Origin of the sequence: Catellatospora aurea, assembly GCF_042663325.1 — a bacterium.
In the GTDB taxonomy this organism is placed as follows: Bacteria; Actinomycetota; Actinomycetes; order Mycobacteriales; family Micromonosporaceae; genus Catellatospora; species Catellatospora aurea.
In genome coordinates this window covers 56812-114482 of sequence record NZ_JBHTAC010000020.1, presented here as the reverse complement: position 1 = coordinate 114482, position 57671 = coordinate 56812, and the positions used below count along the sequence as shown (strand labels likewise).

40 protein-coding genes and 1 pseudogene (2 of these 41 only partly in view) are annotated in these 57671 nt (G+C 72.4%); 31 read left to right on the top strand and 10 right to left on the bottom strand.

What is annotated here, in order from left to right; translation table 11 throughout:
* The 5 genes and pseudogenes from lspA to dnaE form a co-directional block, all read left to right on the top strand.
* A protein-coding gene (lspA, locus tag ACFQO7_RS20690; protein ID WP_376807868.1) for a signal peptidase II crosses the window boundary here: on the top strand, positions 1–516 show its 3' portion. It extends 108 nt beyond the left edge of the window; 516 of the gene's 624 nt are visible here — the last part of the coding sequence; its start codon lies beyond the left edge, outside the window; the stop codon is at positions 514–516.
* Positions 510–1448, top strand: a complete 939-nt coding sequence (locus tag ACFQO7_RS20685; RefSeq protein ID WP_376807867.1) for an RluA family pseudouridine synthase — start codon at positions 510–512, stop codon at positions 1446–1448. Before lspA ends, ACFQO7_RS20685 begins: the two co-directional genes overlap by 7 nt.
* A 45-nt stretch (positions 1449–1493) precedes the next feature.
* A complete protein-coding gene (locus ACFQO7_RS20680; RefSeq protein ID WP_376807866.1) occupies positions 1494–2543 on the top strand; it encodes a hypothetical protein in 1050 nt (349 codons plus the stop codon).
* 328 nt (positions 2544–2871) lie between these two features.
* Positions 2872–3810 (top strand): annotated as a pseudogene (locus ACFQO7_RS20675) (MinD/ParA family ATP-binding protein); the annotation flags it as partial.
* A 90-nt stretch (positions 3811–3900) separates the two neighbouring features.
* The gene (gene dnaE, locus ACFQO7_RS20670; RefSeq protein ID WP_376807865.1) at positions 3901–7437 is read left to right on the top strand and encodes a DNA polymerase III subunit alpha; all 3537 of its coding nucleotides are present in this window, start codon (positions 3901–3903) and stop codon (positions 7435–7437) included.
* 180 nt (positions 7438–7617) lie between these two features.
* On the opposite strand, the gene ACFQO7_RS20665 is transcribed toward dnaE, so the two are convergent.
* Together ACFQO7_RS20665 and ACFQO7_RS20660 are read right to left on the bottom strand one after the other, a co-directional pair.
* Complete coding sequence (locus tag ACFQO7_RS20665; RefSeq protein WP_376807864.1) at positions 7618–8001, bottom strand: hypothetical protein; 384 nt, start codon at positions 7999–8001, stop codon at positions 7618–7620.
* Entirely contained in the window at positions 7994–8422 is a 429-nt protein-coding gene (locus tag ACFQO7_RS20660; protein WP_376807863.1) for a YbaB/EbfC family nucleoid-associated protein, read from the bottom strand. The genes ACFQO7_RS20665 and ACFQO7_RS20660 overlap by 8 nt, the downstream gene beginning before the upstream one ends.
* A 186-nt stretch (positions 8423–8608) precedes the next feature.
* Here ACFQO7_RS20660 and ACFQO7_RS20655 point away from each other — a divergent pair, with 186 nt between their 5' ends.
* The 4 genes from ACFQO7_RS20655 to ACFQO7_RS20640 all read left to right on the top strand — a co-directional run bounded on the left by ACFQO7_RS20655 (position 8609) and on the right by ACFQO7_RS20640 (position 21639).
* Positions 8609–18883, top strand: coding sequence for a toxin glutamine deamidase domain-containing protein (locus ACFQO7_RS20655; protein WP_376807862.1), 10275 nt, complete (start codon positions 8609–8611; stop codon positions 18881–18883).
* Positions 18883–19449: a hypothetical protein gene (locus ACFQO7_RS20650; protein WP_376807861.1), complete on the top strand. Its 567-nt coding sequence runs from the start codon at positions 18883–18885 to the stop codon at positions 19447–19449. The genes ACFQO7_RS20655 and ACFQO7_RS20650 overlap by 1 nt, the downstream gene beginning before the upstream one ends.
* Positions 19450–19593: 144 nt before the next feature.
* Positions 19594–20157 (top strand): hypothetical protein, encoded by a 564-nt coding sequence (locus ACFQO7_RS20645; protein WP_376807860.1) that lies wholly within the window; start codon positions 19594–19596, stop codon positions 20155–20157.
* A 228-nt stretch (positions 20158–20385) separates the two neighbouring features.
* Entirely contained in the window at positions 20386–21639 is a 1254-nt protein-coding gene (locus ACFQO7_RS20640) for an SUKH-3 domain-containing protein (protein WP_376807859.1), read from the top strand.
* A 108-nt stretch (positions 21640–21747) separates the two neighbouring features.
* Here ACFQO7_RS20640 and ACFQO7_RS20635 read toward each other — a convergent pair whose 3' ends face one another.
* The gene (locus ACFQO7_RS20635) at positions 21748–23127 is read right to left on the bottom strand and encodes an SUKH-3 domain-containing protein (RefSeq protein ID WP_376807858.1); all 1380 of its coding nucleotides are present in this window, start codon (positions 23125–23127) and stop codon (positions 21748–21750) included.
* A gap of 122 nt (positions 23128–23249) precedes the next feature.
* On the opposite strand from ACFQO7_RS20635, the gene ACFQO7_RS20630 reads away from it, so the two are divergent.
* On the top strand, positions 23250–23912 hold the full coding sequence (locus ACFQO7_RS20630; RefSeq protein ID WP_376807857.1) for a DUF2567 domain-containing protein: 663 nt from the start codon (positions 23250–23252) through the stop codon (positions 23910–23912).
* Here ACFQO7_RS20630 and ACFQO7_RS20625 read toward each other — a convergent pair.
* Positions 23882–24565 (bottom strand): LON peptidase substrate-binding domain-containing protein, encoded by a 684-nt coding sequence (locus ACFQO7_RS20625; RefSeq protein ID WP_361045735.1) that lies wholly within the window; start codon positions 24563–24565, stop codon positions 23882–23884. The genes ACFQO7_RS20630 and ACFQO7_RS20625 overlap by 31 nt on opposite strands.
* Positions 24566–24841: 276 nt before the next feature.
* Here ACFQO7_RS20625 and hisD point away from each other — a divergent pair, with 276 nt between their 5' ends.
* From hisD to priA, 6 genes are read left to right on the top strand one after another with little or no spacing between them, the layout of a single operon-like run.
* Positions 24842–26182, top strand: coding sequence for a histidinol dehydrogenase (gene hisD / locus ACFQO7_RS20620; RefSeq protein ID WP_376807856.1), 1341 nt, complete (start codon positions 24842–24844; stop codon positions 26180–26182).
* On the top strand, positions 26179–27255 hold the full coding sequence (locus ACFQO7_RS20615; RefSeq protein ID WP_376807855.1) for a histidinol-phosphate transaminase: 1077 nt from the start codon (positions 26179–26181) through the stop codon (positions 27253–27255). Before hisD ends, ACFQO7_RS20615 begins: the two co-directional genes overlap by 4 nt.
* A complete protein-coding gene (hisB, locus tag ACFQO7_RS20610; protein ID WP_376807854.1) occupies positions 27252–27875 on the top strand; it encodes an imidazoleglycerol-phosphate dehydratase HisB in 624 nt (207 codons plus the stop codon). Before ACFQO7_RS20615 ends, hisB begins: the two co-directional genes overlap by 4 nt.
* A 5-nt stretch (positions 27876–27880) precedes the next feature.
* Positions 27881–28501 carry an imidazole glycerol phosphate synthase subunit HisH gene (hisH, locus tag ACFQO7_RS20605; protein ID WP_360529644.1) on the top strand — a complete coding sequence of 207 codons (621 nt, stop codon included), beginning with the start codon at positions 27881–27883 and terminating at the stop codon, positions 28499–28501.
* 55 nt (positions 28502–28556) lie between these two features.
* On the top strand, positions 28557–28889 hold the full coding sequence (locus ACFQO7_RS20600; protein ID WP_360529530.1) for a hypothetical protein: 333 nt from the start codon (positions 28557–28559) through the stop codon (positions 28887–28889).
* Entirely contained in the window at positions 28889–29611 is a 723-nt protein-coding gene (gene priA / locus ACFQO7_RS20595) for a bifunctional 1-(5-phosphoribosyl)-5-((5-phosphoribosylamino)methylideneamino)imidazole-4-carboxamide isomerase/phosphoribosylanthranilate isomerase PriA (RefSeq protein ID WP_376807853.1), read from the top strand. The genes ACFQO7_RS20600 and priA overlap by 1 nt, the downstream gene beginning before the upstream one ends.
* A 125-nt stretch (positions 29612–29736) precedes the next feature.
* Here priA and ACFQO7_RS20590 read toward each other — a convergent pair whose 3' ends face one another.
* On the bottom strand, positions 29737–30639 hold the full coding sequence (locus ACFQO7_RS20590) for a LysR family transcriptional regulator (RefSeq protein WP_376807852.1): 903 nt from the start codon (positions 30637–30639) through the stop codon (positions 29737–29739).
* A gap of 72 nt (positions 30640–30711) precedes the next feature.
* Between ACFQO7_RS20590 and ACFQO7_RS20585 the strand changes: the two genes are divergently transcribed.
* The gene (locus tag ACFQO7_RS20585) at positions 30712–31665 is read left to right on the top strand and encodes an EamA family transporter (RefSeq protein ID WP_376807851.1); all 954 of its coding nucleotides are present in this window, start codon (positions 30712–30714) and stop codon (positions 31663–31665) included.
* Positions 31662–32420: an imidazole glycerol phosphate synthase subunit HisF gene (gene hisF / locus ACFQO7_RS20580; RefSeq protein ID WP_376807850.1), complete on the top strand. Its 759-nt coding sequence runs from the start codon at positions 31662–31664 to the stop codon at positions 32418–32420. The genes ACFQO7_RS20585 and hisF overlap by 4 nt, the downstream gene beginning before the upstream one ends.
* Before the next feature lie 160 nt (positions 32421–32580).
* Here the strand turns inward: hisF and ACFQO7_RS20575 are convergent, their stop codons facing one another.
* The gene (locus ACFQO7_RS20575; protein ID WP_376807881.1) at positions 32581–33303 is read right to left on the bottom strand and encodes a Bax inhibitor-1/YccA family protein; all 723 of its coding nucleotides are present in this window, start codon (positions 33301–33303) and stop codon (positions 32581–32583) included.
* Between the two features lie 241 nt (positions 33304–33544).
* Here ACFQO7_RS20575 and ACFQO7_RS20570 point away from each other — a divergent pair, with 241 nt between their 5' ends.
* The 5 genes from ACFQO7_RS20570 to ACFQO7_RS20550 all read left to right on the top strand — a co-directional run bounded on the left by ACFQO7_RS20570 (position 33545) and on the right by ACFQO7_RS20550 (position 42558).
* Entirely contained in the window at positions 33545–36673 is a 3129-nt protein-coding gene (locus tag ACFQO7_RS20570; protein WP_376807849.1) for an efflux RND transporter permease subunit, read from the top strand.
* 7 nt (positions 36674–36680) lie between these two features.
* Positions 36681–37142: an efflux RND transporter periplasmic adaptor subunit gene (locus ACFQO7_RS20565; RefSeq protein WP_376807848.1), complete on the top strand. Its 462-nt coding sequence runs from the start codon at positions 36681–36683 to the stop codon at positions 37140–37142.
* Between the two features lie 16 nt (positions 37143–37158).
* Positions 37159–40425 carry an efflux RND transporter permease subunit gene (locus ACFQO7_RS20560; RefSeq protein WP_376807847.1) on the top strand — a complete coding sequence of 1089 codons (3267 nt, stop codon included), beginning with the start codon at positions 37159–37161 and terminating at the stop codon, positions 40423–40425.
* Entirely contained in the window at positions 40418–41092 is a 675-nt protein-coding gene (locus ACFQO7_RS20555; RefSeq protein WP_376807846.1) for a phosphatase PAP2 family protein, read from the top strand. Before ACFQO7_RS20560 ends, ACFQO7_RS20555 begins: the two co-directional genes overlap by 8 nt.
* A 182-nt stretch (positions 41093–41274) precedes the next feature.
* Positions 41275–42558 carry an alpha/beta hydrolase family protein gene (locus ACFQO7_RS20550; protein WP_376807845.1) on the top strand — a complete coding sequence of 428 codons (1284 nt, stop codon included), beginning with the start codon at positions 41275–41277 and terminating at the stop codon, positions 42556–42558.
* 79 nt (positions 42559–42637) lie between these two features.
* On the opposite strand, the gene ACFQO7_RS20545 is transcribed toward ACFQO7_RS20550, so the two are convergent.
* From ACFQO7_RS20545 to ACFQO7_RS20530, 4 genes are all read right to left on the bottom strand, one after another.
* On the bottom strand, positions 42638–44581 hold the full coding sequence (locus tag ACFQO7_RS20545; RefSeq protein WP_376807844.1) for a multicopper oxidase family protein: 1944 nt from the start codon (positions 44579–44581) through the stop codon (positions 42638–42640).
* 389 nt (positions 44582–44970) lie between these two features.
* Entirely contained in the window at positions 44971–46257 is a 1287-nt protein-coding gene (locus ACFQO7_RS20540; protein ID WP_376807843.1) for a ketosynthase chain-length factor, read from the bottom strand.
* On the bottom strand, positions 46254–47522 hold the full coding sequence (locus ACFQO7_RS20535; RefSeq protein ID WP_376807842.1) for a beta-ketoacyl-[acyl-carrier-protein] synthase family protein: 1269 nt from the start codon (positions 47520–47522) through the stop codon (positions 46254–46256). The genes ACFQO7_RS20540 and ACFQO7_RS20535 overlap by 4 nt, the downstream gene beginning before the upstream one ends.
* A 79-nt stretch (positions 47523–47601) precedes the next feature.
* The gene (locus tag ACFQO7_RS20530) at positions 47602–48459 is read right to left on the bottom strand and encodes an AfsR/SARP family transcriptional regulator (protein WP_376807841.1); all 858 of its coding nucleotides are present in this window, start codon (positions 48457–48459) and stop codon (positions 47602–47604) included.
* Positions 48460–48753: 294 nt separating this feature from the next.
* Here ACFQO7_RS20530 and ACFQO7_RS20525 point away from each other — a divergent pair, with 294 nt between their 5' ends.
* The 8 genes in view from ACFQO7_RS20525 to ACFQO7_RS20490 are tightly spaced (at most 38 nt apart) and all read left to right on the top strand, a layout consistent with a single transcriptional unit that may run on beyond the window.
* Positions 48754–49686: an SRPBCC family protein gene (locus ACFQO7_RS20525; RefSeq protein ID WP_376807840.1), complete on the top strand. Its 933-nt coding sequence runs from the start codon at positions 48754–48756 to the stop codon at positions 49684–49686.
* Entirely contained in the window at positions 49676–51607 is a 1932-nt protein-coding gene (locus ACFQO7_RS20520) for an AMP-binding protein (RefSeq protein WP_376807839.1), read from the top strand. Before ACFQO7_RS20525 ends, ACFQO7_RS20520 begins: the two co-directional genes overlap by 11 nt.
* 35 nt (positions 51608–51642) lie before the next feature.
* Positions 51643–51903: an acyl carrier protein gene (locus ACFQO7_RS20515; RefSeq protein ID WP_376807838.1), complete on the top strand. Its 261-nt coding sequence runs from the start codon at positions 51643–51645 to the stop codon at positions 51901–51903.
* Positions 51900–53639 carry an acetyl-CoA carboxylase carboxyltransferase subunit alpha gene (locus ACFQO7_RS20510; protein ID WP_376807837.1) on the top strand — a complete coding sequence of 580 codons (1740 nt, stop codon included), beginning with the start codon at positions 51900–51902 and terminating at the stop codon, positions 53637–53639. The genes ACFQO7_RS20515 and ACFQO7_RS20510 overlap by 4 nt, the downstream gene beginning before the upstream one ends.
* The gene (locus ACFQO7_RS20505; RefSeq protein ID WP_376807836.1) at positions 53636–54253 is read left to right on the top strand and encodes an acetyl-CoA carboxylase biotin carboxyl carrier protein; all 618 of its coding nucleotides are present in this window, start codon (positions 53636–53638) and stop codon (positions 54251–54253) included. The genes ACFQO7_RS20510 and ACFQO7_RS20505 overlap by 4 nt, the downstream gene beginning before the upstream one ends.
* 9 nt (positions 54254–54262) lie before the next feature.
* Positions 54263–55648 (top strand): acetyl-CoA carboxylase biotin carboxylase subunit, encoded by a 1386-nt coding sequence (locus ACFQO7_RS20500; RefSeq protein ID WP_376807835.1) that lies wholly within the window; start codon positions 54263–54265, stop codon positions 55646–55648.
* Positions 55641–56909, top strand: a complete 1269-nt coding sequence (locus ACFQO7_RS20495) for an FAD-dependent oxidoreductase (RefSeq protein WP_376807834.1) — start codon at positions 55641–55643, stop codon at positions 56907–56909. The genes ACFQO7_RS20500 and ACFQO7_RS20495 overlap by 8 nt, the downstream gene beginning before the upstream one ends.
* Positions 56910–56947: 38 nt before the next feature.
* Positions 56948–57671, top strand: partial view of a cyclase family protein gene (locus ACFQO7_RS20490; RefSeq protein WP_376807833.1) — the 5' portion only. 44 nt of this gene lie beyond the right edge of the window; 724 of the gene's 768 nt are visible here — the first part of the coding sequence; it begins with the start codon at positions 56948–56950; its stop codon lies beyond the right edge, outside the window.

Below are 57671 nucleotides of genomic sequence, written 5' to 3'. Positions count from 1 at the left end.
CTGGTCACCAAGGAGTGGGCGACGAAGCTGGACCCGCACGAGCCGATCAGGCTGCTCGGCGGCGCGGTCTACATGTCGCTGACCCGCAACAGCGGGGCGGCGTTCAGCCTCCTGGAAGACCACACCTACATCTTCCCGATCATCGCGCTGATCGTGCTCGGCGCGCTCGGCTTCATGGCCCGGCGGCTGCGCTCGCTGCCGTGGGCGATCGCGCTCGGCATGATCGTCGGCGGTGTGGTCGGCAACCTGATCGACCGCGTCTTCCGGGCCCCGGCCCCGTTCCACGGCCACGTGGTCGACTTCATCAGCGTGTTCGACGCCCACGGCCGGGCCTTCCCGATCTTCAACGTCGCGGACATGGCGCTGGTCGGCGGCGTGAGCCTGGCGATCCTGCTGGAGCTGCAGGGCCGCCAGCGCGACGGCAGCCGCATCACGTCCGAGAAGGACACCGCCACCGACGACGAGCCCGCCCCGTCGGCCGCCGTCGGCTCCGAGCGCGGGTCCCAGGCATGGTGACCCGGGGCGAGACCCGCTCCCTGCCGGTCCCGGACGGGCTGGACGGGATGCGGCTGGACCAGGCGGTGTCCCGGCTGTTCGGGCTGTCCCGCACCGCGGCGGCCACGCTGGTCGAATCCGGTGACGCCACCGTCGACGGGGTGCCGCGGGGCAAGTCCGACAAGGTCACCGGCGGCAGCTGGCTGGAGGTGACCCTGCCCGCCCCGCCCACGGCCCCCGCCGTGATCGCCGAGCGGGTCGACGGCCTGCGGATCATCCACAGCGACGACGACATCGTCGTGGTGGACAAGCCCGTCGGCGTCGCGGCCCACCCCAGCCCCGGCTGGACCGGCCCGACCGTGATCGGCGGCCTGGCCGCGATGGGTCAGACCGTCGCCACCAGCGGCGCGGCCGAGCGGCAGGGCGTGGTGCACCGGCTCGACGTGGGCACCACCGGCCTCATGGTCGTCGCCAAGAGCGAGTCCGCGTACAGCGCGCTGAAGTGGGCCTTCAAGCACCGCGAGGTGGACAAGCGCTACCACGCCGTGGTGCAGGGCCACCTCGACCCGCTGCGGGGCACGGTCGACGCCCCCATCGACCGGCACCCCACGCACGACTGGAAGTTCGCCGTCATGTCGGGCGGCAAGCCCAGCATCACGCACTACGACACGCTGGAGGCCTTCCCCTCCGCCAGCCTCGTCGACATCAGACTGGAGACCGGGCGCACCCACCAGATCCGGGTGCACTTCTCCGCTCTGCGGCACCCCTGCGTAGGTGACACCACCTACGGCGCCGACCCCACGCTCTCCGCCCGCCTCGGCCTGCACCGGCAGTGGCTGCACGCGCGTGAGCTGAGTTTCATCCACCCCGGCACCGGACTCCAGGTCCGGTTCGTCAGCGAGTACCCGCCAGATCTCGCGCAGGCGCTCGCGCTGCTGCGCGAGGCTGGTTGACACGCGCTCGCGCCCCCCGCGCGAGGCCGGATGAAGGGACGCCGGATGCGCCCGCAAAGGTTCCTGCGGCATCTGGATCAGGTGATAGTGCCGCGGCTCGCGGGCGGCTTCGTCCGCATCGCGCGCGGGCGGCTGCGGTTGCGGCTGCTCACCGCGGCGGCGCTGGTCGGGGTCACCGGAGTGCTGCTGGCCGTGGTGTGGACCGCGCACCGCGGCACCACGGCCACCCCGGAGAGCACGCTCGGCGAGACGGTGCAGGTGGGCGTCGTGCAGGGGCAGTCGGTGCCGCTGTACGCCCGGCAGGCCCGCTCGGAACTCGCCGGGCTGCTCAAACGGCCCTCGGCCACTCCGATCGAGACGTACGCCCTGGTCAGCCTCAAGGCGTACCTGGCCCCCGAACGGCTCACGCCGGTGCTCGGCGGCGTGTCGGTGGTCGAGGTCTACGCCCGCGTGCCGCTGGCGAAGACGCAGACCGCGTCGGTCCGCATTCCCGCCTTCAAGATCCCTGAGGACGTGGTGGCCGGCATGAAGCAGGTCGCCCGGCGCAAGGACGCCGACGCGGCGGACTTCCAGGGCCTGGCCGGCAAGCTGACCACCGCGGACGCGGAGGAGGAGCGCCTGCGCGACACCTACCTGGGCGGTTCCGCGGTCGCCGAGGCCGAGGCCGAGGCCTACCGCACGGGCTGCACCTGCGTGTACGCGGCCGTGGTCCGGGCGACCCCGGCGGCGCTGGACCAGATCGCGTCCCGGCCCGAGGTGCGCGCGGTCGACCCCGCGCCCGAGGTGCGGCGGCTGGACCGGGCGGTCTTCCTGCCCCCGCTGCCGGAGCAGGTCGGCCAGCTCGACCCGGCCGCCTCCGCCACGCCCGCCGCCTCGCCGAGCGCGTCGCCCAGCGCCTCGCCGAGCGCCGAGCCGAGCGCGAAGCCGAGCGAACGTCCCGGCGCGGAGCCGAGCGAGCCCGGCGCCGCCACCCCGGCGTCGCCGCACGCGTCTCCAGTGGCCGAGACCAGCCCGTCCGAGGACGGCACGGTGCCGGCGTCCCCGGCGCACGCCCCTTCGGCGGCGGCCTCCGACGGCGGGGAGGCCGACCGGTGAGGTTCCCCGGGGGTGTCCGCACCCTGCATCGAGTGGCGTCGTTGAGTACGGGGAGACCCGGTTCGCAAGTGCTCTTCACCTCTTCTCGGCGGCAATCGGCCGTCAGGGTCTGGAGGTGCGGGTGCCTGAACACATAGGGTGGTCAAGCTGGTGTCGGGGTGCGTAGCCTTGCACCGCGTTGATCATTGATCACTATGGCAGGGCGGGGAGGGCGCACACCGTGGAGCGCAACGGCCAGCGGGGCGACGGCCCCACGGCTTGGGGCCGACCCGGCGAGCTGACGCCCGCCGAGGCGACCTCACGCTGGCGGGTGCTGCTCGACCGGGCCCGCGCCGCGCCGCCGCGCGACCCGGCGCCCGTCGACCCGGCACCGGGCGGGCCGGCCACCGCCGCGCCGAGCGGTCCCGCGTACGGCGCGCCGGCCGGGCGGATCGAGTGGCGTCCCGCGGCCCGCCCCGACGACGTCGACCACGCCGTCTCGGTGCTGCGCCGGGAGCTGGGCGGGCCGAAGGTGCTGGCGTTCGCCAACCCCAAGGGCGGGGTGCACAAGACCACCGCCACCGTGCTCGCCGCGGCCACCATCGGCAGCGTGCGCGGGCGCGGCGTGCTGGCCTGGGACGACAACGAGCTGCGCGGCACGCTCGGCCTGCGGGCCGGCAGCGCGCGGCACGCGCGCACCATCCGGCACCTGCTCGCCGACCTGCTGGAGATCGAGAACGCGCCGATCGGCGAGCTGAAGGACCGGCTCGACGACTACCTGCGCCACGCCTCCGACGGGTCGTACGACGTGCTGGCCGGCGAGGAGAACCCGCGCTTCGCCCAGCGCCTGGACCAGCACACCGTGCGCCGGGTGCTGGAGCTGCTGTGCCGCACCCACGACGTCGTCTGCGTGGACACCGGCAACAACGTGGAGAGCGCCAACTGGCAGACCGTGATCCGCGCCGCGGACCAGCTCGTCATCACGACGGTGCCGCGCGAGGACGCCGCGTTCACCGCCGACTGGATGATCGACCTGCTGCACGAGATCGGGCTGGGCAAGCTCGCGGAGAACGCGGTGACGCTGCTGTCCTGCGCCACCCCGGGCACCTCGCCGCTGCTGGAGGACCTGCGCAAGCATTTCGCCACGCGCACCCGCGCGGTGGTCGTGGTGCCGTTCGACCCGGCCCTGGAGACCGGTTCGTCGATCGAGTACGGCGCGCTCCAGCCGACCACGAAGCGGGCGTGGCTGAACGCGGCGTCGGCGATGGTGGAACCGTTCGTCCGGTGACGCCCGGCACCCGCCGAGCGGCGGGTGGAACGCGTCGGAGCGCAGGACTAGGCTGAGGCGTACCGTCGACTAGCTGGGGGTGGGTGCGCCGTGGGCGACTCTTTTGTGCATCTTCACGTGCACACGGAGTATTCGATGCTCGACGGCGCGGCCCGGTTGAAGGAGCTCTTCAAGGAGGCCAACCGCCTCCAGATGCCCGCCCTGGCGATGACCGACCACGGCAACATGTTCGGGGCGTACGACTTCTACAAGCAGGCCACGGCCGCCGGCATCAAGCCGATCATCGGCGTGGAGTCCTACGTCACCCCGAACACGCCCCGGCAGGAGCGCTCGCGGGTGCGCTGGGCCGACGGCGGGGAGAACGACGTCTCCGGCGGTGGCGCGTACACCCACATGACGATGCTGGCGGCCGACGCCGACGGCCTGCGCAACCTGTTCCGGATGCAGTCCAGGGCGAGCCTGGAGGGTTTCTTCTACAAGCCCCGGGCCGACCGCGAGCTGCTGCACGCGTACGGCAAGGGCGTCATCGCGACGACCGGCTGCCCCTCGGGTGAGATCCAGACCTGGCTGCGCATCGGCGACTTCGACAAGGCCGTGGCGGCGGCGGGCGAGTTCCAGGACATCTTCGGCAAGGAGAACTTCTACCTGGAGCTGATGGACCACGGCATCAGCATCGAGAAGGCGGCCCGCGAAGGGCTCGACCGGCTGCGCAAGCACATGAACCTCAAGCCGCTGGTGACCAACGACCTGCACTACACGTACGCGCAGGACGCCGACGCGCACGAGGTGCTGCTGTGCGTGCAGTCCGGCTCGACGATGGCCGACCCGAAGCGCTTCAAGTTCGACGCCCGCGACTTCTACCTCAAGTCGGCCGAGGAGATGCGCCGCCAGTGGGACGACCTGGTGCCGGGCGCGTGTGACAACACCCTGGAGATCGCCGAGCGGATCGGCGACTACAAGGAGGTGTTCGCGCACCGCAACCTGATGCCGTCGTTCCCGGTGCCGGAGGGCTACACCGAGGAGTCGTGGCTGCGCGCCGAGGTGCACCGGGGGCTGCGCGACCGGTTCCCGAACGGGGTCCCCGAGGACCGGCTGCGCCAGGCCGACTACGAGCTCGACGTCATCTGCAAGATGGGCTTCCCGGGCTACTTCCTGGTCACCGCCGACCTGTGCGAGTACGCGCGCAAGGAGGGCATCCGGGTGGGGCCGGGGCGTGGTTCGGCGGCCGGCGCGCTGATCGCGTACGCGCTGCGCATCACCGAACTCGACCCGATGTCGCACGGCCTGCTGTTCGAGCGCTTCCTGAACCCCGACCGCGTCTCCATGCCCGATATCGACATGGACTTCGACGAGCGCCGGCGCGGTGACATGATCCGCTACGCGACCCAGCGCTGGGGCGAGGAGCGGGTCGCGCAGATCATCACGTACGGCACCATCAAGGCCAAGGCCGCGATCAAGGACGCGGCCCGGGTGCTCGGCTACCCGTTCGCGGTCGGCGACAAGATCACCAAGGCGATGCCGCCCGCGGTGATGGGCAAGGACATCCCGCTGTCGGGCATCTTCGACAGCAACCACCCGCGCTACCCGGAGGCGGTGGAGTTCCGGGCGCTGTACGACACCGACCCGGACACCAAGAAGGTCGTCGACACCGCCAAGGGCATCGAGGGCCTCAAGCGCCAGTGGGGCGTGCACGCGGCCGGCGTGATCCTGTCCGGCGAGCCGCTGATGGACGTGCTGCCGATCCAGAAGCGCGAGCAGGACGGCGCCATCATCACCCAGTGGGACATGGGCGCCTGCGAGTCCATCGGCCTGCTCAAGATGGACTTCCTCGGCCTGCGCAACCTCACCGTCATGGACGACTGCCTGGAGGGCATCAAGAACAACCGGGGCGTCGATCTCGTCCTGGAGGACCTGCCGCTGGAGGACAAGCCCACCTACGAGCTGCTGGCCCGCGGCGACACCCTCGGCGTGTTCCAGCTCGACGGCGGCCCGATGCGCGCGCTGCTGCGCTCGATGGTCCCGGACGGCTTCGAGGACATCTCCGCCGTGCTGGCGCTCTACCGCCCCGGCCCGATGGGCGCGAACGCGCACAACGACTACGCCGACCGCAAGAACGGCCGCAAGCCGGTGGTGCCGATCCACCCCGAGCTGGCCGAGCCGCTGGAGCAGATCCTCGGTGACACCTACGGCCTGATCGTGTATCAGGAGCAGGTCATGGCCATCGCGCAGAAGCTGGCGGGCTACACGCTCGGCCAGGCCGACCTGCTGCGCCGCGCGATGGGCAAGAAGAAGAAGGAGATCCTCGACAAGGAGTACGTGCCCTTCTCCGGCGGTATGAAGGAGAACGGCTACTCCGACGCGGCGATCAAGACGCTGTGGGACATCCTGGTCCCGTTCTCCGACTACGCCTTCAACAAGGCGCACACCGCCGGATACGGCCTCGTCTCGTTCTGGACCGCCTACCTCAAGGCCAACTACCCGGCCGAGTACATGGCGGCGCTGCTCACCTCCGTCGGCGACGACAAGGACAAGTCCGCCGTCTACCTGGCCGAGTGCCGCCGCATGGGCATCAAGGTGCTGCCGCCTGACGTCAACGCGTCCACGGCCCGGTTCACCCCGGTCGGCGACGAGATCCGCTTCGGCCTCGGCGCGGTGCGCAACGTCGGCGGCAACGTGGTCGAGGCGATCGTGCGGGCCCGCAAGGAGCAGGGCGCGTTCACCGACTTCTACGACTTCCTGCGCAAGGTCGACGCGGTGGCCTGCAACAAGCGCACCGTCGAGTCGCTGATCAAGGCCGGCGCGTTCGACTCGATGGAGCACCCCCGCAAGGGCCTGCTGTCGGTGCACGCCGACGCCATCGACTCGTTCATGAGCGTCAAGAAGAACGAGGCCATCGGCCAGTTCGACCTGTTCGGCTCCGCGTTCGCCGACACCGACTCGTCCGGCGCGGGCATGATCGTCACGCCGCCCATCCCGCCGGGCGAGTGGGACAAGACCGACCTGCTCGTCTTCGAACGCGAGATGCTCGGCCTGTACGTCTCCGACCACCCGCTGTTCGGGCTGCAGCACGTGCTGAGCAAGGCCGCCGACATGTCGATCGCCGCGCTGAACGAGGAGGGCGGCGTCGCCGACGGGCAGATCGTCACGCTGGCCGGCATCCTCTCCGGCGTCCAGCGGCGCATCACCAAGCAGGGCAAGGCGTGGGCCTCGGCGACCCTGGAGGACCTCGACGGCGCGGTGGAGGTGCTGTTCTTCCCCAACACCTACGACCTGGTCGGCCAGTACATCGCCGAGGACGCCATCGTCGTGGTCAAGGGCCGGGCGGACCGCCGCGACGACCAGGCCAAGCTGATGGCGATGGACATGTCCATCCCGGACACCACCGTCACCGACGACAACGCCCGGCCGGTGGTGGTCGCGCTGCCCGCCAACCGGTGCACCCCGCCGCTGGTCGAGCGCCTGCGCGAGGTGCTGTCGACCCACCCCGGCAAGGCCGAGGTGCACGTGCGCCTCACCAACGGATCGAAGTCGTCGACCTACCGCCTCGGCCCGATGCGTGTCGCTCCGGTGCCCGCGCTCATGGCCGACCTCAAGGCCCTGCTCGGCCCGTCCGCCCTGGCGGGCTGAGCAGCACGTAGGCCCCGGCTCGGTCGAGGTCGCCGGGGGCCGGCCTCGGCAGCGGCGTGGCTCGGCGTCGGCGGGGAGCAGCGGCGGCCTGGCGCTAGATCACTGTTTCCGGTCAAAACCTATGGTCGCACTGCAGATCCTGACCGGAAACGGCGATCTTCGAGAGCCCGGCGGCTCGGGTCAGACCGGGATGTCCGGTTTGTGGTTGGCGGCCTGGTCGGTGCGTTTGGCCGTGGCCACGTCGGTGTCGGTGGTGACGGTGGCGGCCTGGGTGATGTTGGCGCCCATCGACTCCATGGCCGTGCCGACCTGCCGCCACAGCGCGAGAATGTTCGGCGCGATCTCGGAGTAGCCCTTGTCCAGGGCGTTGCCGACGTCGTCGGTGCCCCACGGCTTGGCCTGCCCGGCCGAGTCGATGCTCGCGCCGGTGCCGTTGCGCAGCGCCGTGACGTCCTTGCCGGCCGCCGTCATCCGGCTGCCGGCGTCGCGGGCCAGGTCGAGGTCGAGGTGCGTGCCGTCGCCGCCGGGCCAGGCCATCGGGCGGATCGGGATCTCGTCACCCATCGCGCGGCTCCGGGCGGTAGTCCATGATGTCGTCGTGCCGCTTGAGCAGGTCGTTCATGTCATTGGTACGCAGGAACGACATCGCGCCCGACTCCGCCGGCATCACCTCGGCCATCAGCTGCGACACGCCTACGCCCGCGGCGTCGGACGCCCGCGCGATCGTCTTCGTGATCTCCTCGGCGAGGCCCGAGGCACTGTACGAGCGCAGCGCGGCAGGCTCCAGCTCCAGCTTGACCAGCCGGCCGCGGGCATCGACCGACGCCTTGATCAGCCCGTCGCGGGACTTCTCGGTCGCCCGGTAGGCCTTGAGCTTGGTCTGCAGGTCGCCCATGCCGTTGCGCAGCCGCGTGTACTGGTCGTGGACCTGTGCGAAGCGTTCCCGCAGCGCCGAGTTGGCGTCGCGATCGGAGCGTTGTGCCACGGCGGCTCCTCCCCTGGTACGGCCGGTGACGCCGACTCTAGCCCGGATCGGCACCCGTCGCCGCAACCGGGTTGGCGCGCTCTTGTCCGGATCGAGTAGCTTACCCAGAGCGCCTGCGCGCCACCGGATACGCCGTTCCCGTACGGGCCGGATCGCGCGGGAAGCCGAACTCTGGGGAGGGTGCGGATGTCGTGGTTGCCGTCGCCGATTCCGCATCCGCTGTCCTACTTCGACGCACCGGGGTGGATGAAGGAATGCCTCGACTGGGTCATCGGCATGGACTGGCCCGAAGGCGACGAGCAGGCCACCTGGGACCTCGCCGACGACTGGTACGCGGTCGCCGGTGACCTCGCCGACCCGCTGACCGAGTCGGAGCGGGCCGCGCTGGACGCGGTCGCCGCGTTCGGCGGCGCCGAGGGCAAGGTCGCCGCCGCGATCAAGGACGCCTGGGGCCAGATCGGCAGCGGCGACGAGAAGTCCGCGCTGCAGGCCGCCGCGTACGTCGCGGGCGCGCTCGGCGAGATGCTCGAAGGCGGCGGTTGCGACATCCAGGGCGCGAAGCTGGAGTACTACATCGAACTCGGCCTGCTGCTGATCGAACTGATCGCGCTGGCCGTCGCCGCGTTCTTCACCTTCGGCGCGTCCACCGCCGCCGCCGGGCCGGTCTGCATGGCGACCCGCTTCGCCATCAAGGAGATCCTCAAGCGGCTGCTCAAGTCGCTGATCGAGCGCGGCATCAAGCGCGCCGTCAAGGACAAGCTCAAGGACCTCGGCAAGGACTTCGGCAAGAAGCTCGGCAAGTGGGCGATCAAGGCCGGCAAAGAGGGCCTGGACGAGATGAAGGAGGAGCTGCTCACCCAGGGCGCCATCCAGACGTACCAGACCGCGACCGGCCGCCGCGACGGCCTCGACCTCGGCGATCTCGCCATGGCCGGCTGGGCGGGCTTCGCCGGCGGCGCGGCCAGCACGCTCGCGGGCGGCCACAACGGCGGCTTCGTCAGCAAGGTCTCCCACGGCGTACGCGGCGAGGTGCTCGGCGACATCGGCGGCTCGCTCGCCACGGGGCAACTGCCCGACGCGGGCAACCTGGGCATGGCGGCGACCTCGGGCGCGCGGTCCAGCGTCACCAGCCACCTGACCGGCGAACTCAACAACATGACGAACAACATCGTCAGCAACCTCGCTGGTACCGCGCTCGACGGCGACCCGAGCTCGAACATCACCACCGCCGCGGCGGCCACCGCTGCCGCGGGAGGCGGCGGTTCGGGTGGCGGTGGCGGCCCGCACACGGGGACCACGGGCTCCGGTGGCTCGGCCGGTGGTTCCGGCGGATCGCACGGCGGTGGCTCGGGCAGCGGCTCGGGCGGCTCCGGCGGCCTCGCCGGCGTGGCCCCGCCGGAGGCGAGCGCAGCCCCGGCCGCGCCCGCCGCACCGCCCCCGGTCGCGAACGTTCCCGCGCAGGCCAACACCGTGATCGCCCCGGCGGTCGCCCCGGCTCCGCAGAGTATGGCCGCGCCCGCCGCCGCGGCCCCCGCAGCGCCCGCGGTCACGAGCCCGGCGTCAGGCCTCGCAGGCACGTCCGCCGCCCCGTCGGCATCGTCGGTCTCGACGTCGGCTTCCGCGTCGACCTCGGCCTCGCCCGGGTCCGGGTCCGGGTCCGGGTCCGGAGGACTGTCCGGCACGGGCTCCGCCGGCGGCACCACGACGACCGGCGCAGGCCCGTCGAGCGGCACCGGCACCGGGTCAGGCGGCCCGGCCGGGTCCACCTCGGGCTCGGGCTCGGGCACCACCTCGGGTACGGGAACCTCAGGCTCCGGCACAGGCTCCGGCGCGAACACCTCCGGCTCGGCGGGGACCAACCCGGCCACCGGGGCGCGGCCCGCGGCAGGCGTCACGGCGACCGGCCCAGCACAGGCCGGACTGGCCGCGCAGACCGGCACTCCGTCGCAGACCGGCCCGTCCGTCCAGGGCAGCACCTCGACGACCACACCGTCGGCGCAGGCCAACACCTCCGGGACGACACCCGCCACGCAGGCGAGCGCCTCCACGACCGCGCCGTCCACGCAGGCGAGCGCCTCCGCGACCGCGCCGTCCGCGCAGACGAACACCGCCGCGCAGACGCCGTCGTCGCAGACCGGGCCCACGGCGCAGGCGAGCACCGGCACGCAGACCGGTCCCGCTAACCAGACGACCGCCACCAACGCGCAGGGCACGACGCCGACCACGGGCACGCAGAATCCCGCGACCGCGCAGAATCCGGCACCCCAGCAGGGCCAGGCCACCTCGCCGAGCCCCGCGACGGGCCAGCAGACGGCTCCGGCCCAGCAGACGCCCGGCGACCCGGCCCGCCCGCAGGCCACCCCGGCCCAGCAGACAGACCCGGCGACACCCGCCGTCGCCGTTGTGCCCGGCGCGGACACACGCGGCACCGGGCCGGACACCGACTCCCGGCCCCCGGCCGCAGACGGGCGGCGTGACGGCGAGCGCAGCCGGGCCGAGGCGCGGCGCTGGAGCGACGCGTACCACGGCGGGCTGCGCGCGCAGCGGCGCGCGATCCTCGCCTCGATGGGCCGCCCCGGCGCGCTCGCCGCGGCGGCCTGGGACGCGCTGAACCGCCACGACGGCGCGGACTTCACCCGCGGCGGCGTCACCACCGACGACGTGTCGGTGCTGACCGGCAGCGACTCCCCGCCGTCGGTCGACGCGACCCGCCGCTACGACCAGCGCGGCGGCTACCGTCCGGTGCTCACCCAGCACCAGCTCGACCTGGAGAACGCCGTCCCGCGCGACGCGGACGGCCGCCCGCTGCAGTTCCCGCCGCTGCGTTCGGGCTGGCTGCGCTACGCCAACGACGGCGGGCCGCAGGCCGACCCGACCCGCGCGGTGAACTGCGTCGACGTGCTGCTGTCGGTGGCCGACACCTGGCTGCACGGGCGGCCGCGCTGCGCCGCCGCGCGTACCCTCGACGGGTTTGCCAGCGGCAACCCGGACCAGCCGTCCGGGCCGGAGCCGCGCGGGCCGCACCGCATCGAGGACTTCTTCGGCGGGCGGCTGCAGCAGCTGTGCCCGGACACCCGCGGTCTCGACCGCCAGGCGGCCCGGCAGACGGTGGACGCGTCGTACGCCCGCCTGGCCGACCAGCTCCGCCAGGCCGGGCCGGGCGCGATGGCTGTGATCATCCATCACTCGTCCGACGGCACCGCGCACACCTGGCCGGTCTTCAACGACGGCGGCGTCATCATGTACGCCGACCCGCAGCAGCCGCCGGGCACGCCGACGACCAACCCGCCCTACACCAACGGCATCATCCAGATGGACGCCATGGTGATCGGGCCCGACGGCAAGCAGTCCCTGATCGACGGCGCGCCCACGGGGGCCTGGTCGCAGTACCAGGGCCAGCCCGATCCGGCGGCCGCCCCGGCCGGGGTGCACGCGACTCAGCTCGACGCGGACATGCAGCGGCCGCTCACCGACGCCGAACTCGCCGAGCACGGCATCCGCGTCGGTGAGGCGACCTTCGACGACCTCGGCTACCCGGACCCGTCAGTGCTCAGCGACGCCGACCGGGTGCGACTGGAGGCGATGCTGCCGCAGACGGCGGTGGTGCCCACGCAGGACGTGCGGTTCACGCAGCGTTCGGTGAGCCCGACCAGCGGTGACCTGACCATGGGCCAGTTCACCGCGCGGATGGCGGAGACCGGCTGGCAGGGCGGGCCGGCGCATGTCGTCGCGTGGGGCGACGGCTCCATGTCCAGTATGGACAACCGTCGGATGCGGGCGGCCAACCTGGCCGGACTCGACACCGTGCCGGTCTGCGTGCACCGCCCGGACGAGCCGCTGACCAGCCTTCCCGAGGGGGAGGACCCGGACCGCGACAAGTACCGTAGGCCGCTCGCAGTCGACATCCGGATGGTGGACGGCCGCCTGGTGGTCGGCGGTGATCGAGGCCCGGTGGTGCACGCGGCGGGCACCGTGCCCACCACGTTCGGTGAAGCGTCGCTGTTCCGCGCCGCGGAGCAGCGCAGCCTGCTGCCCGGCCGGTTGTACGGATCCGACACCGTTCCGGTGACCATCGAGAAGCCGCCAGGTCCGGAGGAGCTTGTCGACGACCTGGAGCAGGACGAACGCGAGATGCTCGCCGGGGTGCACACCACGGCGCAGGCGAACGCGGACGTGATCCTCCGGGACATCGGCAACGCGGTCGGGCTGTTCAATCTCAGCCCGGACAACGAGTACGGCTTCCTGACCATGGAGGGCGTCGGCGAACGGGTGAAGACGCTCGAGTCGCTGACCCGCAAGTATCTGCTCGAGGGTGACAACCTCGGGCTGGAGTTCGCAAACAAGGTCAACGACGCGGTGCGTTTCATGGTGCGGCTGCCCGGCGGGGCCGGGTACCGGCCAGCGTTCGACGCCGTCCGGGCGGGGCTGGAGGCGCAGGGCTACCAGCTCACCGACATCAAGAACTTCTTCCGGCCGGGCAATCGCTTCCTCGGGCTCAACGTCACCTTCCAGCACCCGAACGGGCAGCTGTTCGAGGTCCAGTTCCCGACCGAGTCGTCCGAGCGCGCATGGGGCCTGACCCACGACGCGTATGAGGTGCTTCGTCGGGACGGGCACACGGACGAGAACGGCGAGCGGCAGGGTGCCGAGCTGTCCCCACGGCGCGTACACGCGTTGCTGTCGATGCTGGCGGTCAACCAGGAACTCGGCCTCGACGACGTGCCGCCCGGCATCGACACGATCTCCGGCCCGCCGCCCGCGCAGACGCCGGCCGCGCCGAAGGACACCGGTCTGGCCGCCTGGGTCACCAAGAACGCGGAGGTCTGGCGGCAGTACCGGGCGTGGTTGGATGATCAGCAGGATTCCTTCACCGGGTTCGCCGACGTCCTCGCGGAGTTCGGCATCGACCCCGCGGATGTTCCCGTCACACCTGAAGTCGCAGAGAAACTGGAGCGTATCGATGGTGACCTACTACGCCTTCTACGCGACGGACAAGTCGAAACCCCCGGCGAGCGGGATCTTCGTGACCCACGGCGGGGAGGACGCGATGCTGTGGAGCCGTCGCAAGAAAGCCTGGATCTACGATCCGGGCAAGGTGGCCTACCTGCTGGACCACCACGAGTACGTGGACCGCTCGGAGGAGATCACGAGGGCGCAGGCCGAGGAGTTGACCCTGCAGATCACGGAGGGGAAGGAGGCGCTCCCCGACGAGGAGACGATCCTCTGGATCTTCCAGTGGAAAGGGGCTCCTCCGCAGGACGACGACTGACGGACCCGGCCTCGTCCCGGGTTGCGTCCGACACGTCCGGTGCGGCCGTCGCACCGGAGACTGCCGAGAGGCCGGAGCAGACCGATGGTGACCTACTACGCGTTCTACGCAATGGACAAGTCGAAGCCCCCGGCGAGGGGGATCATCGTGACTCACGGCGGGGTGGACGCGATGCTGTGGGACCACCGGCAGAAGGCGTGGGTGTACGACCCGACGACGGTGGCGTACGTGATGGATCACCACGACTACACGGACCGCACGGAGGAGATCAGCAGGGAGCAGGCCGAGGAGCTGACCCTGCAGATCACGAAGGGGATGGAGGCGCTTCCCGACGAGGAGACGATTCTCTGGATCTTCCAGTGGAAGGGCGTTCCGCCACAGGACGACGACTGACGTCGTCGTCCGAGTCCGAGTTGTCGGCGGAGATCGCGACGGAGCCGGAGACTGTTGATGATCAACTACTACCAGAGCTACGTGCGCGACAAGTCGGACGGCATGCAGAGGGGGATCTTCGTGATCCGGGCCAACAATCCAGCCGAAGCGATGCTCTGGGACTACGACCAGAAGGCCTGGGTCTTCGACCCGTGGTCGATAGCGGAGTTCACCTTCAAAGCGGAGAACATCGACAAGTACGACCTGATCAGCCGCGAGGAAGCGGAAGCCCTGATGCTGCAGATCACGAAGGGGACCGAGGCGCTCCCCGACGAGGAGACGATTCTCTGGATCTTCCAGTGGAAGGGCGCCCCGCCGCAGGACGACGACTGACGTCGCCGTCCGACGCCTCGGCGTCGCCCGAGCTGGCGACGGACTCGTCGACGGACCCGGCCGCGCCCGACGCGGCGCAGCGGCCGTCCGATCCCGGCTCGCCCGCGATCCCCGCGCAGCGCGAGGGTGACACCGATCCCGGCGCCGCCACACCCCCGGCGCAGCCTCCGGCCGGACCGCCGCCGGACCCGATGGGCCGCTTCTTCGCGCCGCCGCCGTCGGATCGCCCGGACGCGGAAGAGTTCGCGATGCTCGACGACGTCTACGAGCGCGCGCTGGAGGCGTCCGAGCGCATCCTCGGCGACCTGCGGCGGTTCACCGCCGCCGCGGAGCAGGCACTCGGCCTGCCCGAGGGGTCGCTGCCGCTGCGCGATCCGGAGCACAGGGCCAAGAGCCGGGAGTCGCTGGAGCGCAAGTACCTCGCCGAAGAGCGGCAGGGTGGCCCGGACCAGTACGCGGCCAGCGTCAACGACTCGGTGCGCTTCTCGATCCAACTGCCGGACGGTCCCGGCTACCTTCCGGCGCTCGACGCGGTGCTCGCGCAGCTGAAAGCGGCCCATTACGAGCTGGAAGGAAAGGTCAACAACTTCTGGAACGCCGGCAACCGCTTCTACGGGATGAACACCACGTTCCGGGCGCCCGACGGCACCCTGTTCGAGGTGCAGTTCCCGACGGAGCGGTCGTACCAGGTGTGGCACGCGACGCACGTCGAGTACGAGACGATGCGCGACGTCAAGGCCACGCCCGAGCAGCGAGTCCGGGCGCTGTTGCGCATGCTGGAGGTGAACCGCGCCGCCGGTATGATCGACGAGATCCCGCCGGGCGTGGCCGACCGCAGGCCCAAGGACGCGAGCCTGGCCAAGTGGATCGCGGACAACTCCGAAGTCTGGGCCGTCTTCGAGCGGCAGCTCGCTGCCGAGGGCCGCACCCCCGGTGACGTGATCGCCGAATACGATCTGACCCCTGCCGACTTCCCGATCACTCCCGAGGTCGCCGCCCGCCTGGAGGCCCAGAATGTTGCACTACAAAGCCATCTACCGGAAGGACATCGAGGACTTCCCGGACCAGGAGGCAGTGGGCCTGATCATCGCGGGCGAGGGATACCTGGAGTATCTGATCTGGGATCACCGGGCCCAGAGCTGGCGGTACGACCCGGAGACGGCGGGGTTCATCCTGGGCCGGGACACCTACGACTACCGGCGCAGGCCGATCGACCGGTCGGAGGCGGAGCAGATCGCGATGCTGATCACGAAGGGGACCGACCCGCTGCCGAGCGAGGAGGAGATCCTCGAGGTGTTCCGGGAGTCCCACCGCCGCCGAGCAGCGGGGACGTTGGACTAACCGACCCCGCCGGGCCGCCGCCGGAGCCGATGGGCGCCGTCTTCGAGCCGGAGCCCACGACACAGGACCTCACGGCCGAAGAGTTCGCCATGCTCGACGAGGTCTACGAGACCTCGCGGCAGCGGTCGGCCGAGATCATGGCCGACATCCAGACGGCGATGGCGGCCGTCAACGGCTCGCCCGAGCACTCGGGCGACGACCTGCACCTGCTCGCCGACACCGATGAGACGCGCTTCAAGAGCCGGGAGTCGCTGCAGCGCAAGTACCTGCTGGAGGGGCAGGCGCACGGGCACGAGCACTTCGCCGCGACCATCAACGACGCGGTGCGCTTCTCGGTCGTGATGCCCGGCGGCGACGCGTACCGGCCGGCGTTCGACGCGCTGGTCCGGCAGCTGGCGGACTTCGGCTACGAGCTCGACGGGCCGCCGAAGGACTTCTGGCGGCCGGGCAACCGCTTCTTCGGCACCAACGCCACGTTCCGGGCGGAGGACGGCACGTACTTCGAGGTGCAGTTCCCGACGCAGCTGTCCTTCGAGCTGTGGCAGCAGACGCACCACGACTACGAGGTGCTGCGCGACGACAGCCTGCCGGCCGAGCAGCGGCTGCGCGCCCTGCTGTCGATGATCGAGGCCAACCGCCGCGCCGGTATCATGGACGCGATCCCGGCGGGCATGGGTGGCGACGGGGCCAAGGACAACGGCCTGGCCAAGTTCCTCTCCGAGCAGCCGGAGGTGCTGGACGAGCTGCGTGCCCAGCTGGCGCAGGAGGGCCGGACCCCCGCCGACCTGATCGCCGAGTTCGACCTCGCCCCGGACGACTTCGCGGTCACCCCCAAGGTGGCCCCCAACCTGAGGGAAGAGGATGCTGCACTACTTCGCGCTCTACGTGAGGGACATCGAGTACCACCCGGACCAGGAGCCGACGGGTCTGATCGTCAAGGGCCCGGGGACCCGGGAGGCGCTGATGTACGACCACCGAGCGGGGGGCTGGCGGTATCGCCCGGACGCGGTCTCGGAGATCATGAACAGTCTGAGCTGGGACGACCGGCGACGTCCGGTGGACCGGGCGGCGGCCGAGCGGATCGCGCTGGCGATCTCGCAGGGGACGGGCCCGCTGCCGAGCGAGCCGCAGATCGAGGAGATCTTCGCGGAGTCGCACCGTCGCCGCGCCCAGGAGACGCAGCCCTAGCCGGCGACGCCGACCCGGCGTCCCCGGACGCCACCGGCACCCCGCCGATGCCGGGCAGCACGCCGCCCGGCCCGGTCGGCATGGACCCGGCCGACCCGAACCACCCGCAGTGGCCGTACCGGGCCGGGCTGCAGACCCGGCGCATGTCGCTGGAGCTGCAGCGGCGTCAGCAGGAGGCGGACGCGCTGGCGGCGGAGGCGGCCAAGCACCTCGCCGAGATGCACAAGTACCGGTCGTGGGCGGCGTTCTACTCCGAGCAGCAGCCCGACGCCGAGCAGGCGAAACTGTGCCAGGAGTGGGCCGACCGGCATCAGCAGTGGGCCAACGAGTTCGGCAAGGCGTCCAAGGCCGCGTACAACGGCACGTACACGGCCAACCAGGCGCAGACGGTGGACACCGACGCGGCCTGGGTCGCGGTCAACACCGACGACGGCGAGCTGCTGGTCGACGTGCCCGCCGCCGACGGGCGGCCCTACCTGTATCGGGGCGGCCTGCGCCCGCCGCTGCGGCAGCACCAGGACGACCTGGTCGCCGCGCTGCCGCGTACCCCCGGCGGTTTTCTGCAGATGAACCCGGACCCGCGGGTGGGCACCTGGTTCGGCCTGGCCAACGACGGCGGGCCGGAGCTGGACCCGAGCCGCGGCATCAACTGCGTCGACTGCATGATCTCCGCGTGGCGGACCTGGCGGGGCCGCCCGCAGGTCTCCGCGCCGCGCACCTTCGACGGGTACGCCGGAACGGACGTCAACGCGGTCACGGGCGGCGAGGTGGGCGGCATGGCCCGCGTCGCCGCAGCGGTCGGCGGGGTCTGGCAGACGGTGTTCCCGAACATGTCGCAGAGCCCGGCCGCGCAGGCCCAGCAGTGGTCCGACTGGGGCTTCGCGGCGATCACCCACGAGCTGAGCGAGGCCGGGCACGGTGCGGCGATGTTCATCGTCACCGAGTGGCAGGCCGGCACCTCGCACGCCTGGCTCGCGGTCAACCAGGACGGGACCATCCTGTTCCTGGACCCGCAGACCCGCCAGATCGCCGAGAACGTGTCGATGTACGGGCACACCGGCGACCCGTCGAACAACGGCAACGTCGTCGGCATGCGCGCGATGATGCTGGACGCGAACGGCGACCCGCGGCCCATGACCAGCCTCGCCCAGACCTCCTGGGGCAAGGCCGAACTGGCCCAGCAACAGCCCGCTCCGGAGCCGGACCCGCAGCCTGCTCCCGAGCCGCAACCCTCCCCGGACCCGCAGCCCGGCCCCGAACCCGACGACGCGCCAAACCCGGCGGGGGCGTTTCCGGAGCCGGGTGGGGTGTCCCCGGCGGGTGGGGACACCCCGCACGCCACCGGGTCCGACGACGGAGCGCCGGAGCGGTACGCCGAGATCCGGGCGTGGACGGACGCCGCCGAGCGGATCGCGGCGCACACCGGGCACCCGCCCGAGGTCATCGACCGGGCGTGGCGCAACATGTTCGTCGACCTGCACGACGTCGCCACAGGGCCGGGCAGACTGGAGCGCGGCGTCTACTTCACCGCATACCACGACAACGCCAATCCGTGGACCATGGCGTACGGCAACGAGCGGCGCACCGCCGAACAGCGGGAGTACTTCGCGCAGATGCTGGCGCACGAGTACATCGAGTCCCGGCTGCTCGAAGCGGGTGTCCAGTTCAACTCGGCCCGGCCCGAGTGCTGGCAGCCGCTGGGTGACGACGACTACCTCGAAGTGCTCGCGCCCGGCGTCCTCAACGCGCACTACCTCGCGCCGAAGTACTCTCAGCTCGGGCCGTTCGGGCACTACCCGGCCTACGGGCTACCCCTGCCCGAGGTGGACGTCCCCCTCGATCTGCAGAATCTTGACGAGGTGGTGGACGTGATCCTGGAGATGGTGAGGAACCGGTGATGGAGGCGGGTGCTCGCACCGAGCAGCTGATCGCACGGCTGCACGAGGTGACCTGGGAGGAGAGCCTCCAGCACAACGGGTCGCGGATCGCGCTGATGCTGGAGTATCTGCGCCGGTCCGCGCTGTGGGCGCAGGCACTGGACCAGACGCGGTATTGGCCGTTCTTCGACATCGCGGCCGCCGCCGACCCGGACGCTCGGCTCGACGAGGCATACCTGGACTCGGTGCTGGCCGGGCTCTCCGGGCGGGGTCTGCGCCCGCTCGACGAGCGGGTCATCCGGTACATGCTCAACTTCACCGTGCTGCCGGCGTGGCCGCGGGACCTGCCCGACCCGTTCGAGCCGCTGCTCGCGGTGTACGAGCGCGGTGGGTCTTTCGGCCGCGAGGCCGGCAGCATCCGGATCGGCGTCGGTGACGGCGTCCCGGCGCGGTCCGCGGAGAAGTACGCGCGGCGTGCGCCAGCGGATGATCTGAGTCCTGCGGCGCTGGACGTGCTGGACAGGACATGGGAGGAGCGTCGCGCCGAGATCGCGCGCCAGGTCCAGGCGGCCGACCGGCAGGGCTGACCCGGGGGCCGGAACGTCGTCGCGGAGGAGGGTGCCATGGATGGACGTGGATCGGATGGCGGTCGCCGATCGGCATGGGCAGCGAGCGCGGCGCGCACCGCGATGCGCCGGTCGGCACCATGCCGGAGACCTTGAGCAGCCGCGATGAGGGTGCAGGCGAGCACCGCACGGCTGGTCGGCCGGCTTGACGGCGTCGTGTGGGACGAGAGCCTCGACCACAACGGGTCGCGGATCAGGCTCATGCAGGAGTACCTGCGGCGCTCGGCACTGTGGGCCCGTGCGCTGGGCTGTACGGACCACTGGCCGTTCTTCGACATCGCCTCCTTCGTCGACCCTTCGGCCCGTGTCGACGAGCAGACGGCGCCGGCGGTGCGGCGACGGATGGGGGCGGGCGGGGCGCGCCCGCTGGACGCCGTGATCGTCCGATACATCCTGGATTTCAGCGTGCTGGAGTCGTGGCCGGACGGCCTGCCCGACCCGTTCGAGCCGCTGCTGCAGGTGTACGAGCGTGGCGGCCCGTTCGACCGCGAGGCCGGCCGGGTGTACATCGGATCGGCGGTGGGCATCCTGGAGGGAACCTGGGAGAAGTACATCGCCCGTCCGCCGCTCGGCGAACTTGGCCCGGCCGCGCTGGACGCGCTCGATGAGGCGTGGTCTGCTCGGCGGGAGCGTGCCCGCCTCGCCGGGCCCCAGCCTGGCGGCGACTGATGGTGAGGCGCAGCCGGACGGCGCGGATCGTGGATCGGCGAGCGGACCGGCTGAGGGCTCCGGCGCGTGCCGCCGCTCCGTCCGGGGTCGGCGTGCGGCGGCAACCGGGTGGCGGCCTATGATCATCGGTCTACATTGGACACGTTACCGGGATTGCGCCTGCCCGTGGCAGGGTGAAGCCCGGCCCGCGCTCGTCGCGGCCCGGATCGTGCAGGGGAAGGGACTCCGATGACCGTCACGGCGCAGGACGCGCAGCGAGTGGCCGAGCAGTTGGCGCGCGGGGCGGGCGGCTCGCACCGGCCGTACGTCGCGGAGTTCCCGGAGTGCTTCATCGTCTGGACGCTGCCCGACAGCGACGGCCCACCCGAACCCGGCGCGGGCGCGCGGCTGGTCATCGACCGGCAGGACGCGCGGGTCACCACGTACCCGTCGGTGCCGCTGGAGCACGTGCGCCGCCTGCACCGGCAGTATCGCGCCGAGCAGGAACCGGCGGCCCCGGTGACCGCCGATCCGCTGGCGGCGCTGCGACGGCTGGGCGGCGGCTCGGCCCCGGGTGTCACGGTGCGCCTGGTGCCCGGCGACGGCCTGCCGCGCGAGACGACTGGCGCCAAAGGCGACCAGGAACTCAATCACCACCCGCTGGTGGTCAAGTGGCTGGCGGTGCAGAGCCCGGGTTCGCTGGTACGCGGCACCCGGCGGCACGCCGAACTGATCGTGCTGTCCGACTGGCTGCACGAGCTGGAGCACGCGGCGGCCTCCCGTGGTGAGCCGGGCCTGACCATCGCTCAAGTGCGGGCCGCCGCGCAGCAGGTGCAGGAGCTGCGGCTCACTCTGGTCCGCGACCCGGGCGACCCGCTCGCGGGCACGCCCGCCGGACCGTGTGACACATGCCTGGCCGCCTGGATCCACTTCGGGCTGGCGCCCGCCTCCGCCGCGGTCGGGCCGGTCGAGCCGGTCGCGCCGCCGACGGGCATCCCCGGGCCGCTGGCGAACCTGTCCCCGGACGTCGCGGCGACGCTCGCCGCGGGCGGCTGGGACGTGCCGCTGAAGCTGGACGGCCGCGTCGTGTCCGCGACCGAGTGGGCCGAGCTGTCCGTGCGGGCGCTGGGGGAGTACGGCCACCCGCCGCTGGAGCCGCTGCGGGCGGCGATCGAGAAGTTCCCGTACCTGGTCTCGGTGCGCCGGGGACCGGGGGCGGCGCACTGGGTGCGCCCGTTCGAGCTGGGCGGCGACCTGGTCGGCGCGACGGCCGACTCGCTGGCCGACTTCGCCCGGGTGATCGGTGTCCAGCTCGCCCCGATCGGCGCGGAGCAGGCCGGCGACGCCATCATCGCCGTCGACGAGCGCAGCCGCGTCTGGGTCCTCGACCAGGCCGGCGAATGGTACGCAGGCCCCGACCTGGACACGGCTTTCGTGGTCCTCCTCCAGGGCCACCCCATGCCCCGCGTCCGCGACGACGGCACCCTCGAACCCCCCGCCTGACCCCTCGCGCGCATCGCCGGCCGCACGGTCCCGCGTTGATCATGAAGTTGTGGCAGCGACTCGCCGTCGAGCCGTGCCATAAGTTCATGATCAACGCGTGAATGGGGGCTACCAGGTGGCGTTGGGGCGGAGGCGGGGGGTGGAGCGGCCGATGAGGAGGGTTTGGACGGCGGATTCGAGGGTGGGGCCGAGGTACCAGGTGCCGGCGTGGTCGAGGGCGAAGACGCGGTGGTATTCGTCGACGGCGAGGATCGAGTGGAGGCCGCCGGCCTCGCCGCCGATCGGGAAGAGCCGGGCGCCGAGGCGTTCGGAGAGGTCGCCGAGGGTGTCGGCGGTCTGCTCGCGGGTCCACACGTCGAGGGTGAACGACTCCACGCGTTGAGCCGCGCCGCTCTGGCTCTGCAGCACCGGGTGGAACGGCGCGTACGGCTCCAGCAGGTCCACCAGGAACGGCAGCGCGGGCAGCCGGTGGCGTACGCCGGGCACGGCGATCGTGGCGGCCACCGCCTCGGCGGTGATCGCCCGCAGCGCCGCCCGCCCGGCCGCACCGCGCTGCGGCGGCTCGGGGCGGATCAGGTCGCGGGGCAGCTCACCGGGCATGCCGAGGCTCACCAGCGCGGTGCCGCAGGTGTGGCAGGACGCGGCGGGGGTGGGGTTGTCGGCCGGAGCGCCCTCGCGCAGCAGGTGCAGCCGCAGCGTGGCCCCGGCGAGCTGCTGTGCGGCCCAGGCCGGGTCGGTGTGCGCCGCGCCGCCGAGTTCGAACAGGGCCTTGGACACGACGATCAGGTCGGGGTGGCGGTGCGCGCCGCGGGTGCGGCTGCCGGGCGGGATCGCGGCGAGCGCGTGCGCGACGGCCGGGTGGTGCGCCGGCTCCGCGTCGGCGGTGTGCCCGAGCGCCTGGAACGTCCGTCCGGCCACCTCCAGCGTCGCCACCACCTGCGGCAGCGTGGGCGCGGGCAGGCCGGGGCTGAGCCGGGCCAGCTGCGCGGCGAGTGCCATGGCGCGCCGCTCCGCCTCCTCGGCCGACAGCCGGGGCGGTCCGAACGGGGAGGACGTCAGGGCGGCGTTCGGCGGCGGAGGTCCGGGCGTCAGCGAGTGCGGGTCGGCCGCCACGGAGAGCGCGGGCGGCAGCGGCGGCATCGGCGGCGGCATCGTGCTGACCGGCGAGGTCACGGCCCCGGGTGGCGGGGTGGGCAGCGGTGCGGCCGGATACACGGCCTGGGCGGTCGCGGCGGGGCCGGCGTACCGGCTCATCGCGACCTGCGGCGGCAGGCCCGGCACCACGGTCAGCGCGCCGGTCTCCCGATCGATGATCACAGTCTCGCCGCTGCCGGGCTCGGCCACCGGGCCGCCGGCCGGGGGCGGCGACCAGACGACCCAGCCGCCCGCGAACTCGGTGAGCCGCGGTTCGCACTCGTAGCCGCGGCGCAGGGTCTCGGCGACGGCCCAGTGCCGCGCGATCTCCTCCAGCCGTTCCTGTGAAATCATGGCGGCTCCCGCGTTCGGCGATCGGTCTGGACAACTTATCGCAGCAGGGCACGAAGGGAGGTATCCCGCCCATCCGTGCCCGGGCGCGGGCCCGGCCGCGCTGAGGGGACTACGGTTCGAACATGCTTTCCGACGACACTTCGCAGTACCAGGGCCCGATCGAGCCAGGCCGGCCGGCGTCGTCGGGTGGTGGCCGGGGCGGGGACGTGCTCTGGGCGCTCGCGCTGGCGGCCGTGATCGGCGTGCTGGGGCTGGGCCTGGGCCTGCTGTGGCACGCGCTCGCGCCGACCCTGCCGCTGCGCATCGTCGAGGAGGGCGCGGTCTACACCTCCCCGGAGCCGGAGCAGCTGGCCGCCGCGGAGGGCTGGTTCGTGCTGCTCGGCCTCGGCTTCGGCCTGCTGTGCGCGATCGCGGCCTGGGTGCTGCTGCCCGCCCGCCGGGGGCCGATCCAGCTCGCCGGGCTGCTGCTGGGCACCCTGATCGCGGGCTGGGCCGCCTGGTGGCTGGGCCACGACATCGGGCTGTCCGCCTACCAGGACCAGCTGAAGAACGCGCCGGTGGACACGATCGTGCACCGGCCGGTGGACCTGCGCGCGGTGAAGAAGCTGACCTTCTTCCCGTACGCGATCGGCGGCGCTCTGCTGATTCCGGCGCTCGCCGCGGTGGTCACCTACGCGCTGGCCGCGGCCTGGTCGCGGTTCCCCTCACTGCGCCGCCACGAGGACGAGCAGGAGTGGGCCGAGCACGACGACGATCAGTTCATCGCGGGCGCCGGGCCGAGCTGAGACAGCTGCGCCGGCACCGCCCGGACCTCGCGCAGCAGCGCGGTCTCCCGGGCCAGGATGGCCAGCTCCTGGCGCAGCCGGGACGCCGGATCCGGTGCGCTGAGCAGCTGCTGGCGGTCGCCGACGGTCAGCGATGCACTGGCCGCGACCAGGTTCGACAGCACCGTCGGGTCGTCGGGCAGCTGGTCGTCCGGCCCGCCGCGCAGCACCCCGAGGTATTCGCGGAACGCCGCCAGCACCCGGGGCGCGAGCTGGTCGGCCAGCTCGTCGGGGGCCGGGTCGGGCAGCCATTCCACCCCGACCACCGGGTACGGGTGGGGGCTGGGCACGAAGCCGGTGATGCGGAACCGGCGCGCGCCGACGGTGACGATGTCGAACTTGCCGTCGGGCAGCTCGGTGATCTGGCGCAGCTGCGCCACGCAGCCGACCTCGTGCACCACCACCTCGGAGGTGGCGATGCCGTCGTGCGGTGGGGGCATGACCTCCAGGCCGCGTTCGATCGCGACCACGCCGAACTCGCGCGGGGTGCCGTCCGGCAGCTCCATCAGGTTGCGCATCAGCGTGCGCCAGCGCTCCTCGAAGATGTGCAGTGGCAGCACCAGGCCCGGGAAGAGCACCGTGCCCAGCGGGAACAGCGGCAGCGTCCCGGTCATTGGGTGAGCCTAACGCCGCAGTGTGTCAGCGGGCACCGCCCGCCCGGTGTCGTCCGCAACGCAGCGGAGGATGACAACGATCAAGGCCGCGGTAGCCGGCGGCCATGACACTGCCCGCCCGCGGTAGCGGCCGCTCGGTGTCGTCCGCAACGCAGCGGAGGATGACAACGATTAAGGCCGCGGTAGCCGGCGGCCATGACACAGTGGTCCGGCTCACTGTCCCAGTGCCTGGGCGGGTGCGCCGGGGCGCGCGGGTGCGCCAGTAGACTTTGGGAGGTGTTGACCCGTATCGACCTGCGTGGACGTGACATCGATCCGCGCAACCTGCTGCCGCGTGCCCAGATCGACGTCAGCCAGGCGGTGGAGCAGATCCGCCCGCTGGTCGACGGGGTGCGCGAGCATGGCGTCGAGGCGGTCAAGGAAGCCACCCATCGGCTCGACGGGGTGGACCTGGCCGCGTTGCGGGTGCCGGCGGAAGCGATCAAGGAAGCCGAGCAGGCCCTCGAACCCGAGGTCCGGGCCGCCCTGCTGGAGGTGATCGCGCGCACCCGCAAGGTGCACGCCGACCAGCGCCGCCCCGACCACACCACCCAGGTCGTGCCCGGCGGCACGGTCACCGAGCGCTGGCTGCCGGTGTCCCGGGTCGGCCTCTACGTGCCCGGCGGCCTGGCCGTCTACCCGTCGACCGTGGTCATGAACGTGGTCCCCGCGCAGGCCGCGGGCGTGCCCAGCCTGGTGATCGTCAGCCCGCCGCAGAAGGCGACCGGGCTGCCCGACGCGCGGGTGCTGGCCGCCTGCGCGCTGCTCGGCGTCGACGAGGTGTACGGCGTCGGCGGGGCGCAGGCCGTGGCCATGCTCGCCTACGGCACGCGCGGCACCGCCGACCCGGAGCGGGAGCTGCCCGCGCACGACGACTGCGCGCCGGTCGACCTGATCACCGGCCCCGGCAACCTGTGGGTGACCGCCGCCAAGCGCCTGGTGCGCGGGGTGGTCGGCATCGACGCCGAGGCCGGGCCGACCGAGATCGCGATCCTGGCCGACGACACCGCCGACCCGGCGCACGTCGCCGCCGACCTGATCAGCCAGGCCGAGCACGACCCGATGGCGGCCAGCGTGCTGGTCACCGACTCGCCCGCGCTGGCCGACGCGGTCGACGCGGAGCTGGCGGTGCGGGTGGCCCGCACCAAGCACAGCGAGCGGGTCGCCACCGCGCTGGGCGGGCCGCAGTCGGCGACCGTGCTGGTCGGCGACCTGGCACAGGGCCTGCGGGTGGTGGACGCGTACGCCGCCGAGCACCTGGAGATCCAGACCCGCGACGCGCGCGAGTGGGCGATGCGGGTGCGCAACGCCGGGGCGATCTTCGTCGGGGCGTACGCGCCGGTGTCGCTGGGCGACTACTGCGCCGGCTCCAACCACGTGCTGCCCACGGCGGGCTGCGCCCGGCACAGCTCGGGCCTGTCCGTGCAGTCGTTCCTGCGCGGCATCCACGTCGTGGAGTACACGGCCGAGGCGCTGCGCGACGTCGCGCACCACGTGGTCGCCCTGGCCAACGCCGAGGACCTGCCCGCGCACGGCGAGGCCGTCACCGCGCGGTTCGAGAACGGGGGCGCGGCATGAGCGAGTGGGTGCAGGAGCTGCTGCGGGAGGATCTGCGCGGGCTCAGCGCGTACGGCGCGCCGCAGCTGGACGTGCCGGTGCGGCTGAACACCAACGAGAACTCGTACCCGCTGCCCGACGAGGTCGTGCGCGCGGTGAGCCGGGCGATCACCGGTGAGATCGCGGACCTGAACCGCTACCCCGACCGCGACGCCGTGAAGCTGCGCGCCGACCTGGCCGCCTACTGCGGGCACGGGCTCACCGCCGAGCAGTTGTGGGCCGCCAACGGCTCCAACGAGGTGCAGCAGCAGCTGTTCCAGGCGTTCGCCGGTCCGGGGCGCACCGCGCTGGGCTTCGGCCCGGCGTACTCGATGCATCCGCTGCTGGCCGTCGGCACCGCCACCACCTGGGTGGACGGCCGGCGCGACGGCGACTTCGGGCTGACCGTGGAGCACGCGGTGGCGCAGGTGCGGGCGCACCGGCCCGCGCTGACGCTGCTGTGCTCGCCGAACAACCCGACCGGCACCGCCCTGGACTTCGCCGTGATCGAGGCGGTGCTCGCCGAGACGGCCGGCCTGGTCGTGGTCGACGAGGCGTACGCCGAGTTCCGGCGGCCGGGCACGCCCAGCGCCCTGGAGCTGCTGGACCGGCACCCGCGGCTGGTCGTCAGCCGCACCATGAGCAAGGCGTTCGCCTTCGCCGGGGCGCGGGTCGGCTACCTGGCCGCGCACCCCGCCGTGATCGAGGCGGTGCAGCTGGTCCGCCTGCCGTACCACCTCTCGGCGCTCACCCAGGCCGCCGCCCGCGCCGCGCTGGCGCACGCGGACGTGCTGCTGGGCACCGTCGAGGCGATCAAGGCGCAGCGCGACCGCATCGTGGCGGACCTGCGCGCCGGCGGCTGGACCGTGGCCGACTCGGACGCGAACTTCGTTCTGTTCGGACGCTTCGCCGACCAGAAGGCGGCCTGGCAGACCCTGCTCGACCAGGGCGTGCTGGTCCGCGACGTGGGCCTGCCCGGCTGGCTGCGGGTCACCGCCGGGACCGAGGAAGAGACCTCCGCCTTCCTGGCGGCGATGAAGGAGTTGGCAGCATGAGGACCGGACGCGTCGAGCGGGTCACCAAGGAGACCAAGGTCCTCGTCGAGGTCGACCTCGACGGCACGGGCCGCGGCGACATCAGCACCGGCGTCGGCTTCTTCGACCACATGCTGAACCAGATCGCCCGGCACGGCGGCATCGACCTGACCGTGCGCACCGAGGGCGACCTGGAGATCGACGCGCACCACACCATGGAGGACACCGCGCTGGCGCTCGGCGAGGCGTTCGCGCAGGCGCTCGGCGACAAGGCGGGCATCCGCCGGTACGGCGACGCGGTGGTACCGATGGACGAGGTGCTGGTGCAGGCCGCCGTGGACCTGTCGGGGCGGCCGTACATGGTGCACGACGAGCCGGAGAACATCGCCGACTACATCAACCCGGGTAGCGGCCCCGTCTACCCGACCTCGATGACGCGGCACATCTTCGAGTCGTTCGCGCAGACGGCGCGCATCACGCTGCACGTGTCCGTGCTGCGGGCGTCGCGCCCGGGGCAGAAGCCCGACGCGCACCACGTCATCGAGGGCCAGTTCAAGGCGCTGGCCCGCGCGCTGCGTACCGCCGTGGAGATCGACCCGCGCAGCGCGGGCGTGGTCCCGAGCACGAAGGGCGTGCTGTGAACGCGCTGCCGAAGGTGACGGTGCTCGACTACGGGTCGGGCAACCTGCGCTCCGCGCAGCGCGCGCTGGAGGCGGCCGGTGCCGAGGTGGTGGTCACCGAGGACCTGGCCGCGGCCGTTCGGGCCGACGGCCTGGTCGTGCCCGGCGTGGGCGCGTTCGCCGCGTGCATGGCGGGCATCGAGGCCGCGCAGGCCGGGCCGGTGATCGCCGACCGGGTCATGGCCGGGCGGCCCGTGCTGGGCATCTGCGTCGGCGCGCAGATCATGTTCGACTCCGGCGATGAGCACGGCGTGGTCACCAAGGGCCTGGGCCTGCTGCCCGGCGCGGTGACCCGGCTGGCCGCCCGCCGGGTGCCGCACATGGGCTGGAACCTGCTCGACGCCCCGGCCGGTTCGACGCTGTTCAGCGGTGTCGACGCGGACGCGCGCTGCTACTTCGTGCACTCGTACGCCGCGCCGCCCAACGCCGAGCTGGACGCGGTCGCGCTGGTCACCACGTCGACCCACGAGCACGCGACGTTCGTCGCCGCCGCGGAGCGGGGGCCGCTGTCGGTCGCCCAGTTCCACCCGGAGAAGTCCGGGGCGGTCGGCGCACGGGTGCTGCGGAACTGGATCGCCACGCTGTGAGCCCACTCGTTAGGCTCGCCGCGACGTTGCGGCGGGACCGGGGTGGAGACGACAGATGAGCAAGGAACGCAAGCTGCGCCGTGAGGCCCGTGAGGCGGCCGCACGGCAGGCCGTCGCGGCCGAGGAGCGCCGGGCGGCCCGCCGCCTGGCGCGGCGCGCCTTCTGGCGCCGGATCAGCCTGTATGAACTGCGCATACGCCGTACCGGCCGGTTGTCGGCGCGGCGCAGCGCGGCCGAGCGGGCCGGGGTCGCCATCGTGGTGGCCCTCGCCCTGTTCGTGATCTGGACGCTGGTGCCGTCGACGGCGCTGGCGGTGGCGCTGTCACTGCTGCTGGCGCTGACCCTGCCCGTGTTCGTGATCGTCGCTTTCGATCGAAGGAGTTCCTGATGGCCCTGGATCTGCTGCCCGCCGTGGACGTCGTCAACGGCCAGGCGGTGCGCCTGGAGCAGGGCGCCGCCGGCAGCGAGACGTCGTACGGCGCCCCGCTGGCCGCCGCGCTGGACTTCCAGGCGGCCGGGGCGCAGTGGATCCATGTCGTGGACCTCGACGCCGCCTTCGGCCGGGGTTCCAACGCGGAACTGCTCGCCGAGCTGGTCGGCCGGGTCGACATCAAGGTCGAGCTGTCCGGCGGCATCCGCGACGACGAGTCGCTGGCCGCGGCGCTGGCCACCGGCGCGGCCCGGGTCAACATCGGCACCGCGGCGCTGGAGGACCCGCAGTGGTGCGACCGGGTCGTGGGTGAGTACGGCGACCGGGTCGCGATCGGCCTCGACGTACGTGGGCGGGTGCTGTCCTCGCGCGGCTGGACCCGCGACGCCGGTGACCTGTACGAGGTGCTGGAGCGCCTCGACAAGGCCGGCTGCGCCCGGTACGTGGTCACCGACATCCTCAAGGACGGCATGCTCCAGGGGCCGAATCTGCAGCTGTACCGCGACATCTGCGCCGCGACGTCGGCTCCGGTGATCGCGTCCGGCGGGGTGTCCACGCTCGACGACCTGCGCGCTCTGGCGACGCTGGAGCCGATCGGCGTCGAAGGCGTCATCACGGGCAAAGCCGTCTACTCGGGCGCGTTCACCATCCCGGAGGCCCTCACCGCCCTGGGCGCCTGACGCCGCCTGCCGCGCCGCGCCGCGCCGCGCCGCGCCGCGCCGCGCCGCAACTCTTAACGAGTTGCGGCATCGGGCCGGCCCGGTAGGCGCGACTCGTTAAGAGTTGCGCCACGGGGGGAGGCGGGTCAGGCGCGGGCCGTGGTGCGGGTGGACCAGGCGGTGGTGATCGCGTCGAGCACGGCTTTGAGGGCGGGGCGCTGGTGGTGGGCGGTGCGCCAGGTGACGCTGACGCGGCGGGTGGGGACCGGGTCGACGGGGACCACGACGGTGCCGGGGGCGGTGGTGAGGCGGGCCAGGCGGGGAAGTAGGGCGACGCCGAGGCCCGCGGCGACCAGGGCCTGCTGGGTCTCGAACTCGCCGACCAGGTACGCGGGGCGCAGGCCGGGTAGGGCGCGGACCAGCCAGTCGTGGCAGATGGTGCCCTCCGGTGAGGCGATCCAGCGCTCGTTGGCGGCCCGGTCCAGCGGGCCCGGCCCGGCGGTGGCGAGCGCGTGGTCGGCGGGCACGACCAGGTCGGCGGTGTCCTCGCCGAGCACGGTCGAGGAGACGCCGGGCGGCAGGTGCAGGCGCACCTCGCGCCAGTCGTCGATCACGGCGACGTCGACGCGGCCGCGGTCGAGGGACTGGAGCGCCTCGTACGGGTTGGTCTCCACGACGCGGGGGCGCAGGCGCGGATACAACCTGTTCAATGCGGTCAGGGCGGGTGGCAGCAGGCCGCGGCAGGCGGTGGCGAAGCAGGCGACGGTGACCTCGCCGGCGACCTCGCCCCGGTAGGCGTCGAGCGCGGCCGAGGCGGTGTCGGCGGCCGCGAGCACCAGCGCGGCGTGCTCGGCCAGCAACCGCCCCGCGTCGGACAGGCGCAGCCCGCGGCCGTCCTTGTGGCAGAGCACCGCGCCGGTCTCCCGTTCCAGCTTGGCGAGCTGCTGCGACACCGCGGACGGGGTGCAGTGCAGGGCGGCGGCCGCGGCGTGCACGGTGCCGTGGCGGGAGAGCGCGTCGATGGCGCGCAGGCGGCCGAGATCGAGCATGTAGCGATTCTAAACGAATACTGAAGAACTATTCGCTGGTGCTGCACGGTTCTCCGGGCCGAGACTCGGTTCATGAGACCGAGGGACATCCTGCTGGCCGTCGCCGTCGCCGCCGCGTGGGGCTGCAACTTCGTCGCGATCGAGGTCGGGCTGGATCGGATGCCGCCGCTGCTGTTCGGCGCGCTGCGGTTCGCGCTGGCCGCGTTCCCGGCGGTGCTGCTCATCGGCGGTCCGCGTACGCCCTGGCGGTGGGTCCTCGGCATCGGCCTGGTGCTGGGCGTGGTCAAGTTCTCGCTGCTGTTCGCGGGGATGGCCGCCGGGCTGCCGGCCGGATTGTCCTCGCTGCTGCTGCAGAGCCAGGCGATCTTCACCACCGTCTTCGCGGTCGCGCTGCTGCGGGAGCGGCCGGGCGTGCGCCAGTGGGCCGGGCTCGGGGTGGCCGTGGCGGGCGTCGGGCTGGTCGCCTCCCGACTCGGGTCCGACCGGCCCGTGGAGGGCTTCGTGCTGGTGCTGGCCGCCGCCGTGGCGTGGAGCGTCTCCAACGTCATGATGCGGCGGGCCGCCCCGCCCGACATGCTGCGCTTCATGGTCTGGGTGTCTGCGGTGGCCACGCTGCCGCTGTTCGCGCTGTCGCTGCTGTTCGAGGGTCCCGACCGCGTCGGCGCGGCACTGTCCGGGCTGGACCTGTCGGGGCTCGGGGCGCTGGCCTACATCGCGGGGATCTCCACGCTGGCCGGGTTCGCCGGCTGGGGCGTGCTGATCAAGCAGTACGGCGCGGCGACGGTGGCCCCGTTCTCGATGCTCGTCCCGTTCTTCGGGATGAGTTCGGCGGCCCTGTTCCTGGGCGAGCCGCTGCGGGCGGGCGATGTGATCGCCGGGGCGCTGGTGATCGGGGGAGTGCTGCTCGGGGCGAGCGGCGGCGGCAGGGTCGCGGCCCCGGACGGCACGGACCGGCGCCCCGGACCGTCCCACGAGCCGGACCAGCGGCTCGTCGTGGCGGGCCGGCAGGTAGCGTCGAGCGCATGAGTGTCGCGGTGCGGGTCATCCCCTGTCTGGACGTGGACGCCGGACGGGTGGTGAAGGGGGTCAACTTCGTCGACCTGCGCGACGCCGGTGACCCGGTGGAGCTGGCGTCGGCGTACGACGCGGCGGGCGCCGACGAGATCACCTTCCTCGACGTGTCCGCCTCCTTCGAGGGCCGCGGCACGATGCTGGAGGTGGTCCGGCGCACCGCCGAGACCGTCTTCATCCCGCTGACCGTGGGCGGGGGCGTGCGTTCGGTCGAGGACGTGGACGTGCTGCTGCGCGCGGGCGCGGACAAGGTCGGCGTCAACACCGCCGCGATCCACCGGCCCGAACTGATCACCGAGATCGCCCGGCGCTTCGGCAGCCAGGTGCTGGTGCTGTCGCTGGACGTGCGGCGGCTCAAGGACGGCGCCGGGTTCGAGGTGACCACGCACGGCGGGCGCAAGTCGGCCGGGCTGGACGCGATCGAGTGGGCCCGCCGGGTCGCCGACCTGGGCGCGGGCGAGATCCTGCTGAACTCCATGGACGCCGACGGCACCAAGGAGGGCTTCGACCTCGAACTGATCAAGGAGGTCCGGGCCGTGGTCGACATCCCGGTGATCGCCTCCGGCGGCGCGGGCAAGGCCGCCCACTTCCCGCCGGCCGTGGACGCCGGGGCCGACGCGGTGCTCGCCGCCAGCGTGTTCCACTTCGGCGACGTCACGATCGGCGAGGTCAAGACGGCCCTGCGCGGAGCCGGCCACCCGGTCCGCTGACTTACGCGGACGCGCCGTGCGGACTGCACCGTCAGGCCTGGCTGGCCGCAGCTCACGCGGCATCCGGTGTTAACAAGGGCACCTTCTATAACGCGGAGCGTGCTGCGCTGCTGCTCGGCTCGCTGACGCGAGCCGACGAAGGTGCCCTTCCTAGGTCCGGTCAGCGGCGGAGGTAGCTGAGCAGGCGGAGGATCTGCCAGTAGAGGAAGATCAGGCCGACCAGCATGCCGAAGGCCAGGTACCAGCCGAAGCGGGGTGGCAGGCCGGCGGCGACGGCGCGTTCGACCTGGTCGAAGTCGATGACGAAGGTCAGCGCGCCGACGACCACGCAGAGCACGGCGAACAGCACGCCCAGGGTGCCCGCGCGGTAGATCGGCAGGCTGTGGCCGAAGAAGCGCAGGGCCAGGTCGACCAGGCTGAGCAGCACGATGCCGAGCAGCGCGCCGGTGACGACCTGGGTGAAGCGTTTGGTGGCGCGCAGGATGCGGGCGCTGTACAGCGCGGCCATGGCCAGGAAGACGCCGAACGTGCCGATGACGGCCTGCACGACGATGCCGGGGAACTGCTGCTCCAGTTCCCGGCTGACCACGCCCAGGAAGACGCCCTGCAGTACGGCGTACCCGCCGATCACGAACGGGTTGGTGATCCGCTTGAAGACGATCACCAGGGCGAGCGCCAGCCCGGCCAGGCTCGAGCCGAGCACGGCCAGCCCGGTCCAGGCGGGGGTCTGCAGCAGGTTCCAGGACGCGGCGGCGGCCGCCGCCGTGACGGCGACGAGCACCAGTGTGCGCCCGCACACGCCGTCCAGGGTGAGCCGCTGCCGCTGGTCGAGGACGACCGGCGCTTCGATCGGACGGGTGAGCACGGGATTGGAGCTCTGCATCACCACGGACGTCCTCCGCTGACGACGTTACGGCACTCTCAACCGGACATTAGCTGTCTAAATGCTCCCAGGCTGTGTGTTCACTGAGATATCTCTGAAATCCGAATGAGTCTCCCAAATCGGGCGGGTTCGGATTACGGTCAGGTTATGCGGGTTGCGCGACCACGGTCGCGCCCCATCGGACGGATGTACCGCCGCTCCGCGGTCGCTGGAAGGGAAGTCCACGGCCATGATCCGCTGGATGGTCAGCACCAGTCTCAAGTTCCGCCTCCTGATCCTGCCGCTCGCGGCGGCGCTGCTGATCCTGGGCGCGGTACGGCTCAAGAGCGCGCCGGTGGACGTGCTGCCCGAGTTCAGCGCCCCGCGGGTGGAGGTGCAGACCGAGGCGCTCGGCCTGTCCGCCGAGGAGGTCGAGCAGCTGATCACCGTGCCGCTGGAGTCCGATCTGCTCAACGGCGTCGCCTGGCTGGACCACATCAACTCCGAGTCGGTCCCCGGGCTCTCCTCAGTGGAACTGATCTTCGAACCGGGCACCGACGTGTACCGGGCCCGCCAGATGGTCCAGGAGCGGCTGACCCAGGCCGGCGCGCTGCCCAACGTGTCCAGCCCGCCGGTGATGCTGCAGCCGCTGTCGTCCACCAACCGCGTCATGATGGTCGGCCTGACCTCGAAGGACGTTCCGCTCACCGAGATGTCGGTGCTGGCCCGCTGGGTGATCAAGCCGCGCCTGATCGGCGTGCCGGGCGTGGCCAACGTGGCCGTCTGGGGCAACCGTGAGCGGCAGCTGCAGGTGCAGGTCGACCCGGCGAAGCTGCAGCAGAACGACGTGACGCTCAACCAGGTCATCTCCACCGCCGGCAACGCGCTGTGGGTCTCCCCGCTGACCTTCCTGGAGGCGTCGACCCCGGGCACCGGCGGCTTCATCGACACCCCGAACCAGCGGCTGGGCATCCAGCACGTGCTGCCCATCCGCACCCCGCAGGACCTGGCCCAGGTCACCCTGGAGAGCCAGGAGGGCGACAAGCGGCTGCGCCTGGGCGACGTGGCCACGGTGGTCGAGGACCACCAGCCGCTGATCGGCGACGCGCTGGTGGAGAGCGGCCCCGGCCTCATGCTCGTGATCGAGAAGCTGCCCGGCGCGAACACCGTGCAGGTGACCAAGGACGTGCAGGCGGCGCTGAGCGCGATGAAGCCCGGCCTGACCGGCATCGAGATGAACACGAACGTGTACCAGCCGGCCGCCTTCATCGACCGGGCGCTGGACAGCTCCGCCCTGGTCGCGCTGCTCGGCCTGCTGCTGCTCGCGCTGGTGCTGGCGCTGTGCTTCTGGGAGTGGCGCACCGCGCTCACCGCGTTCTTGGCGGTCGTGGTGTCGGTGGCGCTGGCCTGGGTGGTGCTGAGCTTCGCCGGGTACGGGCTGAACCTGATGCTGCTGGCGGGCATCGTGCTCGGGGTGGTCTTCGCGATCGCCGACGCGGTCGGCGACGTCCGGCACATCGCGGGCCGGCTGCGCGAGCGGCGGCTGTCGGGCAGTGAGGAGCCGGTCGGCCGGGCCATTTTCAACGCGGCGCTGGAGGTGCGCAAGCCGACGGCGTACGCCACCGTCATCGCGCTGGTCGCGGCCGCACCGGTGCTGCTGCTACCGGAGCTCACCGGGCTGTTCTTCCGCCCGCTGGCGCTCGGCTTCGTCGCCGTCGTGCTCGCCTCGACGGTGGTGGCGCTGACCTTCATCCCGGCCATGTCGCTGGTGCTGCTGCGCAACACCGCCCTGGAACGGCACTCCTCGCCGCTGCTGCGCCGGGCGCAGGGCTGGTACCCGCGGTCGCTGTCGCCGGTGCTGCGCACACCCGCCATCGCGTACGGGCTGGCCGGGCTGGTCGCCCTCGGCGGTGTGCTGGCCCTGTTCCAGCCGCTGGCCCAGAGCGTGATGCCGTCGCTGCGCGAGCGCAGCCTGCTGGTGCACTGGGACACCACACCCGGCACCTCCGGCATCGAGATGACCCGGATCACCGAGAAGGTGAGCAAGGACCTGCAGGCGCTGCCCGGGGTGCAGGCCGTCGGCGCGCACCTGGGCCGGGCCATCACCTCCGACCAGGTGGTGAACGTCAACTCCGGCGAGCTGTGGGTCAACATCGACCCGGCCGCCGACTACGGCGCCACCCGCGCCGCCATCGCCTCGCTCGTGAAGAGCTACCCGGGTCTGGACACCGACGTGCTGACCTACCCGGAGGAGCGGATCACCCAACTGCTCGGCGGCGACGAGGAAGCCGTGGTGGTGCGGGTGTACGGCCAGGACCTCGACGTGCTGCGCAGCAAGGCGGCCGAGGTGCAGCAGATGCTGGGCACCGTCGACGGCGTGGTCAACCCGGCCGCCGACCTGCCGGTGGAGGAGCCGACGGTGCGGGTCAAGGTGGACCTGGCCAAGGCGCAGCAGGCCGGCATCAAGCCCGGTGACGTACGCCGGGCCGCCGCCGCGATGCTGTCCGGCATCCAGGTCGGCAACCTGTTCGAGGACCAGAAGGTCTTCGAGGTCGTGGTCTGGGGCGCGCCGACCGTGCGCAACAGCCTGACCAGCATCCAGGACCTCAAGATCAATACCCCGGCGGGGCAGCAGATCCGGCTCGGCGACGTCGCCGACGTGTCGATCGCGCCCAGCCCGACCGTCATCGAGCGCGACTCGGTGTTCCGGTACGTCGACGTGAGCGCCGACATCAAGGGCCGCGACTACCGGGCCGTGGTCGGCGACGTCGAGTCCAAGCTGGGCGCCATCCCGTTCCCGCTGGAGCACCACGCGGAGCTGCTCGGCGCGTACGAGCACCAGCAGGAGAACCAGAACCGGCTGCTGCTGGTCGGGCTCGCGGCGCTGATCGGGATCTTCCTGCTGATGCAGGCGGCGATCGGCAGCTGGAAGCTCACCGCGCTGGCGTTCCTGACGCTGCCGGTGGCCATGGCCGGCGGCCTGATCGCCGGGTTGATCACCGGCCTGTCGGCGATCACGACCCTGACCGCGCTGGTCGCCGTGGCCGCGATCACGGCCCGGTTCGTGCTCCAGATGGTCGGCCACATGCAGGCCCTCGAACGCCGGGGCGCGGAACCGTTCGGCTCCGGCCTGGTCACCCGGGCGGCCCGGGAGCAGGCCGGTTCGATCCTGGTCACCGCGGTGGGCACGGCCGCGCTGCTGCTGCCCCTGCTGCTGCTCGGCGGCCGGGCGGGCATGGAGCTGCTGCAGCCGATCGCGCTGGTCCTGCTCGGCGGCCTGACGGTGGCCGTGCTGCTCGCCCTCTTCGCCGTCCCCGCGCTGTACCTGCGCTTCGGGGCCGGCTCACAGCGCGAGGACCTCGCGCTCTACACCGAACCACGGTTGGGGTGACACGACGATGAAGCACCATTTCGGCGAGAGGCTCGACCGGTGGACGGTCGGCGGCCTGCTGGTCGGCCTGCTGGTCGTCGGGGCGCTGGGCGTCGCCGCGGCCAAGGGGGTGCCGACGAGCACCTCGACGCCGCCCAAGCCGGCCAAGGTCGAGTCGATCGAAGGCAGCAAGGTCAAGAAGGTCACGCTAACGGAGGAGGGCGTGGGCCGGCTCGGCCTGACCGCGGTGCCGCTGACCGAGGCGGCGGGGGTCAAGACCATCCCGTACTCCGCGCTGATCTACCTGCCGGACGGCACCACGTGGACGTACGTCGAGACCGCGCCGCTCAGCTTCCAGCGGGAGCCGATCACCGTCACCAAGATCGAGGGTGACCAGGTGCGGCTGTCCCAGGGACCGGCGGCGGGGGCCAAGGTGGTGTCCGTCGGCGCGGCCGAGCTCTACGGCGCCGAGACCGGCATCGGCAAGTGACGGAGGCGGCACGGCCATGATGCGGTGGATCGTCGGATCGAGCCTGAAGTTCCGGGCCCTGGTGGTCGCGATCGCCTGCGGCATGATGTTCTTCGGCGTCGGCCAGCTGCGCGACATGCCGGTCGACGTGTTTCCGGAGTTCGCCCCGCCACGCGTCGAGGTGCAGACCCCGAGCCTGGGCCTGTCCGCCGCGGAGGTGGAGGCGCTGGTCACGGTGCCGCTGGAGCAGGCGCTCAACGGCGTGGAGGGCCTGGCCGACATCAGGTCCAAGTCGGTGTCGCAGCTGTCGTCGATCGTGCTCATCTTCAAGCCGGGCACCGACCTGCTCAAGGCCCGCCAGCTGGTGTCCGAGCGGCTCAACGAGGCCTCGGCGATGCTGCCGACCTGGGCCAGCCCGCCGGTCATGCTGCAGCCGCTGTCGTCGACCAGCCGGGTCATGAAGATCGGGCTGTCCTCGGACACCCGGTCCGTGATGGAGATGTCGATGGTCTCCTACTGGACCATCCGCAACCGGCTGCTGCGCGTGCCCGGCGTGGCCAACGTCGCCATCTGGGGCGAGCGGCTGCAGATGATGCAGGTGCAGGCCGACCCGGCCCGGATGAAGGCGCACGACGTGTCGCTGGACGAGGTCATGGAGGTCACCGCCGACGCGCTCGACGCGGGCCTGCTGCGCTACTCCGACGGCGCGGTGATCGGCACCGGCGGCTACCTGGAGACACCGAATCAGCGCATGGCGATCCAGCACGTGCTGCCGATCGTGACGCCGGCCGACCTGGCACAGGTCCCGGTGGCCGAGCGTGACGGCAAGAAGGTGCTGCTGGCCGACGTCGCCACGGTCAAGGAGGACCACCAGCCGATGATCGGCGACGCGGTGATCAACGGCGGGCCGGGCCTCATGCTCATCGTCGAGAAGCTGCCCTGGGGCAACACGCTGGAGGTGACCGAGGGCGTCGAGGCGGCGATGAAGGAGCTCGCGCCGGGCCTGACCGGGATCAACGTGGACACGACGATCTTCCGGCCGGCCACCTTCGTGGAGACCGCCATCCACAACCTGGGCCGGGCGCTGCTGCTGGGCTGCCTGCTGGTGGTGCTGGTGCTGGCGCTGTTCCTGTTCGAGTGGCGCACCGCGCTGATCAGCGTGGTCGCCATCCCGCTGTCGCTGGTGGGCGCGGGGCTGGTGCTGCACGCCTTCGGGTACGGCATCAACACCATGATCCTGGCGGGGCTGGTGATCGCCGTCGGCGTGGTGGTGGACGACGCCATCATCGACATCGAGAACATAGTCAGACGGCTGCGCCAGGCCCGGCGGGCCGGTGCGGACGACTCCGTGCCGACGACCGCCCGGCTGATCCTCGACGCCTCGCTGGAGGTCCGGGGCCCGATCGTCTACGCCACGCTGATCATCATCGCGTCGGCCGTGCCGATCTTCTTCCTGGAGGGCCTGACCGGCGCGTTCTTCCGGCCGCTGGCCCTGGCGTACATGCTGGCCGTGCTGGTGTCCATGGTGGTCGCGCTGACGGTCACCCCGGCCCTGGCGCTGATCCTGCTGCGCAAGGCGCCGCTGGAGCGGCGGGAGTCGCCGCTGGTGCGCTGGCTGCAGAAGGGTTACCAGGCGGCGCTGAGCCGCGTCACCCAGCGGCCGGTGCGGGCGTACGCCCTGGTCGCGGTCATGACGCTGGCGGGCATCGTGGTGCTGCCGGGCCTCGGCCAGGCGCTGCTGCCCTCCTTCAAGGAGCGCGACTTCCTGATGCACTGGGTCACCGAGCCGGGCGCGTCGCACCCGGAGGAGGTGCGCATCACCGAGCAGGCCAGCAAGGACCTGATGGCCATTCCGGGGGTGCGCAACTTCGGCGCGCACATCGGCCAGGCGCTCATCGCCGACGAGGTGGTCGGGGTCAACTTCGGCGAGAACTGGATCAGCATCGACCCGGACGCCGACTACGACGAGACCCACAAGAAGATCGAAGACGTCGTGAACAGCTACCCGGGTCTGGTCCGCGACGTGCAGACCTACCTCAAGGAGCGCATCCGCGAGGTGCTCACCGGCTCCGGCGACGCGATCGTGGTGCGCATCTACGGCGAGGACCTCCAGGTCATGCGCGAGCAGGCTGACAAGGTCCTCACCGTGCTGTCCGGCATCGACGGCGTGGTCGACGAGCACATCTCGTTGCAGAAGCAGGTGCCGCAGATCGAGGTCGAGGTCGATCTCGCCAAGGCGCAGCAGCTCGGTATCAAGCCCGGTGACGTGCGCCGCGCGGCGGCCACGCTGATGGCGGGCGAGGAGGTCGGCGACGTCTTCCGCGACGGCAAGGCCTACGACGTGCAGGTCTGGAGCACGCCGGAGACGCGGTCCAGCGTCACCGCGATCCGGCAGCTGCCGATCGACGTGCCCGCCGGCGGCACGGTGCCGCTGAGCGAGGTGGCCGACGTGCGCATCGCGTCGACGCCGAACCAGATCGAGCACGACGGCACCCTGCGCAAGATCGACGTCGACGCCAACGTGAAGGGCCGCGACCTGGGCTCAGTCGTGAGCGAGCTGGAAGACAAGATGCAGACGGTCGACTTCCCGCGCGGCCACTATGCCCAGATCCTGGGCGAATACGCAGAGCGCCAGGCCGCCGACCGGCGGCTGCTGGTCTACGCCGGGCTCGCCGCGGTCGCCATCTTCTTCCTGCTGCAGGCGTCGTACGGCAGCTGGCGGCTGGCCGCGCTGTCCTTCCTCACCCTGCCCGCGGCCCTGGTCGGCGGCGTGCTGGCGGCGTTCCTGACCGGCCGGGTGATCTCACTCGGCTCACTGGTGGGCTTCTTCACGGTGCTTGGCATCGCCGCCCGCAACGGCATCCTGATGATCAATCACTTCCAGCACCTGGAACGCGAGGAGGGCGAGCCGTTCGGGCTGGAGCTGGTGCTGCGCGGCGCGCGCGAGCGGCTGTCGCCGATCCTGATGACCACCCTGGCCACCGCGCTGGCGCTGGTGCCGCTGGTGGTGCTGGGCAACCTGCCCGGCCACGAGATCGAGTACCCGATGGCCGTGGTGATCCTCGGCGGCCTGGTCACCTCGACCCTGCTGAACCTGTTCGTGCTGCCCGCGCTGTACCTGAAGTTCGGCCGGGGCCGCCGCGACGACGCGCTGGACGAAGGGCCGACGCCGCCCACCGAACCGTCCGGCCCGCGGCACGCCGCCGCCCCGCCGCCCGCCGGACCCTCGCCGACCATGGCGATGAGCCGCAGGCCCGCCGGCGGGCGGCTGCGCACGATCCGGGTGAGGCTGCGCGTTGCCTGATCAGCGGGTGCGGGGCTGGCTGGCCTTCGGGGCGGCGGCGACGCTGGTCGGCCTGTGGGTGCTCGCCGGCATCACCGACGACGTGGTCGCGCACGAGGAGCTGAGCAGTGGAGATCCGCCGGTCGCGAGTTGGCTGGCGGATCACCGCACGCCCTGGCTGACTCGCTGCATGCAGGCGGTCACCTGGCTGGGCAGCGGCTGGGTCACCGTGCCGCTGCTCGTGCTGGCGGCGCTGCTGCTGCCGCTGTGGCGGGACCGGCGGCGCACCGTGGCGCTGGTGCTGGCGGTGTCGGTGGGCAGCGCGTTGCTGGCCACCGCGGGCAAGCTGCTCACCGTGCGGCCGCGGCCCGTCGTCGGCGAGGTGCTGACCACGGCCACGGGTTATGCCTTCCCCTCCGGTCACAGCGCGCAGGCCGCGGCCGCGTACGGCATGCTCGCGCTGCTGGTCAGCCTGCGCGTCGGCCGTGCGGCGAAACCGCTGGTGTGGCTGGCGGTCACGGTCGTGGCGCTGCTGGTCGGCTTCTCCCGGCTGTATCTCGGCGTGCACTGGCTCACCGATGTGCTGGCCGGCTACGCCCTGGGCGCGTGCTGGCTCGCCACGGTGGTCGCCGCGGCGATGCTGCACGACCGGATACGTCCTGTCTCGCGCCCTCGGATGAACGTCTGACCTGGACTGATTCGGCCTCATCGGGGCTCGCGGTGTGCCAGGGTGCTTACGGGGACGGTGCTGCCTGAACTCGCGGCGGACATCGTCGGGCAGCCCTGCGGCGTCGTCACGCGCCGCCGGGACGGTGTGCCGGTGCCGTCCGCACCGGCCGGCGACGGTGTCGCGCGACTAAGGAGATCGACATGGACCAGCTCAAGTCCCATGCGGAAACGCGGACGACCGCCACCGCGCCGCCTGGCGCCGAGCGCCCCGTCCGGGCCACCCGGCGCTGGCTGGCCGAACGCGACCGGCTGGAGGCGGCGATCGCCGAGACGGGCGTCGACTTCGACCAGCCCCGCTCCATCTACTGGAACGCCGCCTGCGGGGTGGAGGCCGGGGCCGACTTCGCCGCGATCCGCGCCCGGGTGCGCCGGTACGCCGACTTCGCGCCCACCTTCGAGGCGGTCGCCCGCCGCCGCGAGGCGCGCGCCGAGGCCGCCGCCGACGACGGGCACCAGATCACCGCGCGCGACAACTACTACATGGCGGCCGTGCACTGGGGCGCCGCGCAGTGGCCGATCCACAGCGACGACGAGGTCAACCGCTTCTACCACCGGCGCAAGCGGGCCTGCTTCGCGCACTACGCCGAGCTGGCCGACCACCGCATCGAGGCGGTGAGCATCCCGTTCGCGGGCGGAGCGCTGCCGGCCTGGTTCCACCTGCCGCCCGGTTACCACGGCGGGCGGGTGCCGGTGGTGATCGCGGTGCCCGGCATGGACAGTTTCAAGGAGGCCACCGTCGCGCTGCACGGCGACCGCTTCCTGACCCGCGGCTTCGCCGTGCTGGCGATCGAGGGGCCGGGGCAGTACGAGGCCGCGATGATGGGCATCCACACGACCGTGCCCGCGTGGGCGCGCACCGGCACCGCGTGCGTGGACTGGCTGTCCCGGCGCGAGGAGGTCGACGCGTCGCGGATCGTGCTCAGCGGCATCAGCTTCGGCTCGTTCGCCGGGACCATCGCGGCGGCGCACGAGCCCCGGATCAAGGCCTGCGCGGTGATGAACACCTGCCACCAGCCGGGCTGGTCGGCGGCGTTCGAGCAAGCCTGGCCGACGTACAAGATGCGCTTCATGTACATGTCGGGGCACACCGACGAGGACGCGTTCGACGCGTTCGCCCGGACGCTGACCTGGGAGGGCCACGCCGAGCTGCTGAAGATGCCGTACCTGGTGCTGGCCGGGGACCGCGACGAGCTGAGCCCGCTGGAGTGCAGCGAGGCGCTGCTGAGCAGCGTCGCCGGGCCGAAGCAGCTGGTGGTGTACCAGGACTCGCGGCACTCGATCGGCGGCGTGCCCGCGGCGAACCTGGGCCCGTTCGCGCCGACGCTGGCCGTGGACTGGCTGGCCGACCGGCTGCGCGGGGTGCCGATGGCCAGCGAGCGCTGGTACGTCGACCACGGCGGCAAGGTGACGAAGACGCCGCTCTGAACCGCAGCCCAGCGCGGGTTGTGCGTTAGGAAGGGCACCTTCTACATCGCGGAGCGATGTGAAGGTGCCCTTCCTTCGTTCAGGCCACCTGGATGGGGCGCATCATCTCGTTGTCCTCGTGTTCGAGCATGTGGCAGTGCCAGACGTAGCGGCCGGGGCGGTCGAAGACGGCCTTGACGCGGGTCACCTCGCCGGAGTGGGCCAGCACGGTGTCCTTGCGGCCGGACTCCCAGGACTCGGCCGGGCGCGGCTTCGGCGGGATGCCGAAGGGCTGCCGGCTGACCACCTCGAACTGCACCTGGTGCAGGTGCACGGTGTGCGAGTGGTCGGTGAAGTTGAGGATCTCCCAGGTCTCGCTGCGGCCCAGCACCGGCTTCTCGGTCGGCGCGTCGTGCCAGCGCAGCGGGGTCTGGGTGCGGTCCGGCGCGACGGTGCCGAGCGTGGCGACGCGGTGATTCACGCCGGTCAGCGCCACCGAGGGCAGGTCGTCGAGCAGCACCCGCCAGCTCGCCGCCGAGTCGGGCAGCTTCGGCGCGGCGGGCAGGCTCAGGTGCTCCGGCGGCACGCTGGTGTCCGTGCCCCGCAGCGGGATCACCAGCAGCTTCATCACCTGGCCGGTGGTGGCGATGTTCGCGGGCTGGTAGTCGGTGCCGAGCACCCCCGCCGCGTACGGCACGTCCGGCGCCTCGTTGATCACGAACAGCTCGGTGCCCTCGGCCAGCCCGGTGAGGTCGACGATCACGTCGGCCCGCTCACCCGGGCCGAGCATCAGCTGCTCCAACTTCACCGGCTCGCGCAGCCAGCCGCCGTCGGAGCCGATCTGCCAGAACGGCACCGCCGCGCTAGCCGGACGCGGCGCGGTCGCGCTGGCCGCGATCTTCAGGATCAGCGTGCGGGAGTTGCTGCCGTTGAGCAGCCGGAACCGGTAGCGCCGGGGCTCGACGGTCAGCTGCGGCCAGGTGCGGCCGTTGACCACGATCGCGTCGGCCAGGTACGCCGGGTTCCAGATCGGGGCGATGTCGCTGGCCGGCACGTACGGGCCCGCGAACGCGTCGTGGAACAGGCTGCGGCTGTCCGGGTAGTACAGCGAGCCGTCGGTGCGGAACGAGCGGTCCTGGATGCACAGGGGGATCTCGTAGTACCGCGTGCCCTCCGGGTCGTCCGGGCCGGGCGCGGGGCCGGGCAGGGTGCCCTGGGGCAGGTCCTGCTCGCCGCCGCGGATCAGGTAGAAGCCGACCGGGCCGGCGTACACGTTGAGCCGGGTGATGCCCAGCGCGTGGTCGTGGTACCACAGCGTGCCCGGGGCCTGGTCGTTGTCGTAGCGGAACACGGCCTGGCCGGGCTTCCAGCGCGGGCCGTAGCCCTCCGCCTTCTCCCGCATGTCGGCGTAGTCCGAGCCGGTGGCGGCGAAGCCGCGCGGCAGCGGGGCGTCGGGCAGGTACCAGGCCGTCGGGTAGCCGTCGGCCTCCTCCGCGGCGTGCGCGCCGTGCACGTGCGTCACGATCGGCACCGGGCCGGTGTAGCGCGCGGGCGTGTCCGCGAAGTGCGCGGGCATGTCCCGGTGTGCGACGCCGCCGGCCGGGTTCGCCCAGTGCAGGGTCGGGTCCACGGGCAGCAGGTGCGGCCGGGCCCGGCCCTTGGCGTCGATCAGGCCGTTGATCCAGGTGACCTCGACCGGGCGGTCGGTGCGGGCCTCGATGGTGCGCGCGGGGTAGCCGAACGTCTTCGGGTGGGCCGCGGAGCCGTAGCCCCACACCGTGGTCTGCGGCATGCCCGGCGGCAGGATCTGCTGGCGGAACTGGCGCACCTCGACGGCGTACCGGTCAGCCTTGCCCTTGGTGGAGACGGTCGGCATGGCGGCCGGAACCGGCAGCCGCGTCTTGTACTTGTGGATCTTCGAAGCGTCGAGTTTTCCGGCGGCCAGTGCCGCGGCCGCGGCGCGCGCGGCGCTCGCCGGGGCCGGGATCAGCATGGCCGCGCCGGACAGCACGCCGGTGGTGAGAAGTTGTCGTCGGGAAGGCATCGGTCGCCCTTCGGTCGCGATGTCGGAAGACCTGGCGACCGGCACAGGACCGGGAAACCCAATTTGTCCGATTTGCCAGGAACTCCGCCACCCTAACCACCGACGCCCACCAGCCCAAACAGGCGCACCGCACACCCACCCCGGAACCCGCCCGCGCACCGCCACCGTGTCGGCCACCCGGCACGTCCAAGATCGCTCGATTTGCCTGGCACCTGTGCGTATCTTGAGCGCGCTTTCGCCCACCTGCCTGGCAAGTCGAGCGATCTTGGACGACGAAGATCGCCGTTTCTGGTCGGAAGTTCGGGTTGGACCCGAGGATGTGACCGGAAACGGCGATCTTCGTCGTGACGCGACGTCACCGACCGCGGCGGGTGGGCGACGCGCGCGAGTTACGGGGCCGTGACCACCACCGCGGCGTTGAAGCCGCCGATGCCGCGGGCCACGATCAGCGCCCGGCGCAGCGGGGCGGGGCGGGCCACGCCGAGGACGAGGTCCAGGTCGCGGCAGCCGTCGGCGAGCGGGCCGACGTTGACGGTCGGCGGGATGACCTGGTCGCGCAGGGACAGCAGGGCCGTGGCGACGTCGAGCCCGCCCGCCCCGGCCGCGAGCCGCCCGGTCATCGTCTTCGGCGCGGTCACCGGCACCCGGCCCGCGCCGAACACCCCGGTCAGCGCCTGCGCCTCGACGAGGTCCAGTTCGGGCACCCCGGCCGCGTCGGCGAACACGACGTCCACGTCGGACGGGGCGCAACCGGCGTCGGCCAGCGCCAGCTCGATCGCGCGCCGCAGGCCCGGCGGGCGGGCGGAACCCGGGGCCGGGTCGAAGGTGGCGGCGTAGCCGCTGATCTCGCCGTACACCCGGGGCGCGGCCCGGCGTTGCGCGGCCGCGCGCTGCTCGACGACGAGGATCGACCCGCCCTCGCCCGGCACGAAGCCGTTCGCGGCGGCGTCGAACGGCAGGTAGGCCCGCGCCGGGTCGTCGCACTCGCTGATCTGCCCGGTGGCCAGCTGCCCGATCCAGCCCCACGGGCACAGCGAGCCGTCGACGCCGCCGGTGATCGCGAGCGCGGTGCCCGCGCGCAGGTGGCGGCGCGCCTGGCCGATCGCGTCGAGGCCGCCGGCCTGGTCGGTGACGACGACGCCGCTGGGGCCGCGCATGCCGTGCCGGATGGAGATCTGCCCGGTGTTGACCGCGTAGAACCAGGCGAACGACTGGTACGCGCTGACGTGGTCACCGCCCTTTGACCACAGCTTCTCCAGCTCCTTCTGGCCGAACTCGAAGCCGCCCGCGGAGCTCGCGGTCACCACGCTCATGTCGTACTCGCCGAGCGCCGCCGGGTCCACGGCCGCGTCGGCCAGCGCCGTCGCGGCGGCGGTCAGCGAGAACCGGGTGACGTGGTCGGTCTGCGCCAGCAGCCGGTCCGGCAGGTGGTCGGCGGGGTCGTAGCCGCGGATCTCCCCGGCAAGCTGGGACGGATACTGCGCCGGGTCGAAGCGGGCGATGCGGCCGATGCCGCTACGCCCCTCCAGGGTGGCCTTCCAGTACGTTCCGGTGTCCAGCCCGGTCGCGGCGATCACGCCGAGCCCGGTGACCACGGGAGCCTCAGTGGCCTTCTCCTCGCTTCGCTCGTCGGCGGCCTGTCCGGTGCCGGTCCTTCGCTCGCTGCGCTCGCTCATCGGGCGTCTCCTTCCGGGCGGGCCAGCAGCATGGCGCTCTGGAAGCCGCCGAAGCCGCTGCCGACCGACAGCACCGCGTCGAGCCTGCGGTCGCGGGCCTCCAGCGGCACGTAGTCGAGGTCGCATTCGGGGTCGGGCTCGTGCAGGTTGGCCGTGGGCGGCACGACGCCGTTGGTGATCGCCAGCGCGCAGGCGGCCACCTCGATCGCGCCGATCGCGCCGAGCGAGTGCCCGACCATCGACTTGATCGAGCTCATCGGGGTGGCGTACGCGTGCTCGCGCAGCGCCAGCTTCACCGCCGCCGTCTCGTGCCGGTCGTTCTGCTTGGTGCCCGAGCCGTGCGCGTTGACGTAGCCGATCGTCGTCGGGTCCATCCGGGCCGTGTCCAGGGCGTTGCGGATCGCCTCGGCCATCTCCCGGCCGTCGGGGCGCAGCCCGGTCATGTGGAAGGCGTTGCAGCGCGAGGCGAAGCCGACGATCTCGGCGTACACCGGCGCGCCGCGGCGGCGGGCCCGCTCCAGGTCCTCCAGCACGAACATCGCCGAGCCCTCGCCGAGCACGAACCCGTTGCGGCTGTTGTCGAACGGCCGGGAGGCGTGCGCGGGGTCGTCGTTGCGCGGCGTGGTCGCCTTGATGGCGTCGAAGCAGGCCACGGTGATCGGGGAGATGGGCGCGTCGCTGGCCCCGCCGACCACCACGTCGGCGCTGCCCTCGCGGATCAGCTCGGCGGCGTACGCCACGGCGTCCAACCCGGACGTGCAGCCGGTGGAGACCACCGCGGCCGGGCCCTCCGCGCCGATCGACCAGGCCACCTCGGCCGCGAACGAGCCGGGCACGTAGTAGTCGTAGAGGTGCGGCGAGGTGCGGGTGTTGTCGACCAGCCAGCGCGCGCCCTTCTCGGAGGCGATGACGTACTCGCGCTCCAGGCTCATGGTCGCGCCGACCGCGCTGCCCACCACCGTGCCGACCCGGTGCGGGTCCAGCTCGGCCAGTTCCAGGCCGGCGTCGGCGACGGCCTCGGCGGCGGCGACCACGGCGAACTGGGCCGCGCGGTCCATCCGCAGGGTCTGCGCGGGGGTGAGGCCGTACGCGGCCGGGTCGAAGTCGCACTCGGCGGCGACCTGGGACCGGAACGGCGAGGGGTCGAAGAAGCTGATGGTGCGGGTCGCGGTACGTCCTGAGGTCAGCAGCTCCCAGAACGCCTTGGCGCCGATGCCGCCCGGCGCCACCACGCCCAATCCGGTGATCACGACACGTCGATGCATGGACGCCTCCTGCGGGGTCGGTGGACCTGCGTCGAGCGTCGCGCGCGCCGACTTGAGTCCGGCTTGAGAAATCGGCTGGTCAGACCGGGCCGCGCCCGGCGGCGACCAGTTCGGCCCCACCCACGGCGCTGTCCCAGGTCCACGCGGTGTCCAGGGCGGACGCCGTGTCCAGCACCGGGTCGGCGGTGAGGATGGCGTGCTGCACGCGCTGGATGCGCCGGGAGGGCTCCAGGCCGAGCTCGTCGATGAGCACCTCGCGCAGCCGCCGGAACGCCTCCAGGGCGTCGGTGCGCCGACCCGACCGGTACAGCGCGATCATGTACTGGGCCTGCAGGTCCTCGTGCAGCGGATGGCGGGCGGCCAGGCAGCCCAGCTCGCCGACGATCTCGCGGTGGCGGCCGAGTTCCAGGTCGGCGTCGATGCGCTGCTTCCAGGTGGCCAGCCGGGCCTCCTCCAGCCGCTGCGCCTCGACCCGCAGCACGGGCCCGAGCCGCACGTCCACCAGCGCCGAGCCGCGCCACACGTTCAGGGCCGCGCCGAGCAGCCGGGACGCGTGCGCGTGGTCGCCGCAGAGCTGGGCGAGCCGGCCCTGGTCGGCCAGGCGCTCGTACTCGTGCAGGTCCAGCGACGAGCCGTCCAGGTGCAGCTGGTAGCCGTCGGCATGGGTGACCAGCAGCTCCCGGGCCACCCGGGCCGGGTCCATGCCGCAGGTGCGGGCCAGCATCCGGCGGATCTGCAGGATGTAGGTCTGCAGCGTGGTCAGCGCGCTCGCGGGCGGCTCGTCGTCCCACAGCTCCGTGGTGAGCAGGTCGATCGGCACCACCCGGTCGGCGTGGATCAGCAGCAGCGCCAGCACCTTGCGCGGCTTGGGCGCGGTCAGATCACCCGACACCCCACCGCTGCGCAGATCCAGCGGGCCGAGTACTCGACATTGCATGTCCACCCCCGAATGGCTCGTCGCGCTCGCGATGTGCGAATGCCGCCTCCACCACTATTAGTGCTGGAGAGGGATGATCTGTCCCATTCGCCGGAACTGAGGGTGATCTTTCCGGCTGGTGCGCCGACGGCCCGCACCCGCCCGCCCTGATCGCGGCGTGGTGGCTTGACCTGGGCATTCAAGTCGCTTTCCACCGGTTCTCAAGTGGCCGGCTGCGACGGTTCTTGGCAGACGGTTCGCCGCGGATGACCGCGTGCGGCCGAAATCCCCACCACGGCCCGCAGAGGAGCGCCGATGTCCAAGAACAAGGTGTACACCGAGACCCAGCGCGCGGAGGTCGCCGCGCCGGCCGCGGTCGCCTTCGAGCTGATCGAAGACCTGCGGCACTGGCCGCAGTTCTTCCCGGACGGCGTGCACGCCGAGCCGGACGCCGACGGGGCGAACGTGCGCTGGTGGGCCCTGGACGGTGACGGCGTACGCCAGTGGACCACCACCCGCACGATCGACAAGGCCGGGCTGCGCGTCGTCACCGAGCAGCGCGACTGCGCCGCCCCGCTGGTGTCGGTGCGCACCGAGTGGACGTTCGCGCCGCAGGGCGAGCAGGCCTGCGAGGCCGAACTGACGATCACCGTGACCGCCGCGCCGGGCACCGAGGGCGCGGACGCCGCCGCCGCGCAGCTCGAAGGCGCGCAGGAGATCGTGTCCCGGGTCAAGGGCCTGGCCGAGCGCTGGGACGAGCTGGAGCAGCTGGTCATCTCCTTCGAGGACCCGCTGTTCATCGCGGGGCAGCCGGCGCAGGTCTACGAGTTCCTGTACGCCGCCGACAAGTGGCCCGAGCGGGTCCCGCACGTCACCGCGCTGTCGATGACCGAGGACCAGCCCGGCGTGCAGTTCTTCGACATGGACACGGTCACCCCGGAGGGCCGCGCGCACACCACCCGCTCAGTGCGCGTCTGCCTGCCGCACAAAATCATCTACAAGCAGATCGGCCTGCCGAAGCTGCTCGACGCGCACACCGGCCACTGGCACTTCGTGGAGACGCCCGAGGGTGTCACCGTGCACGCCCGGCACACGGCCACCATCAAGCCGTCGGCGCTGAACCTGCTCGGCGAGGACACCACGGTCGCCGACGCGCGCCGCTACCTGCGCCGGGTGCTCAGCACCAACTCGCTGCAGACGCTGCGCCACGCGCAGGCGTACGCCGAGGAGCCGGCCCGTGCCAAGTAGCACCGACGCCGACACCGTCGCCGCCGAGCGGGCGCTGGCCGACGCGCTCGCCCGCTCGGGCGGCACCCTCGACGGGCTGCTGCGCCGGGCGGCGGTCAGCGCACCGCACCGCATCGCCGTCCAGACGGGCTCGCGCGCGATGACGTTCGCGGAGCTCGACGCGGCCGCCGACGCCTTCGCGGCCAAGCTCACCGCGCTGCTGCCGCGCGACGCGGGACTGGCCCGGCCCGGCCTGCCCGGCGCGGTCGTCGGCGTCGCCGGGGCGCTGCACCCGGCGTTCGCCGTGGCCTACTACGGCACCGTCCGGGCAGGGCACGTGTGCGCCGTGATCAACCCGCTGCAGGGTGAGGAGGAGCTGGCGTACGCGCTGGAGTCGGCCGGGGTGCAGGTGCTGGTCGGCGTCGCCGAGATGGCCGACAAGCTGCAGCGCGTCCGGCTCGACCTGCCGCGGCTGGCGCACGTGTTCTACCTGGACCGTCCGGGTGAGCACTGCGTGCCGGCCGCGGGCGCCCCGGCCGGGCGGTCGGCCCGGTTCGAGTCGCCGGTCGACGACCCGGACCAGGTGGCGGTGCTGCAGTTCACCAGCGGCACCACCGGGCGGCCCAAGGCGGTGCTGCTCACCCACCGCAACCTGGTCTACAACGCGGCCCAGGTGGCGGCGGCGCACGGGCTGGGGCCGGACACGGTGACGCTCAACCACCTGCCGACGTACCACCCGATGCACCTGAACTCGGCGGTGAGCGCGGCGTCGACCCAGGTGCTGTGCGCGGACGCCGACCCGACGCAGGCCGTCGCGACGGCGGCCCGCACCGGCGCGACGCACTTCTACAGCCTGCCGGTGCGGCTGGCCCGGATGGCCGCCGACCCGCGGCTGCCCACCTGGCGGATGCCGGCGGTGCGGGCCATCCTCTCCGGAGGGTCCGCGCTGGCCCCGGCCGCCGCGGCCCGGCTGTGCGCCGGGCTGGGCATCCCGGTCATCCAGGGGTACGGCCTGGCCGAGACGTCACCGCTGACCCACTGCGACCGGATCGCCGGCCCGTCGGCGGGTTCGGTGGGCCGGCCGGTGCTCGGCACCGAGTGCCGGGTCGTCGACCTGGACACCCGGCAGCCGCTGCCCACCGGCACCCCGGGCGAGGTGCAGCTGCGTGGGCCGCAGCTGATGGCGGGTTACCTGACCCCGGACGGGGTGCAGCGCCCGTACGACGCCGAGGGCTGGTTCGACACCGGCGACGTGGGGCGGCTGGACGAGGACGGCACGTTGTTCCTCGTCGATCGGCTCAAGGACGTCTTCAAGTGCGACAACTGGCTGGTCTCACCCGTGGAGCTGGAGCGGGTGATCATGCGCCATCCGGCGGTGACCGACTGCATGGTCGTCGACATGCCGCACTCCTACCGCGGCGCGGTCGCGTACGCCCTGGTCGTCACCGATGACGAGCAGGTCGGCGCGGACGAGATCGTCGCGTTCGTCAACGGCGGCCTGCCCGAATACCAGCACCTGCACGGCATCGAGCTGGTGCGGGAGATCCCGCGCTCGCCCAACGGCAAGGCCCGCCGCCGGGACGTGCGCACCCGAGTACACGAGCGGCACGGCGCCGCCCAGACCCGAAGGAGCGACCACATGGTCACGTTCATCAACAAGATCACTGTCAACGGCGACGTCGCGCGGTTCGAGCAGGCGCTCGACGAGATCTCGGCGTACATGAGCGCCCAGCCCGGCTTCATCGGCCGCCAGTTCTACCGCTCGCGCCGCCAGCCCGAGGTCTTCATCGAGACCGTGCAGTGGGCCGACGCCGCGGCGCACGCCAAGGCCGTGCAGACCCCGGGCTTCCGGGAGCAGGTCATGAAACTCGCCGGGCTGGCCGTCCCGGAGCACGACCTGTACGACGCGGTCGACGAGCACGCCCCGCTCGCCGCTCGCTGAACCCACGCCGATGCCTGAACGGAAGGGAGCGCGTCATGAACGACTTCACCATCGAGGACGTGCGGCGCATCCTGCGCGATGTCGCAGGGGCGGACGAGAGAGTGGACCTGGACGGGGACATCGCCGACACCAGCTTCGCCGACCTGGGGTATGACTCCCTGGCGCTGCTGGAGACCACCGCCTGCCTGCAGCGTGACCTCAACATCCGCCTGCCCGACGACGCGGTGCTGGCGGTGAGCACGCCCGGACAGCTGATCGACCTGGTCAGCTCCGCCCGGACCGGGGCTTTGTCGTGACCGGGGATCTGGCCGGATCGGGCTATGCGCCCGGTCCGGCCGGACCGGAGGCGTCGTGGGTGTCCTGCGGCCGCTGCCAGGCCGTCGTGTACGGCAAGCGGCTGGCCCGCGGCAACGGCATCTGCCCCCAGTGCGGGCACTGCCGCCCGCTGGGCGCCTGGGATCGGCTGGCCCTGCTGGCCGACCCCGGTTCGGTCGAGCCACTGGACCTGGCCGCCGACGCCGCGGACCCGCTGCGGTTCGTCGACGACAAGCCGTACCCGCAGCGCATCGCCGAGGCGCGGCGCACGACCGGGCTGGCCGAGGCGGTGGTGTGCTGCCGGCTGCGGATGACCGGCACCCCGGCGATAGCGGCGGTGATGGACTTCCGCTTCATGGGCGGCAGCCTGTCCGGCGCGGTCGGCGAGCTGATCACCTGTGCCGCCGAGACGGCGCTGGCCCAGCGGCTGCCGCTGCTGCTGGTCACCGCGTCCGGCGGAGTGCGCATGCAGGAGGGCGTCATCGGCCTGATGCAGATGGCGAAGACCGCGCAGGCCCTGCACCAGCTCGACGAGGCCGGGCTGCCCACGGTCTGCCTGGTCACCGACCCGACCTACGGCGGCGTGGCCGCCTCGTTCGCGATGCTCGGCGACGTCGTGGTCGCCGAACCGGGCGCGCGGCTCGGTTTCGCCGGGCCCCGGGTCATCGCCCAGACCATCAAGCAGGAGCTGCCGGCCGGCTTCCAGACCGCGGAGTTCCTGCTGGACCGCGGCTTCCTGGACCTGATCTGCCCGCGCCCGGCGCTGCGCCACCGCATCGGCCGGCTGCTGGCCATCGGCACCCGCCGGGACGCGGTGCCGCCCGCCCCGGTCGAGGGCGGCGCGTGCACCGTGGTCCGCGATCCAGCGCTGCTGCCGGAGCGGCGCGCCTGGGAGGCGGTCCGCCGGGCCCGCAACGTGGCCCGGCCCACCACCTCGGACTACCTCGGCATGATCCTCGACGACTTCGAGGAGCTGCACGGCGACCGGGTGGGCGGCGACTGCCCGGCGATCATCGGCGGGGTCGGCCGGCTCGGCGGCACGCCGCTGGTCGTGATCGGCCACGAGAAGGGCCACACGACCCGCGAGCTGGACCGCCGCAACTACGGCATGCCGGGGCCGGCGGGCTACCGCAAGGCCGCCCGGCTGCTGCGCCTGGCCGCCAAGTGGGGCCTGCCCGTGCTCACGCTGGTGGACACGCCCGGGGCGTACCCGGGAGTGGACGCCGAGGAGCAGGGCCAGGCCACCGCCATCGCGGAGAACCTGCGCCTGATGGGTTCGCTGCCCGTCCCGGTGGTCACCGTGATCACCGGCGAGGGGTGCAGCGGCGGCGCGCTCGGCATCGCCGTCGCGGACCGCGTGCTGATCATGGAGAACGCGGTCTACACCGTCATCAGCCCCGAGGGCTGCGCGGCGATCCTGTGGCGCGACGCCGCCGCGGCGCCCACCGCCGCCCAGGCGCTGCGCGTGGACGCCCGCTCCCTGCTCGAACTCGGCGTGGTGGAAGCGGTGATCCCGGAACCGCCGGGCGGCGCGGAAGCCGACCACGCCGCTGCGGCCGCCGCACTGCGCGCCGCCGTCCATGCCGAGCTGGCCGATCTCGCGGGGCTCGACCAGAGCCGCCTCGTGGCGCAGCGGCGGGCCCGCTTCCGGCGGTTCGGCAGCTCGCGCCGGCCCGATGAGGCCGTACTGATCCCGACCGAAGGAGGTTTGCGATGACCGGTCTGCTGGATCCATCCCTGCGCGTGCCACCCGTCCCGGTGGACACCGCGGACGCGTGTCCGATGCACGCCTCGCTGCCCGACACCGGCCGCACCGTGGCCGACGACCTCGACGACGTGCGCCGCAGCGCCCAGCAACTGCTGTCCGGAGTGGACCGGCAGCCCAGCGCGCTGCGTATCCGGGCCGGCGAGGTGCTCGTCGAACTGGAATGGGCCGACGAGCCCGCGCCGCCAGCCGAGACGACGCCGGTGACCACGGTCGTCCAGGCCGTCGCCGGGACCGCCAACGGCACCACGGCCGGGGCGGCCGCCGCGGCGGCGGTGGGCCACGTGCCGGCTCCCGCCGCGCCCGCCGGCGACGGCTTCGTCGACGTCTGCGCAGGCACGGTAGGCACGTTCTACCGCGCCGCGGAGCCCGGCACGGCCCCGTTCGTCACCGAAGGCGACCAGGTCCGGCGAGGCCAGCAGGTGGCGATCATCGAGGTGATGAAGCTGATGATCCCGGTCGAGGCCGAACGCGACGGGAAGATCGTCGCCGTGCACGTCCCGGACGGCACCTCGGTGGAGTACGGCGACCGGCTGCTCACCATCGCCCCGGCGACCGGGCACTAGGGGGCCGCCGTGTTCACCACCGTGCTCATCGCGAACCGGGGCGAGATCGCCCTGCGCGTCGCCCGCACCTGCCGCGAGCTGGGGCTGCGCGTGGTCGCCGTCTACTCCACCGAGGACCGCGACGCCGCGGTGGTGGACCTCGCGGACGAGGCCGTCTGCATCGGACCGGGCCCGGCGCGCTCCAGCTACCTGAACATGTCCGCGATCCTGGAGGCGGCCCGGCGCACCGGCGCGGACGCGGTCCACCCCGGATACGGCTTCCTGTCCGAGGTGCCCGACTTCGCGGAAGCCTGCGAGGCGTACGGCATCACCTTCGTCGGCCCGCCGGCGGCGGTGATCGAGCGGCTGGGCGACAAGGCAGCCGCCCGCGCCACGATGGCCGCCGCCAACCTGCCGATGCTGCCCGGCAGCGACGGCCCCGTGCAGTGCCCGGACCTCGCGGTGCAGGTCGCCGCCGGGATCGGCTACCCGGTCATCGTCAAGGCGGTGGCCGGGGGCGGCGGGCGCGGCATGCAGGTCGTGCACGAGCCGGGCGACCTGGTCCGGCAGTTCCGGGAGGTGAAGTCGGCGGCGCAGTCGCTGTTCGGCGACGACCGGCTCTACCTGGAGCGCTACCTGCCCACCGCGCGCCACGTCGAGGTGCAGATCCTCTGCGACCAGTACGGCGACGGCGTCTACCTGGGCCTGCGCGACTGCTCGGCGCAGCGGCGGCGACAGAAGATCATCGAAGAGACGCCCGCCCCGGGCCTGCCCGCCGAACTCGCCCGGCAGATGGGCGAGGCGGCCCTGCGCGGGGCGCTGGCCACCGGCTACGTCGGCGCGGGCACCTTCGAGTTCCTCGTCGACCACGACGGCGGCTTCCACTTCATGGAGGTCAACTGCCGGATCCAGGTCGAGCACCCGGTCACCGAGCTGACCCACGGCGTCGACCTGGTCCGCGAGCAGCTGCTGATCGCCGCGGGGGAGCGGTTGACCCTGCGCCAGGAGGACCTGGTCCCGCGCGGCGCGGCGATGGAGTGCCGGATCAACGCCGAGGACCCGGCCCGCGACTTCGTGCCCGCACCCGGGCGGCTGGTCGAACTGACGCTGCCCGGGGGCCCGTTCGTGCGCGTCGACACCGACGCCTACCAGGGCGGCCGGGTGTCCCCGGCGTACGACCCGCTGCTGGCCAAGCTCGTCGTGTGGGCCCCTGACCGGCCGCAGGCGCTGCTGCGCATGCGGCGGGCGCTGGGCGAGTTCCACGCCGCCGGGCCGGGCCTGGCCACCAACCGCGACTTCCTGCTCGCGGTGCTCGACCATCCGCAGTTCATCGACGGAACGCACGACACCTCGCTGGTCGCCGGCATCAACCCGACCGGTGCGCGAGGTCTGACCGAGGAGGCATCCATTGGCTGACAGGGACAGCGACGTCCTCACCGATGTCTGCGTGATCGGCGGCGGGCCGGCCGGGCTGGCGCTCGCGCTGCTGCTGGCGCGGTCCGGCGTCGACGTCACGGTGGTGGAGAAGTCGTCCAGTTTCGACCGTGCGTACCGCGGGGAGATCCTGCAGCCCGGCGGGCTGGCGGTGCTGAACGAGCTGGGCGTGCTGGCCGCCGCCCGCAACCGGGGCAGCCACGTGCACGACCGCTTCCAGCTGGTCAACAAGGGCAAGGCCGTGCTCGGGGTGGACTACCGGGACCTGCCGGGGCCGTACAACTACATGCTCAGCGTGCCCCAGCAGTACATCCTGGAGGAGCTGCTGGCGGCGTGCCGCCGGGAGCCGACGTTCCGCTACCTGGCCGGGACCCGGATCACCGACCTGGTCCGCGACGACGGCGCGGTGCGCGGCGCGGTCGTCTCCGGCCCGCGCGGCCACCGCACCATCCGGTCCCGCTGCGTCGTCGGCGCGGACGGGCGCTACTCCAAGACGCGGCAGCTGTCCGGCATCCCGTACGACCGCCGCGACGTGTTCACCTTCGACCTGCTGTGGTTCAAGCTGCCCGCGGCGGGCGAGGCGGTGCGCGACGTGACCATACGCGGCGGCGGCGGCCGCATGCTGCTCAGCTACAGCAGCTACCCGGAGGGCATCCAGCTCGGCTGGGCGCTGCCGCACGGCGGCTACCGGCAGTTCGCCGCGCGGCCGTTCACCGAGTTCCGGGACCAGCTGTGCCAGGCCGTGCCGGAGTACGCCGGGCGGGTGTACGAGAAGGTGCGCGGCCTGACCGACCTCAGCCTGCTCGACGTGTTCGCGGGCACCGCCCGGGAGTGGGCGCGCGACGGGCTGCTGCTCATCGGCGACGCGGCGCACACGCACAGCCCGCTCGGCGCGCAGGGCCTCAACCTGGCCCTGCAGGACGCGGTGCTGGCCCACCCGGCCCTGGTCGCGGCCCTGCGCAAGCCGGGGCCCGTGGCGGCGGCGGCGCTGGCGGGCTACACGACCGCGCGCGGCGCCGACATCAAGAAGGTGCTCAAGTTTCAGCACCTGCAGGCCAAGGGGATGCTCGGCAGCCGCAGCCGGGCGCTGGAGGTGGGCCGGCAGGCGGTGGCCTCGATCGTCCACCGCACCCCGATCGGCCACAAGCTCACCCGGATGGTCGCCTTCGGCAACCCGCGCTGCCGGGTGCGCACCGACCTGTACGCCACCGCGACCGGCACCGGCCCCGCCACACCGAACTGACCTTCTTCGAGCCGTCCGTACCAGCAAGGAGTCCGATCATGCCCATCATCGACCTGTCCACGGCCGTCGACGCCGCGGCCTGGGAACCCGAGCCGGTCATCCATGACGTCATGACGCCCGCGCAGGGCGCGGTGCACATGGCCGAGGAGATGGCGCTGCACTTCGGTGTCGACTTCGACCCGTCCGTGCTGCCCGACGGCGAGCTGCTGTCGGTCGACACGCTCAAGCTCACCACGCACACCGGCACGCACATCGACGCGCCGTCGCACTACGGCAGCAAGGCCAGCTACGGCGTGCCGCGGCACATCGACGAGATGCCGCTGGACTGGTTCCACCGGCCCGCGGTCTGCCTGGACCTGCGCTCGGCGACCGGCCCGACCGTCGACGCGGACTTCCTGGACAAGGAACTGGCCCGCATCGGCTACCAGCCGCAGCCGCTGGACATCGTGCTGCTGCACACCGGCGCGTCGGCCTGGGCCGGCACCCCGCGCTACTTCACCGAGTTCACCGGCCTGGACGGCAGCGCCACGAACTTCCTGCTGGACAGGGGCATCCGGGTCATCGGCACCGACGCGTTCAGCCTCGACGCGCCCTTCGGCGCGATGCTCAAGCGCTACAACGAGACCGGCGACCGCGGCGTGCTGTGGCCCGCCCACTTCACCGGCCGCGACCGCGAGTTCTGCCAGATCGAGCGCCTGGCCAACCTCGACGCCCTGCCCCAGCCGTACGGCTTCACCGTCTCCTGCCTGCCTATCAAGATCA

Bases quoted from the DNA above. Each gene is read 5' to 3' on its own strand.
- ACFQO7_RS20680 (WP_376807866.1), top strand. From the start codon at position 1,494: ATGCGCCCGCAAAGGTTCCTGCGGCATCTGGATCAGGTGATAGTGCCG.
- ACFQO7_RS20655 (WP_376807862.1), top strand. From the start codon at position 8,609: ATGTCGTGGTTGCCGTCGCCGATTCCGCATCCGCTGTCCTACTTCGAC.
- ACFQO7_RS20600 (WP_360529530.1), top strand. From the start codon at position 28,557: ATGAGCAAGGAACGCAAGCTGCGCCGTGAGGCCCGTGAGGCGGCCGCA.
- ACFQO7_RS20560 (WP_376807847.1), top strand. From the start codon at position 37,159: ATGATGCGGTGGATCGTCGGATCGAGCCTGAAGTTCCGGGCCCTGGTG.
- ACFQO7_RS20590 (WP_376807852.1), bottom strand. From the start codon at position 30,639: ATGCTCGATCTCGGCCGCCTGCGCGCCATCGACGCGCTCTCCCGCCAC.
- ACFQO7_RS20685 (WP_376807867.1), top strand. From the start codon at position 510: ATGGTGACCCGGGGCGAGACCCGCTCCCTGCCGGTCCCGGACGGGCTG.
- ACFQO7_RS20535 (WP_376807842.1), bottom strand. From the start codon at position 47,522: ATGCATCGACGTGTCGTGATCACCGGATTGGGCGTGGTGGCGCCGGGC.
- ACFQO7_RS20575 (WP_376807881.1), bottom strand. From the start codon at position 33,303: ATGCAGAGCTCCAATCCCGTGCTCACCCGTCCGATCGAAGCGCCGGTC.
- ACFQO7_RS20585 (WP_376807851.1), top strand. From the start codon at position 30,712: ATGAGACCGAGGGACATCCTGCTGGCCGTCGCCGTCGCCGCCGCGTGG.
- ACFQO7_RS20615 (WP_376807855.1), top strand. From the start codon at position 26,179: ATGAGCGAGTGGGTGCAGGAGCTGCTGCGGGAGGATCTGCGCGGGCTC.
- ACFQO7_RS20570 (WP_376807849.1), top strand. From the start codon at position 33,545: ATGGTCAGCACCAGTCTCAAGTTCCGCCTCCTGATCCTGCCGCTCGCG.
- ACFQO7_RS20505 (WP_376807836.1), top strand. From the start codon at position 53,636: ATGACCGGTCTGCTGGATCCATCCCTGCGCGTGCCACCCGTCCCGGTG.
- ACFQO7_RS20565 (WP_376807848.1), top strand. From the start codon at position 36,681: ATGAAGCACCATTTCGGCGAGAGGCTCGACCGGTGGACGGTCGGCGGC.
- ACFQO7_RS20545 (WP_376807844.1), bottom strand. From the start codon at position 44,581: ATGCCTTCCCGACGACAACTTCTCACCACCGGCGTGCTGTCCGGCGCG.
- ACFQO7_RS20530 (WP_376807841.1), bottom strand. From the start codon at position 48,459: ATGCAATGTCGAGTACTCGGCCCGCTGGATCTGCGCAGCGGTGGGGTG.
- ACFQO7_RS20625 (WP_361045735.1), bottom strand. From the start codon at position 24,565: ATGACCGGGACGCTGCCGCTGTTCCCGCTGGGCACGGTGCTCTTCCCG.
- ACFQO7_RS20645 (WP_376807860.1), top strand. From the start codon at position 19,594: ATGAGGGTGCAGGCGAGCACCGCACGGCTGGTCGGCCGGCTTGACGGC.
- ACFQO7_RS20635 (WP_376807858.1), bottom strand. From the start codon at position 23,127: ATGATTTCACAGGAACGGCTGGAGGAGATCGCGCGGCACTGGGCCGTC.
- ACFQO7_RS20665 (WP_376807864.1), bottom strand. From the start codon at position 8,001: ATGGGTGACGAGATCCCGATCCGCCCGATGGCCTGGCCCGGCGGCGAC.
- ACFQO7_RS20630 (WP_376807857.1), top strand. From the start codon at position 23,250: ATGCTTTCCGACGACACTTCGCAGTACCAGGGCCCGATCGAGCCAGGC.
- ACFQO7_RS20550 (WP_376807845.1), top strand. From the start codon at position 41,275: ATGGACCAGCTCAAGTCCCATGCGGAAACGCGGACGACCGCCACCGCG.
- hisF (WP_376807850.1), top strand. From the start codon at position 31,662: ATGAGTGTCGCGGTGCGGGTCATCCCCTGTCTGGACGTGGACGCCGGA.
- ACFQO7_RS20525 (WP_376807840.1), top strand. From the start codon at position 48,754: ATGTCCAAGAACAAGGTGTACACCGAGACCCAGCGCGCGGAGGTCGCC.
- ACFQO7_RS20640 (WP_376807859.1), top strand. From the start codon at position 20,386: ATGACCGTCACGGCGCAGGACGCGCAGCGAGTGGCCGAGCAGTTGGCG.
- ACFQO7_RS20515 (WP_376807838.1), top strand. From the start codon at position 51,643: ATGAACGACTTCACCATCGAGGACGTGCGGCGCATCCTGCGCGATGTC.
- ACFQO7_RS20650 (WP_376807861.1), top strand. From the start codon at position 18,883: ATGGAGGCGGGTGCTCGCACCGAGCAGCTGATCGCACGGCTGCACGAG.
- ACFQO7_RS20540 (WP_376807843.1), bottom strand. From the start codon at position 46,257: ATGAGCGAGCGCAGCGAGCGAAGGACCGGCACCGGACAGGCCGCCGAC.
- priA (WP_376807853.1), top strand. From the start codon at position 28,889: ATGGCCCTGGATCTGCTGCCCGCCGTGGACGTCGTCAACGGCCAGGCG.
- hisB (WP_376807854.1), top strand. From the start codon at position 27,252: ATGAGGACCGGACGCGTCGAGCGGGTCACCAAGGAGACCAAGGTCCTC.